This window comes from Ruminococcus sp. OM06-36AC, from assembly GCF_003438725.1.
In the GTDB taxonomy this organism is placed as follows: domain Bacteria; phylum Bacillota; class Clostridia; order Oscillospirales; family Ruminococcaceae; genus Ruminococcus_C; species Ruminococcus_C callidus.
The window spans coordinates 56,824-114,494 of record NZ_QSTT01000001.1; the positions used below are offsets into that span (position 1 = coordinate 56,824).

Below are 57,671 nucleotides of genomic sequence, written 5' to 3' on the forward strand. Positions count from 1 at the left end.
CTGCTGCAAGACACGCAGTTCACTCTGCCGCACCAGCAGATTTTGCAATACCTGGTTTGCCTGTTCGTATTCCTGTCCCCGCCGTGCAGCCTGCTGTTTCAGGGCGTTCCAGTTCTGTTCGGTCTGTTCTGATTCTACCTGAATCGCTTCCCGCTTCTGCCGCAGCTGCACCACCTGTTCAGACAGGGACTCCATGCGGTTTTCCATACTGCGGGACTGCTGAGCCGTTTCCTGTTTCTGCTGCCGCAGGCTCTCCTGCATCTGCCGGCTGTGGAGAATGTCGTTTTCACAGACTGCCACCGCAGATTTCAGCTGGGTGGTTTCTTCCTCTGCCTGCTGCATCTGCTGGCGAATTTCCTCCATTTTCAGCGTGCTTTCCTGCATACGCCGATAGCCGTCCTGCACCTGTGCATCTGTCCGCTGGATCTCCCGTTCGGCGTTCTGGTATTCCGCCTGTGCCTGTAACAAGCCGTCAGACAGCCCCGTCAGCTTTTCCCGCAGAGCACCCAGCCGCCGCACCCAGAGGGAAACCTCCAGCTGTTTCTGCTGACTTGCCAGTTTCACGTACTGTTTCGCTTTTTCCGCCTGCTTTCGCAGCGGTTCCACGCGGGATTCCAGTTCAGAAACAATATCCTGCAAACGCACCAGATTTTCCTGTGCCGCGTCCAGCTTCCGCTGTGCCTCCTGTTTCTTATAGCGAAACTTGGAAACCCCCGCAGCCTCCTCGAAAATGTCCCGCCGGTCTGCACTCTTGGCACTGACGATTTCTGCAATGCGTCCCTGCCCGATAATGGCATAGCCGTCACGGCCCATACCAGTATCCATGAACAGTTCCGTCACGTCCTTCAGCCGGACGTTCTTGCCGTTGATGCGGTACTCACTGTCACCGCTGCGATACAGCTTTCGGGTAACACTGACTACAGCACCATAGGCTTCTCCCAACTCGCCGGCTTCGTTGCTGATCTCCAGCGTAACTGCCGCAAAGCCCATGGCCTTTCTGGTTTTTGTGCCGGAAAAAATAACGTCCTCCATCTTGTTGCCGCGGAGCGTCTTGGTGGACTGTTCCCCCAGCACCCAACGCACGGCATCGCCGATATTGCTCTTGCCGCTGCCGTTCGGTCCCACCACGGCGGTCAGACCTTTGTCAAAGTGCAGCTTGATCTTGTCAGGGAACGACTTGAATCCCTGCAGTTCCAGGGAGCGTAGATACATGTTTGCATTTCACCTCTTTTTCCGGCGGCGTATCCCGCATTCTTTACGATTGCAGCACACGCACTGCATAGATTTTCCCGCCGAAGTCCGACAGCGGCACTGTCTGTTCTTTGGCTTGCAGCGGATCCATGCAGAGATACGTTTCGTCAGCACTGCCCACCAGCAGCACATAGTGATAGCTGCCGGACCTGGGCATCTTCACCCGTACAATGGGGTATCGTCCTGCTGCCAGTTCCTGATCCAGTTCGCCGTCCTGCAATTCCGCCGCGTCCTGTTTCCGGACAGAAACACCGGCAGTCTGTTCCAGCATCTCCCACAGAAGATTACCCGCACCGTCGTACACGCCATGTTCCGAAAAGAACTGATTCACCTCTCCGGCATCGGCATTTTCCGGCAGACCGTCCACAGAGATCTGCTGCATCTGCAACGCCGCCGCTACGCAGCAGGTCAGACAACCGGAATCCGCCATATGATAGACAGAATCTCCCAATGCGTCCGATTTCCAGCGGTCATCTTTCTGCCGGAAAAAGACCACCTGTTCCGCCGCGTTTTCCTGTGTGGTTTCCACGGCAACAGAAGTCGCCCCACGGTGCCGGTTCCAAAAAAACGCACCAGCTGCGGCACCCAGCAGCAAAACCGCTGCCAGCACCGCCGCCAGACAACGTCTGGTATGTTTTGTCCTCATCGTTGATTCCTTTCCGAAAAGATCTCATAGACCTGCTGCTCCGCCAGAATCGTTCCCGCAGCAACGGCAGCATTTTCCCGTACATGAAGCGAAACGCCCTGCTCCGCCAGTACTTTCCGGTTGCAGCCGTGCTGCCCCAGCACCTTGCTCATGGTACGGGGAGCCGTTTCCACAAAAAGTTCCGGTTTTCCACAGTCTGCTGCCGCCGCTTTCAGCTGCCGCAGATACAGACGGGATTCCGCCAGTTCTCCATAGGCAGGGTGAAAATACCCCGCCAGCAGATGTTCCCGCAGGGACGGCGTATCATGCAGCCCCAGCCGGATCACCCGCACGCCGGCATGGTGACAGCGGCACAGGGCATCTGCACAATAGTCCAGCACTTCTTCCTGTGACAACTGCGGATAGCCGCCGCGGAAATAATACGCCGCCAGCTTGGTACCCTCCAGCACTGCCGTGGGATAGATTCGAAGGGTTTCCGGCTGACACGCCAGAAGCTGTTCCAGCGTGTCATATTCGTCCTGCAATGTGCTGCCGTATAAGCCAACCATTTGCTGCAACCCCAGCGAAAAGCCCCGTTCCCGCAGCATGGCACTTGCCTTCCGGACTGCCTGTGCATCGTGTCCCCGTTCATTCTGATACAACACACGGTCACACATGCTCTGTGCTCCCAGTTCCACCGCAGTGACATGATAACGTTCCAGCCGTTCCAGAACCGCACTGTCTACCGCGTCCGGTCGGGTGGAAATGCGGATACCGGAAAACATGTCCTCTCCCAGAAACGGCTGTGCCGCCTCCAGCAAGGCGATCTGATACGCCGGTTCTACCGCTGTGAAGCTGCCGCCGAAAAAGGCGATCTCCGCCGATTCCAGCGGCCCGCTGCGTTCCAGCATCGCCTGACAGGTCTGTGTCACTTCTTCCGGCGTGGGAGCCTGCACTGTGCCGCTGATCGTTCGCTGGTCGCAGAAGCTGCACTGGTGCGGACAGCCCCGATGCGGAATGAAAAATGCCAGCGTCTTATGTTTTGTCATAGCCCATCAGGGACAGTGCTTCCTTGGCAGCCAGCTGTTCCGCAGCCTTTTTGCTATGTCCCACGCCTCTGCCGATCACATTGGAATTCAGGCAGACAGCCACTTCGAATGCCTTGTCATGATCAGGACCGCATTCGCTGATGAGCAGATACTCCACCTTTTCCTCCGGATTTTTCTGTACAACTTCCTGTAACTGTGTCTTATAGTCGTGGAAGCCGGCAGGCTGCTGTCTTTCTGCAACCGGATTCTTCGGAATGAACCGCATGATATGCCGCTTTGCCGCGTCCATACCGCCGTCCAGAAAGATCGCCGCAATGACAGCTTCAAACGCGTCTGCCAGAATCGACGAACGGGAACGTCCGCCGGTGTGCTCCTCACCCTTGCCCAGCAGGAGGAATTCGCCCAGATGAATCTCTCTGGCGAACACATGCAGTGCCTTTTCACATACCATTGAGGCACGGAGTTTGGTCAGTTCGCCCTCCGGCAGGTCGGGATACTTGTGAAACAGGAATTCCGAAACCACGATCGACAGCACACTGTCCCCCAGAAATTCCAGACGCTCGTTGCTGTTGCGGGTCTTATGCTTTTCGTTGGCATAGGACGAGTGGGACAGTGCTTCCAGCAGCAGGTGCTTGTCCTTAAAGTGGTAATGGATATACGTTTCAAACCTTCCTAAATCTACATACTCTGTATGTTCCATGATTGCTTTCCCTCTATTTCTTTACCGGCTTTCCGGTATTTTCTGCAATGGTCTGTACCACATTTCCGGCAACGCAGTCTTTCGCCTGCCGGATCGCATTGAAAAATGCTGTGCCGTCGGAACTGCCGTGTGCCTTGATGACCGGCTTCTGTACGCCCAGCATCACTGCACCGCCTACGGCTTTGTAGTCCATTTTTTTGGTGAGTGCCTTGATCTTCGGCAGGATCAGCAGTGCCGCCAGCTTTCCGGCAACGCCTGCGAACAGGTTGCCTTTCATCTGGTGTGCCATAAACTTGCCCATGCCCTCGTACAGCTTCAGTGCTACATTGCCGGTAAAGCCGTCTGTGACTACCACATCTGCTGCACCGGCAGGCAGTTCCCGTGCTTCGATATTGCCGATGAAATTCACCGGAGCCTGTGCCAGCTGGACATAGGATTCCAGTTCCAGTTCCCGTCCCTTGGTTTCCTCGGCTCCCACATTCAGCAGAGCCACGCGGGGCTTGTCCACGTGCATGACATTCTGCATATAGGCACTGCCCATGATCGCAAACTGCACCAGCATTTCCGGACGGCAGTCGTTATTGGCACCGCCGTCGATCAGCAGAAACGGTGTCGTTTCCGTGGGGAGCACCGGAGCCACTGCCGCACGCTTGATGCCGGCGATCCGCTTCACCAGAAATGTGGCTCCCACCAGCAGAGCACCGGTACTGCCGGCACAGACAAAGGCATCACCCTTGCCGTCGTGAAGTGCCTGCATGCCCACTGCCATGGAAGTATCCGCATGCTGTTTCAGCAGGGACGTGGGTTCCTCGTGAATGTCGAACACTGCCGGAGCGTGCAGAATTTCCATGCCGTCCAGCGGCAGCCTGTTTTTCTCGGCACAGGCACGAATTTTCTGCTCGTCCCCCACCAGCGTCACAGTCACACCCAGTTCCTGCACCGCCCGTGCACCGCCGCGAATCACCTCCAGCGGGGCGTTGTCCCCGCCGAATGCGTCGATTAAAATATTCAAAATCTATGATCTCCCTTGTGTTATGCTCTTTGTGCGGTATTGCCTTTATTGTTCCGCGGTCTGCAAGTACTGTTCCAGTGCCGCCATGCCGCGATCCGCGTATGCCTGATACTTTTCCTGTTTGCCGCGGATTCGCTCTGGCAGATCCGGCAGAATACCCATATTGGCACCCATCGGCTGGAAATTCTCCGTGGGAGCACTGCTGATGTATGCCGCCAGTGCTCCCATCATAGTTTCCCGCGGGAGAATCAGCGGCGGCTTGCCCTGCAGCTGTCTTGCCAGATTCTTTCCGGCAAGAATGCCGCTTGCCGCCGATTCCATATAGCCCTCCACACCGGTCATCTGTCCGGCGAAGTACAGCCCGTCCTGCCCGCGGAAGTGATAGTCCGCATCTAACAGGCGGGGACTGTCCAGAAATGAATTCCGGTGCATCACGCCATAGCGGTGGAATTCCGCATGCTCCAGTCCGGGGATCATGGAGAACACCCGCTTCTGTTCCGGAAATTTCAGATTGGTCTGAAATCCCACCAGATTATACATGGTGCCCTCCTGATTTTCCCGCCGCAGCTGCACCACTGCCCACGGACGGTGACCAGTGCGGGGGTCTGTCAGCCCCACCGGCTTCAGCGGTCCGAACCGCATGGTGTCCATGCCGCGGGAAGCCAGCACCTCAATGGGCATACAGCCCTCATACACCCGAAAAGCGTCCTTGTCGCAGTCGTGCAGCGGTGCACGTTCTGCCCCGATCAGTGCCTGATAAAATTCCTCATACTCTGCCTTGTTCATGGGACAGTTGATATAGTCTGCATCGCCTCTGCCATAGCGAGCCGCAAAGAACACTTTCTCCTTGTCCAGACTCTCAAAGCTGACGATCGGTGCGGCGGCATCAAAGAAACTCAGCCGTGTGCCGCAGCGTTTTTCAATATCCGCCGCCAGTGCCCCCTCGGTGAGAGGTCCTGTGGCAACCACCGTGGGCGTATCCGGAATTTCCGTGACCACAGCCGTTTCCAGCGTGATGTTGGGGTGATTCCGAATCGCTTCGGTGGCAAGGTCGGAGAACTGTTTCCGGTCTACCGCCAGTGCCCCGCCGGCAGCAACTGCCGACTTTCTGGCACACTGCATCAGCAGCGAGCCAAGACGAGTCATTTCCGCCTTGAGCAGTCCTGCCGCAGAATTCAGGCGGTCGGCTTTCAGCGAGTTGGAGCAGACCAGTTCCGCCAGCCCCTCATAGTGATGAGCCGGTGTATACTGCACTGGTTTCATCTCCAGCAGCCGCACGGAAAAGCCGGCTTCTGCCAGCTGCCACGCCGCTTCACAGCCTGCCAGTCCGCCGCCGATCACAGTCACTTCTGCCATTTAAGCACCTCCTCCCACAGGACGGGAATAGCCGCATCCCGGCTTTTCGCAAACCAGTGTGCCGGACTTGCCGCCCTTCTGGAACAGCGTACAGCCGCACTGGGGACATTTTTCCTCGGTAGGCACATTCCATGTCATGAAGTTGCAGTCCGGATAGGCGTTGCAGCCGTAAAAGCTTCTGCCACGCTTGGACTTTTTCAGAATGATCTTATTGCCGCACAGCGGGCAGGAGCCGGCAGTTTCCTGTACGATCTTCTTGGTGTTCTTGCACTCCGGAAAACCAGGGCATGCCAGAAATCTGCCGTAGCGTCCGATCTTGATGACCATGTTTCTGCCGCACTGGTCGCAGACAATGTCCGTTTCCTCGTCTGGCACCTTGACACGTTTGCCCTCCATTTTCTCCTCGGCAGTTTCCAGCGTCTTGGAGAAGTCGCCGTAGAAATCTTCCAGTGTATCCACCCAGCTTTTCTTGCCGCGTTCCACATCGTCCAGACTGTTTTCCATATCGGCGGTGAACTTCACGTCCAGAATGTTGGGGAAATGTTCTTTCATCAGTTCTGTTGTCACTTCACCCAGAACGGTCGGCTTCAGCTGTTTGCCCTCTCGCTCCACATACAGATGTGTGGTAATGGTGGTAATGGTAGGAGCATATGTACTCGGTCTGCCGATGCCGTTTTCTTCCAGTGCCTTGATGAGCGTTGCTTCGGTATAGCGGGGCGGAGCCTGTGTGAAATGCTGGTTGCCCTCCAGCGATTTTACCTTGATCTCCATGCCGTTTTCCAGTTCCGGCAGGTTCTTGTTCTCGCTCTTGTCGCCCTTGGCATCGTCATACAGCACCGTGAAGCCGTCAAACTTCACCGTGGAGCCGGTTGCCTTGAACATACAGTTGTCGGCTTCAATGTCCACGGAAACCGTATCCAGCAGAGCATCTGCCATCTGGCTGGCGATAAAGCGTTCCCAGATCAGACGGTACAACTTATACTGATCCGCAGTCAGGCTGGATTTTACCCGTTCCGGTGTCATGTCCGGCATAGACGGACGAATGGCTTCGTGAGCGTCCTGTGCATTTTTCTTGGACTTATAATTTCGGCGTTCCGGCGGCAGGTACTCTGCACCGTATTTTCCGGTCACATAGTCCGCGGCTGCCTGCTGTGCCTCTGCGGAAATCCGCAGACTATCAGTACGCATGTAGGTAATCAGACCCACTGCCCCCAGTCCGTCGATGTCCACGCCTTCGTACAGTTCCTGTGCCACTTTCATGGTACGCTTGGACTGAAAGCCCAGCCGGTAGGAAGCGTCCTGCTGGAGGGTAGACGTGATAAACGGCGGTGCGGGGTGCCGCTTGGTGACACGCTTTTTCACGTTCTGCACAGAATAGCTGGCATTTTGTAGCCGTTCCAGCAAAGCATCTGCGGTGGCTTTGTCCGGAATCTCCGTTTTATCCACCCGCTTGCCGTCCACCTTTACCAGCTTGGCGGCAAACACCTTGCGGGACGGCGGGGCGGTGAATTTCGCATCGATCGACCAGTATTCCTGCGGAACAAATGCCCGAATCTCATTTTCCCGATCGACTACCAGACGCACGGCAACCGACTGCACACGACCGGCGGACAGTCCGCGGCGGACTTTTTTCCACAGGAACGGGCTGAGCTTATAACCCACCAGACGGTCCAGAATCCGGCGTGCCTGCTGGGCATTGACCAGATCCAGATCGATCTTGTGGGGATTGCTCATACCTGCCTGAATGCCGCTGCGGGTGATCTCGTTGAATTCCACCCGATCGTCGGCGTTCATATCCAAATGCAGAAGCTGTGCGATATGCCATGAAATGGCTTCTCCCTCTCTATCCGGGTCCGTCGCCAGATAGACATGGTCGCACTTCTTCGCATGTTCTTTCAACTTTTTAATGACATCTTCCTTGCCCTTCATGTCCGTGTACTGAGGCTGGAAACCATTTTCCACATCGACACCCAGCTTGGACTTGGGCAGATCACGGATATGCCCCATTGAGGCAATGACATCATAACCTTTTCCCAAATATTTCTGAATGGTTTTCGCCTTTGCCGGCGATTCCACGATCACTAAATTCGACATATTCCTCTCGTTCTCTCTGCTGGCTGTTTCTCACAGCTGTTTTTTCTCAAGATTTGTCCATAGCGAACAGACACAGGACAGCCTCAACGCATGCACCGGAATTGTTTTCCCGGCAGGCGTTCCAATTTCCCATACAGTTCCAGTTCGGTCAGCGTGGTGGTCAGTTCCTCCATAGAAACTTCCAGTTCCGCTGCGATCTGATCCATGTGCATCACGTCCTGCTTTTGCAGCAGGGACAGGATCTCTCCTGCCAGCCCTTCCAGTTCTTCCTCCGGCATGGGATCCAGTACCGGATCGGGTTCGGCTTCTGCCGGCGGTTCCGGAACGGAAACCTGTGGTTTCTTCGCCGGTGTCTTTGGCTTCGCTTCCGCCTCTCCCAGCGTCATCACAGAACTTTCCGATTTGTCCCGATCCTCTCCGTACAGTGCCGCCGCCCCGATCATATGGGCGTGGCTGGTGTAATACTCATAGACAATGTCCCGACTGTCAAACACGGGAATTGCACCGTCCCGAAGATATTTTATCACACCCATGTACCGTTTGTCAAATATGTCCGCCGGTGGAATACAGAAAACATCTCTGCCCTGCTCCATGGCGTTCTCCGCCGTAATCAGTGCACCGCTTCGAACCGGTGCCTGTATCACGAAAGTGCCCATGCTCAAGCCGGACAGCACGCGGTTCCGCAGCGGAAAATTTGCCGGTGCCGGAGAAGTTCCCGGCAGAAACTCTGACAAGATCAAGCCGTGCTTGGCGATTTCATATTTCAAGTTTACATGGGATTTCGGATACGCCACGTCCAGCCCGCAGCCCATCAGGGCAATGCTGGGCTTGTCCGCCTCCAGAGCACACAAATTGGCGGTGATGTCAATACCGGCGGCATAGCCCGTCACCGGCACAAAGCCCATCTGCACCAGATCATGACAAATGGTTTTCTCCACCCGCAGACTGTACTCCGCCGGATTGCGAGTTCCCACAATAGTCAGCAGCAGGTGATTTTGCAGCAGGGAGCTGTCCCCCTGATAAAACAACAATACCGGCGGATTCACAATGGACAAAAGCTGTTCGGGATATGCCGCATCTCCATACCAGAGAATGGACAGACGCAGCTTTTCACAGCGTTCCAGCATTTCGTCCACTTTATCCTCACCGGTCTGACGAATTCGCCGCAGAGTGTGCTCCGGCAGATGCAGATCGGCATCTGTTTCCGGTTTCCGTAAGATCTCCACGGCTTTCTGCGGAGAATGATAGCGGTGCAGTGCCTTCCAGATTCGCGGATTTCCTGCACCGAATATCATGACCAGCCACAGCAGACAACGTATTTCTTCCATGTCACTGCCCTCCGTTCTGGTCCTGTGCCGTTCTCTGCACTTCCCACAGAATGATGCCGGCTGCCATAGCGGCGTTAAGGGATTCGATCGTCCCGTGCATGGGAATCGTCACGCGGCGGTCACAGGCAGCCGCTACCGTTTCCGGCAATCCGTTGCCCTCGTTGCCGATCACGATTGCCGTGCTGCCGGAAAAACGGCATTGCCCCACCAGTTCCGCCGCACCGGAAACCACAGCCGCACAGGTTTCCACACCTGCACACCGGCAAGCTTCCAGCACAGGGGCAATATCCGGCACACAACAGAGCGGCACACGGAACAGCGAGCCCATCGTTGCCCGCACCACTTTCGGACTGTAGATGTCACAGCTGGCACTGTAGATCACGCCGTCCAGCCCCAGTGCGTCCGCCGTCCGCAGGATCATGCCGGCATTGCCGGGATCCTGTAGCTGATGCAGCACGGCGTAGCTGCCGCCTGCGTGGATCAATGCGGAAAGTGCCGGCGGCTGGGGCATCTGACAAATGGCATACACACCCTGTGAATGTTCCGTCTGAGAGAGTTCCGCCGCCAGACTGTCCGAGAGCTGTGCACAACGCACACCGTCCCACGCTGTCGGCAAGCCCTCTGCCTGCCAGCGTGCCAATCCGTCCTCCGTCCAGAACAGCTGGGTCAGAGCCGCACCATTTTTCACCGCGTCCGACACCAGCCGGAAGCCCTCCAGCACAAACAGCCCCGCCTTGGTGCGTTCTTTTCGGGAACGTGCCAGTTTTCGATATTGTTTTATGGCGGCATTGTCGTGTGCCGAGATTTTCAACAGTGTTTCCATGTGCTCTTTCCCCCTCTTTTGCAAGAGCCTGTTTCGTATCCGTTTCTGTGCAGATGCGAAACAGGCTCTATGGCAACGCAGTGTTTCCCTTATAATACAACAAAACACGCCCCGTATCATTTCCAGAGCGTGTTTCGCATTCAAATCCTTACAGAGCAGCCTTAGCCTGTTCTACGATTGCAGTGAAGCCTGCTGCGTCATGAATTGCGATTTCAGACAGCATCTTGCGGTTCAGGGTGATGCCAGCCTTCTTGCAGCCGTTCATGAACTGGGAGTAGTTGATGCCGTTCATCTTGCATGCAGCGGAAATACGAGTGATCCACAGCTGACGGAACTCTCTCTTCTTCTGCTTTCTGCCGACGTAAGCATAGTTACCGGACTTCATGACAGCCTGTTTTGCCATCTTGAAGTGCTTGCTCTTGCTGCCCCAGTAGCCCTTTGCCAGCTTCAGTGTCTTATTTCTTCTCTTGCGAGTCATCATTGCACCTTTAATACGTGCCATAGTTATTTACCTCCGTTATTTCTCAGATTCCAATCAAAGCCCGAATATTCCTGCGGCTTAGAGATACGGCATCAGCTTTTTCAGTGCCGGTGCGTTTGTGCAGTCAGCGATACCAACGGTACGAGCGATTCTCTTTCTCTTGGTATCCTTCTGTGTCAGTCTGTGTCTTTTGTTGGTCTTCTGATACTTTACCTTTCCGGAAGCAGTCATCTTAAAACGCTTCTTTGCACCGGAATGAGTCTTGGTCTTGATCTTTGCCATTGTGAATTCCTCCTGTTTACTTCGATGCCTTCGGTGAAATGAACATGACCATGCTGCGGCCTTCCATTTTCGCGGGCTTGTCAACAACGCCGACTTCCTTGCACGCTTCCTGGAAACGCTTCAGAAGTTCTTCGCCGATCTGCGGGTGTGCAATTGCACGCTTCCGGAAACGGACGGAAACCTTCAACTTGTCGCCACCCTGCAGGAATTTCTTTGCCTGATTGACTTTGGTTTCAAAGTCGTGGGTGTCGATGGCAGAAAACATACGGATCTCCTTAATCGAAACGACCTTCTGGTTTTTCCGTGCCTCTTTTTCCCGCTTCTGCTGTTCAAAGCAGTACTTGCCGTAATCCATGATCCGGCATACCGGCGGTTTTGCACCCGGTGCGATCTTCACCAGATCCAGATCCTTTTCATAGGCGATTTTCTGTGCATCTCTCGCAGACATTGTTCCGAGTTTTTCACCGTTCTGGTCGATGACCAGAATTTCTCTGTCCCGAATTTCCTCGTTGATCTGCAGTTCCTGTTTGCTGATAAGCCAGCACCTCCAAACATGTTATTTTCAAACAAAAAAAAGCGTTCACTGTTGGGTGAACACTCCTTCTCCATTCGTCAAAAAGCGTCCCTTTTCCGCAGAAAAAGGTCGTTATACACGAGTATTGACCGTTTCGACTCTACGCCAAACGGTGAGAACGGGAATGCTCTTCTTTGTTTACTTTTGTTATTTTATCATACTCCCGTCCTGTTGTCAAGCATCTCTCTGAAAATTTACAGAACATCTATATTTCAGAACCACTGTTTCAGCCATTCCACGCATTTCAGCTTGACTGCATAGCGTTCATGGTGCTGTAGCATGTCCTGTTCCGACTTACCGAATGCCTCCTGTGCAGTTTCTTCGTCCGCCGTGACTTCGCAGGCATTGGGCACGCAGAGGGACGGATACATTACGCACCACCAGTTCTGTCCTGCGGCTTCGCCGATGGTGATCCGCAGAGCCTCATAGTCCCCTGCCGGCATGATCCATTCCCCGTAAGTGCGGTCGTCAAAGGGCATTTCCACCAGCTGTGCCTTGACTGCATAGGAATATCCCTCATCCCACACCAGCTGCTGTGCTGTCTGCTCCAGCGTTTCCAGATGCTCTGCCACAAGCTGTTCCGCATCGGCAGCATTTTCCGGCTGGGATTGAAACAGGTTTTCTGTCTGTGCAAGCACCTTGTCCCGCACCTTGAGTTTCAACGCCTGATCGTCGATGCTGTCCGAGTTCGCCAGAATGTGCAGCCGCAGCACATTCTGTTCCAGCGAGCCGTAACTCTGTGCCGTTCCCGCCAGTGCCGAACAGCAGACCGTTCCTACCATACCCAAAAGCAATGCCCATTCCCATTTCTGCATCTCACTCACCTCGATGAGAGTATGCACCGGAATCTGTTCCGTTATACTTGCAGAGGAAACTTTTTCATGGTATCATATACACTAACCATACATGCAGCCTATTGAGGGGAACCCTTTTGAAGAAGGGTTCCCCTCAAACTCCCCTCCGAAAACTTCACTTTATTTTTTCTCATAGGGGCTATAGCCCCTATGAGAAAAAATGGAATAAAAGTCTTTGAAAAGGGGTCTGGGGAGAAACTTTCCTCAGAAAGTTTCTCCCCAGTAAGATTGCATCTATGACTGCGGTGATTTGGTTATATCAGTTCTGCTAAAATGGTGTTGGATACGAGGAAACCCTTGGGCGTGAATGCGATGCGTTCGCCGACTTTTTGCAGAAAGCCCAGCTTGCAGTAACGTTCTGCCGCCGCTTGCTTTTCTGCCAGCCACGAAGCCGGAACACCCTCTGTCAACCGCATGCCCAGCAGCAGCTTTTCCTCTGGGGTGCAGGGCGTTTCGTCTTCGGTTTCGACTGGCTGCACCGGCTGTTCCAGAAAATCCGACACGGCAGACGGCACAAAAAACCGCTTGCCGTTCCAGCAGGAATGTGCAGACGGTCCGATGCCCAGATAGGGTTCGCAGTGCCAGTACTTGCAGTTGTGCCGGCTCTCGAAACCGGCTTTGGCAAAGTTGGAGATCTCGTATTGCAAAAAGCCAGCTGTCCCCAGCTGCTCCACCGCCTGCAAGTAGAAGTCTGCCGCGGTGTCATCGTCGGGACAGCATTCCGCCACGTGCTGCACGGCAAAAGGCGTTCCCTGCTCTACCTTTAATAAGTAGGCAGACACGTGCGTAATGGGCAGCTGCACCAGCCGGGAAATGGTCTGCTCCAGTTCGTCCGCCGTCTGCTCCGGCAGTGCCAGCATCAGGTCACAGGACAGGTTCCGGAAGCCCGCTTCTGCGGCAGCGTATACCGTTTCCACAGCCTCCTGTGCCGTGTGCAGCCGTCCCAGCCGTTTCAGCTGGGCATCAGACAGGGACTGCACCCCCAGAGAAAGCCGGTTGATGCCTGCGTGGCGAAGTTCCCGCAGCTGCTCCGGTGTCACAGTGGCAGGATTTGCCTCCAGTGTGATCTCCGCATCTGCGGACAGGGCAAACTGTTCCGCCGCCGTTTCCAGAATTTGTGCGATCTGTGCAGGCAGCAGCAGCGAGGGCGTTCCGCCGCCGAAATAGACCGTGTCCACGCGTTCCGGCTGGGCAGCGTTTCCGTAATGCCGCAAGTTCCGGCAGACTGCCGCAGTGTAGGCGGCCAGCAGTTCCGGCTGTGCCGGCACGGAATAGAAGTTGCAGTAGGGACACTTCCGGCGGCAGAACGGCACGTGCAGGTAAAGTCCGGCACCCATCAGCTTAACACATCGTTCCGGATCGGCTTCACCAGCGGACCGAAAAATGCATCAAAGAGCCGGCACAGCACGAACGCTGCCGCAACAGCCCCCACCATGTAGACGTAGTCCCAGTTGGAATTGCCCTTGAAGTAGACCAGCAGGACGACCACGAGAGCAGCGATATAGACCACTGCACTGAAGATCATCGATGCAACGCCGTTGACGCAGTGCTGTCCGCATTCCATGCAGACTTTTCCTTTGGTACGCAGTCCGCCGGCGAACGCCTTTTTCCACGGGTTAAACGATTTTGCTCCGCAATAGGGGCAGGTATAGATCGATTTCATAAATCAAATTCCTTTCGAAAAGTTTCCGGCGAGGCTGAAGCTGCCGGATAAATTTATTGGATAAATTTATTATAGTGTGTTCCGGACAAAATGTCAAGGCAGTAAAAACCGGCTCCTGCACCGAAATGCAAGAGCCGGTTTTTGGGTTATTGCAATAGAATTATGCTGTATAAGGCAGCTTCTGTACGATCTGCACCAAGAATTGCAGCAGAGCTACAGCATCGTTTCCGGTTATATCGCCGTCGCCGTCACAGTCACTGTTCAGCTTGGCAGCATCGTTCAGGATCACCGCACCAGAACAGAACTTGTTCAGCAAAACGGCATCAGTAATATCTACACGTCCGTCAAGGGTAATGTCGCCATAAATGACGGTGGGTGTTTCGGAATCTTGTTTGGTGGTGGTGGTTGTTGTTTTAGTTGTAACCATTGTTTCTGTAGTTGTTGTAACTGTTGTTTCTATAGTGGTGGTAGTGGTTTCAGTTGTTGTGATATTGCCCAGAGAAACAAAAGGAATGTCATTTTCCTTAGCATAGGTTTCTGCGTAGGAACCGGTGTACCCGTAGATTGTCAGATTGGTACAGTCGTAAAAAGCATAATCTCCAATGCTCGTCACGCTGTCCGGTATCGTGATATTAGTCAGACTGTCACAACAATAAAAAGCATTATCCCCAATGCTCGTCACGCTGTCCGGTATCGTGATATTAGTCAGACTGTCACAACAATAAAAAGCACTATCTCCAATGCTCGTCACGCTATCCGGTATTGTAATATTAGTTAGACTGGCACAACAAAAAAAAGCACTATATCCAATGCTTGTCACGCTGTCTGGTATCGTGATTTCGGTCAAACTGCTACAGGAAGAAAAAGCACCATCTCCAATGCTCGTCACACTGTCCGGTATCGTGATTTCGGTCAGACTACTACAGCCAACAAAAGCACTATCCCCAATGCTCGTTACACCATTAGGTATCGAAACAGCACCTGTACAAGTTTTTCCATCAATCAAAATATGATTGACAATTACCAATGGATCTTTCGCTTGTTTGGCTGTTAACCAAGGGGTTTCCTCAAAAGCATAAGATCCAATAGATGTCACGCTGTCCGGTATCGTGATTTCGGTCAGACTGTCACAGAAAGAAAAAGCACCACTGCCAATACTCGTAACGCTATCCGGTATCGTGATTTCGGTCAGACTGTCACAGTCAGAAAAAGCACGATATCCAATGCTCGTTATGCTGTCCGGTATCGTGATTTCGGTCAGACTGCTACATAAAGAAAAAGTACGATTTCCAATACTCGTCACGCTATCTGGTATCGTGATTTCGGTCAAACCACTACAGTTATGAAAAGCTTCATCTCCAATGCTCGTCACGCTGTCCGGTATCGTGATTTCGGTCAAACCACTACAGTTATAAAAAGCATCATCTCCAATGCTCGTTACACCATTAGGTATCGAAACAGCACCTGTACAAGTCTTTCCATCAATCAAAATATGATTGACAATTACCAATGGATTTTCTGCTTGTTTGGCTGTCAACCACGGTGTTTTTAAAAAAGTACTTCCTCCAATGCTCGTCACGCTGTCCGGTATCGTGATTTCGGTCAAACCACTACAGTTAGAAAAAGTACCAGCTCTAATGCTCGTCACGCTGTCCGGTATCGTGATTTCGGTCAAACCACTACAGTCAGAAAAAGCATTATCTCCAATGCTCGTTACGCTGTCCGGTATCGTGATTTCAGTCAAACCACTACAGTTAGAAAAAGCACCATCTCTAATGCTCGTCACGCCGTTCGGTATCGTAATTTTGGTCAAACCACTACAGTCAGAAAAAGCATAATCTCCAATACTCGTCACGCCGTTCGGTATCGTAATTTTGGTCAAACCACTACAGACAGAAAAAGCACCATCTCCAATGCTCGTCACCGGTTTCCCATCGATTTCCGCCGGAATTTCCAGCTCTCCAGCTGCTTCATTGTCACAATCTGTGATTTCAACTGTATCATCGTCAAACGCTTGATATTCCAATTGTGTCGTTCCAGTTCCCACACGAACGGTAGTCGTTCCCGTTCCCACAGGGACTCTTTCTGTTTCAGCCGTTTCCTCTGCACTCGCTGACAGCACTGTCCCTACGCTTTTCAGCACGTTTTCCACCCCGGAAAGCCCCACGCTCCCCAGGCAAAGCATCCCGGCGGTCATAGCTGCCACGACTTTTTTCCATATTTTCATTTTGAACACCCTCCTAAATTTGTTATAGTAAAAGGTTTCCCTTTCCATTATATCATATCTGCGAAGAAAATGCAAGAAAAAAATCAAAAAGCACCCTACAGAACCGTTTTTCCGTTCTGTAGAGTGCCTATTCACATGGCTTATTTTGCGAGAACTTCTTCCCAAGAGGTGTTGTGTCCTGCCCCGTGGAGAGCCACGTAGTACATGATATAGAAGCTGTCGGTGGAATCCACTGTGCCGTTGCCGTCTACATCGGCGGCAGCGATCTGTTCAGCCGTCAGCCCGCCGTCATTGCCTACGGCAACGTTGGCGATGTAGAGCATAGTGTAGAAGATGTCGGTGGAGTCGATATTGTCGCTGCCATCGAGGTCGCCGCAAGTATAAGTTGCATTTACATCTGCAAATCGAATATTATGTTCCCTTGCGTAAGTTTCGGCGAAAGAGCCGGTATAGCCACGAATGATCAGATTATTGCAGTTATCAAAAGTACCATTTCCAATGCTTGTCACACTTTCCGGAATGGTGATTGTCTTTAAGCCGGTACAGCCGTCAAAAGCATGATCTCCAATACTCGTTACGCTGTCTGGAATGGTGATTTCCGTCAGACCAGTACAGCCGGAAAAAGCATTTTCTCCAACAGTTGTCACACTTTCCGGAATAGTAATTGTCTTTAAGCCAGTGCAGCCGCGAAAGGCATAATCGCTAATACTCGTTATGCTGTCCGGAATGGTAATTTTCGTCAAGTTGGTGCAACTATCAAAAGCATAATTGCCGATGCTTGTTACACTTTCTGGAATGGCGATTTCCGTCAAGCCGGTACATCTGTAAAAAGCACTATCTCCAATGCTTGTTACACTTTCCGGAATGGTAATTGCCGTCAGACCAGTACAGCTATCAAAAGCTCCTCCTGCAATACTTGTCACGCTGTCTGGTATGGTAACACTCCCAGTACAAGTTGTTCCATCAATCAAAGTTCCATTGATGATCACAAGTGGATTTTCCTCTTGCTTGGCTATAAGCCATGGTGTATTCGTAAAAACAAATCCTTCAATATTCGTCACACCGTCTGGAATGGTAACTTCCGTCAAGCTGGTACAGCCATAAAAGGCACTGTCACCAATACTCGTCACACTGTCCGGAATCGTGATTTCCGTCAAGCTGGAACAGCCTCGAAAAGTACTGCTCCAAATATTCGTCACACTGTCTGGTATGGTGATTTCCGTCAAACTGGTACAGCCGTAAAAAGTACTGCCTCCAATACTCGTTATACTATCTGGAACAACAATTTTTTTCAAATTGGTACAGCCGCAAAAAGCACACTCTCCAATATACGTTACACTGTCCGGAATAGTCATTTCTATTAGACTGGTACATTTGTAAAAAGCCCCGCTGTAAATACGCGTCACACTGTTTGGAATGACGACTTCCGTCAAGCTGGCACAACCGTAAAAAGCGTTATTTTCAATGCTTTTTACGCTGTCTGGTATGGCGATTTCCTTTAAGCTGATACAGCCGGAAAAGGTCTGAAATCCAACACTTGTTACGCCGTCCGGTATTGTGATTCCTGTCAAACTGGTACAGCCGTAAAAAGCATAATCTCCAATATTTATCACGCTGTCTGGTATCTTGACCTCTGTCAAACTGGTGCAGTCGCGAAAAGCATTATTTCCAATACTCGTCACAGGTTTTCTGTCAATCTCAGCCGGAATTTCAACGGAAGTAACACCCATATTGCACCCCGTAATTTCAATTTCACCTGCATTGGTTACACCATAGGACAAATTTCCATAAGTACCTTCTTCCGCACTCGCTGTCAGCATCGTTCCCGCAGATTCCAGCACACCCTGCAAATCTGTCACGCCAACGCTTCCCACGCAAAGCACCCCCGCAGTCACCGCGGCAAGCACTTTTTTCCACAACTTCATCTTCATTCCTCCGTTTCTTTTTCGTTGCAAAATACTTGCAATCACAATATACCATATTTTTCGAAAAAAGTCAACTCTTTCACAAAAAAACATGGAAAGGAATTTTCAAAAATATGTTGATTTAAATTGTGCCAAATTATGAAGTTTGACAAGTGAGGCTCCCCTGAAAGGGCACCCGCAGGGCGTGCCTTGTGCTGAGCTGGCAGTGCGTAGCACTGACTGAGGGGTTTCCACTTATGCAAAAAACGTCATAAAAAGATTTTACGAAAGAACCTCTCCACCGCCTAACGGCGGTCCCCCTCCCCTTTCAGGGGAGGCTATCATGAAAAAATTGATTTCCGTGCAAAAAAGCGGGACAGAGAAACTTCCCTGTCCCGCCTGTATCTATTCTTTCGAATGACTTAATAAATGGTTTTCTTTGCGGTTTCTACCACAATATCCGCACAGAGTTCCAGCCCCAGTGCTCCGCTGTTCAGGCAGAGGTGGTAGTTGTCCTTGTCGTACCAGTTTCCGCCGGTGTTGATGCTGTAGAATGTTTCACGACGCTTGTCGATCTTCCGCAGCATTGCCTCTACCCGCCGTTCGTCCACGTGATACTCCTGCACGGCACGTTCCGAACGGGACTTGGTGTCCGCGTAGATGAACACGTTGAACAGGTTTTCCAGATCCCGCAGGATATAGCTTGCACAGCGTCCCACGATCACACAGTCGCCTTTTTCCGCCAGTTCCCGAATGATGTTGGTTTCGATGATGTAGACCTTATCGGACAGCGGCAGGTTTTCCTCAATGGTGCGTGTAGGGCTGGAGGTCAGCATCAGAGTGTACAGAAAACTCTTGGGGGCAGCTTCCTCTGCGGTTTCCAGATAATCCATGGAAACATTGCAGCGTTCAGATGCCATTTGTAAAATTTCTCGATTATAACACGGAATGCCCAGCCGTTCTGCGATCATTTCGCCGATCTCACGGCCGCCGCTTGCATATTCTCTTTCAATGGTAATGATTCGATGACTCATAGTAAAATGCCTCCTCTTGTTTGAAAAGCGGGCGTACCCGTTTTCCAGTGCTTTCTCTTATTATAGCATACTTTGCAGTTTTTTGCACGTTTCACACGGGATTTTTTCTGGCTTCTATAAAAATTCTACATTTTGCACATCTATATGAGGAATGATTTATGCATTATGACAATATCCGTTTACTTGGTAGCATTCTGAATGGCTTCGATGATTTCCGGATAATACCATGTGCAGTCCTTGCGGTTCAGCAGACCGAAACCGTTCTTCGTTTCGTTGTTGTCCCAGATAAAGCACTTGATGCCGTGCTTCTTGGCTGTGCTGAGATAATAGCTGAACCATGCCACTCTTGCGGAGGTGTTTTCGTTCTTGTTCACGCAGCCGGTTTCGTCAATGATGACCGGAATGCCCTTGCTGACAAAGGTGTCGTCCAGATACTGGAACATGGTGTCCAGTTCCTGCTTGTCGGCATCGCTGCCCCAGTCGGCACGGGTGTCGTCCGGACCGCAGAAATTCCACGGGGCGTAGATGTGCAGGGATACGATCACATGGTCGTCTTTCGGAACCACCAGACCGCCGACAGCGTTCTTCTCCACGGACTGAGCATAGGTGCTGACAACCAGCGTTCTGTCCTTGTTGGAGCCGCCGGAAGAACGGACTGTGTCCACAAATGCCTGATACAGGGCGTTGATAACGTCATAGGATTCCTGTGTGCCGCCGGTCCATTCCTCTGCGGAACCGATCATACGCGGTTCGTTCATGCCCTCGAAGATCAGGCGGTGGTCGTAGTTCTGGAATGTGGCACAGATCTGCTTCCAGATGTTTGTCAGGGTGGACTTATCGCTTTCCAGTTTTTCACTGGAGGGTGTCAGCCATGTGTAGTCATCGTGGTGTACATTCACAATGACATACAGCCCGTCGTTATAGGCGTAGTCTACAACTTCCTTGACGCGGTTCATCCACGCCGCATCGATGGTGCCATCGGCGGACATATGCTCGCTCCACGTTACCGGCACACGAATGGCATTGAAACCGGCAGCCTTTACAGTGTCGATCATCTGCTGGGTGGTTTTCGGGTTGCCCCAGCCGGTTTCCGTATCGCTGGAGCTGGTGTTGTAGCTGTCCAGTGAGTTGCCCAGATTCCAGCCCACCTTGATGTTCTCCACGATCTGCTTGCTGGTCATGGCGTTGACCTGCTCCGCAGTAGGCGTTTCACCGGAAACTGCTGCCACTTCCCCGCCCTTGGAGGACTCGTCCGACTTCGGCTCGGTCTTGGTGGTCGTTCCGGTGCTGTTGCTGTAGCGGACGCTGATGTTGTTCAGGGTAATGCTGGGCTGGTCGCTCCACCAGTACCCCAGCATCACATCGCCGCTGGGGTCAATGCTCTCCTTGACATCGTCCGGCACGATCCACGTCAGGGAAAGGCTGGAAGAATCTGTGAACACGCAGACGTTCTTGGTCTGATACCAGCCGGCATCGGTGGCACAGTCTGCGTTCTTGTCCACAGACACGCCGAACGCACCGGTGAACTTGCCCAGTGCACCAGTGCCGCTGATGTCAAAGGTGACTGTCTGAAGCGTATCCTCTGCCCCGATCAGGTCGGACAGAGCGATCTTCGCTGTCTTGGCTGCCTCATCGTTGAAACTCAAAGTTGCAGCCGGACTGGCGGAATTGGTACCGTCTACCGGCACTTCCTTGGTACGGGTGTAGGTGCACACAATGCTGGACAGCTTCACCTGCTGCACATTGCTCCACCAGTGTCCGAACAGGACTTCGCCGCTGGGGTCGATCTCCGTCTGGATCTCTGCGGGAACATTCCATGTGAATTCCGCATAGGCACTGTTCTGGGACTGCTCAAAGTCTGCCGCCTGATACCAGCCGGCATCAGTGGCACTGGCACAGCCGTCCTTGACGGAAACGCCGTAGCCGCCCTTGAAGTCGCCCAGACTGGACGAACCGTCGGCGGAGTACACGATAAAGGTAAAGGACTGTACCACGTCGCCCTCCTGAATAAAGTTATCCAGCTTGGCTTTGTAATTGTTGGTGGTATCGCTGCCCTTGTCCAGCATGGCATTGATGTCGGTCAGTTCCGTGCCCAACGTGGTGGAAACCGTTTCTGTGGGGCTGACGTGAACTGTGGTAGTTTCCGCGGTGGTGGTTTCTTCTGCGGCGGTGGTGGTTTCCTTTTCAGAGGATTCCTCGGCGGCAGAAGACTCCGGCTGGCTGCTGTCGCTGCTCTGCTTGCCGCAGCCGGTAAATGCCGAGCCAGCCAGCACACCGGCGAGAAGCAGTGCTGTCAATTTTTTCCATGATCTCATATGGTTGTTCCTTTCTAAAAAAACAACGGATGCCAAAAGGATTTCAGCATCCGCCGTTTGTCTTTCAGGCAACACTGCACATGCTTAGTACAGGATTGCCTTTCCATCAAAATGTGATCAGTCTACTGTGACGATCTCGCCCATCTGGTTGCGGCCTGCACCAATGGCATTGGATTCGTCCGTGTCGATGTGCATTGCAGTTGCATAGTTCGGGGAAACACGGCAAACCACGTCACCCAGAATTGCCTTTCTGCCGTCTGTTTCAACACGTACCCAAACGATGTCCTTATCCTTTACGCCAGCCTTTGCTGCGTCTTCCGGAGTGAAGTGAATGTGACGCTTTGCCACGATCACACCCTCAGAAATTTCCAGCTGACCTGCCGGTCCCACAATGGTACATGCACCGGAACCTGCAACATCACCGGATTCGCGAACCGGAGCAGCGATGCCGATCGAACGTGCGTCTGTTGCAGACAGTTCTACCTGATTGGCACTCCGGAACGGGCCCAGAATGGAAACGTTCGGCAGTTCCTTCTTCGGTCCAACGATCGTTACGCGTTCTTCACTGGCAAACTGACCCGGCTGCGACAGCATCTTCTTGACAGTCAGTTCCTTTCCCTCACCGAACAGCACTGCGAATGCTTCCGCAGTCAGATGTACGTGTCTTGCAGATGTTTCAACAATAAACTTTTCAGACATGGTGTAATACCTCCCATAAATGCTAACCGGCAATGCACCGGCTTCTTACAATATTGTACTACTTTTTGCCGCTTTCGTCAAGGGTATAGTCCGATTTTCGTGAAAATCACACAGCCGCCCGATTGTACACGCAATTTCCATATTTCTTGACATCTTTTTCAAAATGTGATACAATAGGACAAGAAAAAAAGAGAGGAATTTGCCCTATGTATTACGTCTGTTATGTACTGCTGTACTGCATCATTTTTGCTTTTGGTGCGGCGATCGGCAGCTTTCTGAACGTCTGTATCTACCGTCTGCCCAAAGAGGAATCTCTCTGGCGGAACAACTCCCACTGCATGACCTGCGGTACACCCATTCGCAAGCGGGATCTGATCCCGATCTTCAGTTGGTGCCGGCTGCGGGGAAAATGCCACAGCTGCGGGGCAAAAATCCCCTTTCGCTACACGCTGGTGGAAAGCCTGAATGCGATCTTATACGTGTTGATCTTTGCCTATTTCGGCATCTTTGAACAGCCGGTCTATGCGGCTCTGGTATGTCTGTTCTGTTCGGCTCTGATCGTGGTCTTTTTCATGGACTTGGACACCCAGTTGATCAGTCTGTACGTGATCGGATTCATCGGGCTGCTGGGCGTTGCGGTTACGGTTTACGATGTCTGCACCGGAAACGGCACGCTGCTCTCCCACCTGATCGGAGCCGCAGCGGCATCGGTTCCGCTGTTCCTGCTGGTAATTCTGTCCGGCGAACGTGCCATGGGACGGGGCGATGCGGAACTGATGCTGGCAGGCGGCTTGTTCCTCGGTGTCAAAGGTGTTGTGGTAGGGCTGTTTCTGGGGCTGATCCTCGGCTGCATCTTCGGCATGATCCACAAGGCAAAAACCGGCGATTCCAAATTTGCCTTTGGGCCGTACCTCTCCGCCGGCATGGCAATGGCTCTGGTGGTCGGAGAACCCATTGCAAATCTGTACTTACAGCTCTGCGGTCTGAAATGACCGCCCGAACACAGAAAGGCTCATCTCCGGTACGCTCCGGAAATGAGCCTTTTCTTTTTGGATTATTTCGAGCGTTACGCCGCCGGAGAAACACCCTCCACATGAATGGTGTAGTCCGTCATGATCTTATTGCTCCAGAAGAACCACTGCCCCGTCTTGGCGTTGTAGTTGTTCTTGGCAGACAGCACCTCCGTGCCAACCTTTACGGTATAGCTGTCAGAGAGCGTGTAGCCCGCCTTGGGGGTAATGGTGAAGTAGCACACGCCACTGTCGTTGAACAGCGGATCGCTGAACGTGATGTTGCAGCCCGCCGCACTGGATTCGTCCAGACCTACGTTTTTGCCGTTTTCGCTGGCAGCAATGGGCGGTGCGGTGGTGGTTGTTGTTGTAGTTGTGGTGGTTTGAGGGGCGGTGGTTGTTGTGGTTGTAGTAACAACTTCAACAGATTTAGGAAGGCAAGCAGCAATACTGTTTTCTCGATATACAGTGTTTACCATTTGAGCAAGTGGTGTGTCAGGATTAGCCTTATAAACAACTCCGTTTTTAATCCAGAGTTCGTGAAGACCATCTGTTACCATTTTAGTAGTAATGTGATATGTACACCAACCACACTGTTTTGTTTGCTCTAACTGATTTGGCTTACCGCTTATAGAAACATCGCTGTTATTATATTTGGGGAAAATATGCAAAACACCGTAATCATCATTAAATGTGATTAAGACATCTTCTGATTTGGTATAGGTAACTGGATTCTCATAATTGGGAATTTCACTGATACTTCCGCCGCTACGAAGAATGTGAACTGTACTATACTCAGGATCATCATAAATATAATGAATTAAAAGTTCATCAGAAGAAATTGTGGAATCAGTCTGTTTATTACTGGTTGTTGTTGCAGTGGTGCTTATAGTCGTGCTGGTTGTGGCGGAAGTTGTAGTCGTTGCAGCCGTAGTTTCTGTCGCGGAGGTCGTCGCCGTTGCGGTACTGCTTGCAGTGGTTTCCGCGGTGGTCGTTGCGGCAGTTGCAGCGGTTGCGGTTGTTGCAACCGTGCTTGTGGTTGCGGCGGTCGTTGTGGTAGTTGTCGTGGTAGTCGTTGTTGTGGTGGTTGCTGTAGTCGTGGTGGTTGTTGTCGTTGTTGTTGTGGTTGTAGCCGCAGTCGTCGTGCTGGTAGTCGTTTTGGCTGTGGTTTCGGTTTCAGGCGGCGGAGGTGTGGTAGTCGTGGTAGTTGTTGTCGTTGCCGTATTTTTCGGAGCAACGATCTCGCACTGAATCTCCTCCGGACTGACACCCTTACAATAGAGGTGCACGATCTTATCCGCCGAAGCAGCCGATGTCACAGCACTGTTTGAATTCATCATAAAGGTTTTCAGATTCTGATCCGGAGCCAGCAGGGTGTAATCCTTGCTGTACACATCATAATTCAGCGTGGACGGATACTTGACAAACTTCACGCCCACTTCGCCCGCATTGGTGATATAGTCGCACTTCGTCCAGTCGAGGGTGATGTTGGTGTAGGTGCTGTCGCCGTTGATGGTGAGCATGGGGGTATTTTGTGTTGTTGTTTCTTCGGTTGTAACTTCACTTTTCTTTGCCCATGAAAAGCTGGTATCTGCATCCGGTTGAAAATTTGCATATACACCCTTATAACTCAAAACATAATAGGGATAATCAGACCATTTCATCAAAATATAAATTGCAACTGTATTATCAGAAATTTTTTCTACTTTTCCAAGATTTGCGGTTTTCAAATCTGCGGAATCATAAAAATGAATTCCTGTATTATCGCCATCTGCCACTAAATTTCCAGTACGCTCATTAACTCGGTACATTTTCAAAAACTTATCATTACCATTCGCGTTTCTGATAAATTCGTCTGCATCTACATTTGTAAATTGAACTTTGACAACATCACCAACTGCATATCCACTATTTCTCAGATCAATCGCAAATGTGCCTTTGTAATGCGTTCCCCCTCTTTTTACAATGCTTTGAATAATTGCCTGCTGGTCAGCTGGAAGTGTATAATATCCATCTTTATAAGTCCCATAATCATAATAATAAGTTCCATCTTTTTTAATCTGTTGCAATAGGTTATTACTGCCAACTAATATCTGATACCCTTCATAACTCCAATAACCTCCACCCCAACTATATGGCACAAAGAAAAGCCCACTATAATCAAAATAAAATGTATTATTTTCTGTAGTCAATTCGCTTTCATCTTGAATAACTGTACTGAAATCTTCAATGTAATCCGGAATTTCAACTTTAATGCGAACATTATCATATATTTTAGCCAGTGTTCCGTCTGCTTTTGTCTGCATAGACGAACATGGTTCTACAATTGTACCACTGTCGGAATATGTGATTCTTCCCCAAATTGCCACCCAGCATTTTGAACGAATATTTCGATTTGTTGCGTCGGTTGGGTCAACTAGTTTTACTCGATAAATGACATTAATTTGTTTTTCAACATCACTCATTCCATAACCAACATCATTTATGCCATTTTTTCCATAAGACACATCACCATAATACGCTTTATAGTGATTAACAGCATCAATTTTTTCGGGTGATAATCCAGGTTGACTAATATCATAAGGAAAATTATTTTCGGCGAAAACATCCGTATAATTTACCCAACTATTATCATCATCCAAATCAGAATCGACCAGCACTTTTACATTTTGAAATCGTACTTCATAAGAGCCAGACACATCAGTTCCACAAGCAGCATACTCTCCGCCTCGTCCGTCGCCCTTCTGTGCTTCAACGCACGGAACAACTGCACGATATACAACATCTGTTCCATTGTAATTATATAAAAAAGAGTAGCGTTGCAAGCTAAATTCTACCTGTGATACTGAATTTAACGGATAATCTGTTAAATTGATTGCTGCACAATTGTCATGCGGCGGATTGTTACTTGTACCATTATATGTATTTACAAAGTCATTGTTTGGATAAAAATTGTTTGAAAAAGCAGATGACCAGTCATTCGAAGTATTTCCATCATCGTCTTTCCATTTTTTTACTCTATCATCCAACAGCGTTACATTACCATTTCGATTAGTTGTTGTTTTTTTTATTGTTGTCGTCGGATACGCACTCGCATCTGTATAATTCGTCTTCAACACCAAATTACACTCCTGCACCGACTGCACCGCAGCATACCCGTCGCAGGAAACCGCAATATCCACTTTCTGGCTGGTTTTCACCGCATCATGATAGGTCAGCGTCACCGTAAACACCGCATTGGCATCGCTGCTGGCACCGGTGATCTGATACACCTTTTGATTATCGGTGCTTTTTTCTGTATCCAGTGTCACGTATCTTCCGGCATCTGCACACAGAATGCCATGCGCATTCCGCTGCACCTCGTCCCAGTTCCAGTACCGGCTCTGGGGCAGCTGGGTCTGTAATTCGTCTGCCAGATTATTCGCCACAGTCTGATAATTCTGAACCTTTGCCGCCTGCACATAGGCAGAGATATTCGGGGCACAGAGTGCCGCAATGATTGCCATGATCACCAGCACTACGATCAATTCCACAAGAGAAAAGCCTTTTCGATTTCGTTTCATCTCTCTCACCTCTCCGAAAATATACAGACGGACACGCCGAAGCGAAGCTTAACTTAACAGATCCAGAATCTCATTCTTGTTGTTGGATACCCGAATGGCATCATCCCGCCGGATCGTGCCGGCTCTTACCAGCCGTGCCAGATCGGCATTCAGGGTGTGCATGCCCAGTGCTGCACTGGACTGCATGACCGTTGCCAGCTGGAAGCACTTATTGTCACGGATCAGACTGCCTACCGCATCGGTTCCCACCAGAATTTCTGTAGCAGCCACACGGCCGCCGCCCATTGCCAGCGGGATCAGAGCCTGTGTGATAACGCCCTTCAGAATCGTGGACAGCTGTGTCCGGATCTGGTTCTGGGCGTGGGGCGGACAGCTGTCAATGATACGATCCAGCGTCTGTGCCGCACCGGTGGTGTGCAGAGTGGACATGACCAAGTGTCCGGTTTCTGCGGCAGTGACAGCGGCGGAAATCGTTTCGTAGTCACGCATTTCTCCCACGAGAATGACATCAGGGTCTTCACGGAGGGCAGAACGCAGGGACGCTGCAAAGCTCTTGGTATCCACGCCGATTTCACGCTGGTGAATGACCGACATGCCCGACTCGTAAACATATTCCACAGGGTCCTCAATGGTGATGATATGCTCTGAACGATTCTTGTTGATATAGTCGATCATGGCGGACAGAGTGGTAGATTTACCGCTTCCCGTCGGACCTGTCACCAGAATCAGTCCTCTTGGCTGGTCTGCCAACTCCCGCAGCACTTTCGGCATTTGCAGCTGTTCCAGTGTGGGAATGGTGTTGTTCAGCAGACGAATCGTCGCTGCCACCTTTTTCATCTGCCGGAAAACATTGACACGCTGGCGGCAATAGTCCGGCGTTTCAATGGCAAAGTCCACGTCGTCGCCGTTTTCCAGCTGTTCCCGCTGTTCATCACTCAGCATGGACAGGATCATTTCCCGTGTTTCTGCCGCCGGAAATGAAAAGCCGCTGTCCAGCAGCTGCCCGTGGATACGGAACGAAACCGGCATGCCCTCGCTGATGTGAATATCAGAGCATTTCTTCTCCCGTGCTTTCATAATAAGTTCATTCATGGTCATGGCGGTATACCGTCCTTTCTGCAATCATTAGTCGGAATAATATGCGATCTTCATAACTTCTTCCGGCGTGGTCACGCCCTCTTTTACCAAATCAATGGCACTGTCCAGCAGACTCCGCATGCCCTGTGTTTTCTTGGCATACTCCAGCATTTCCTGACTGTCTGCACTTTTGGCGATCATACGTTTCAGCGTTTTGTCTATATATACCATTTCGTGAATGGAAATACGCCCTTTATAGCCCGTGTTGTTGCAGACCTTACAGCCCTTGCCGCGGGTGATCATGGGAATGCCGTCCCCGACAATGGCGATGTCATCTGCTGTCGCCGGTTCTTCGTATTTACAGAACTGGCAGACCTTACGCACCAGACGCTGTGCCACGATACCTACCACAGAGTTGGAGATCAGATACGGTGCCACGCCCATATCCGCCAGACGGACAATGGACGAAATGGCATCGTTGGTATGCAGGGTGGAAACTACCAGGTGTCCGGTGATTGCAGAACGCACGGAAATTTCAGCCGTTTCTGCGTCACGGGTTTCACCGATCATGATAATATCCGGATCCTGTCGCAGCAGGGCACGCAGTCCCACTGCAAAGGTCATGCCGGCAGTCACATTAACGGAAGTCTGCGTGATATTGGGCAAATCTTTTTCCACAGGGTCTTCAATGGTGGAAATATTTACCGGTCGCTGGGACAGATGCTGCAGCACCATATACAGCGTGGTCGTTTTACCGGAACCGGTCGGCCCCGTAATATAGATGATGCCGTTGGGAGCGGACATCATCTTCATCAGCATGTTATAGGAATACTCGTTCATGCCGAAGTGACCGGCGTGGTCGATCTTGGTATCCGACACCAGATAACGCATAACGATCTTCTCGCCGTGTGTCGTCGGCAGAACGGAAATACGCATACTGATGTCGATTCCCTCCAGCACAGCGTGGAAGTTGCCGTCCTGCGGGATACGTTTTTCCGCAATGTTCAGGTTGCTCATGATCTTGATACGGGCAACAATGGAGTTGTGCAGTGCCTTTTCCAGTGTCAGATAGCTGACCATCTGACCGTCGATACGCATACGCACCTGTGTGAAATCCTTAAACGGTTCAATGTGAATATCGCTGGCGTTGGTGCTGTATCCCCGCACCAGCAGCGAATTGATCAGCTTGATGATCGGCACATCGTCGTCCGCATCGTCTGCCGTCAGCTGGGGCACCTCAATATCTTCTGCGGAAATATTCGCCTTTTTGGCTGCCTGCTTGGTACTGATCTCGGCATAGTAATACTCGATTGCCTTTTTGATTTTCGGACTTTCACTGAGCAGCACTTCCAGCGGCATATCCACGATCTGCCGAATATCTTCCTGTGCGTAGAAATTCAGCGGGTCAGACATGGCGAGCTGTAGACGGCTGTCGTTTTCCGACAGGGCAATGACATTGTATTTTTCCGCAAGCTGCTTGGGCACCTTGGCAACCACGTCTACATTGACCTCATACTCCTCCAGATTGACCATCTGGAGATCCAGCTTTTTCCCCAGTGCCTCCAGAACCTGTGTTTCTGTGACAAATCCCATTTCCTGCAGCAGTGTGCCGAAACGCACCTTCTTGCCGCTTTGTGTCTTCTGGAATTGCAGTGCCTGATCGATCTGTTCCTGTGTGATATAGCCATATTCTTTCAGCACTTCACCAATGGGTAAATTCTGCAATGTTCTCACCTTTTTCTATTGTTTCTATAGCGACACCGCACAAAGAGCATCTGGCGACTTTGCACGCCATCTGCTTGCAAATTTCCCGTCATATTTCACAAAAATGCTCGTGAATACATCCAGTATTCACTCCGCTTTTTGTTTCATCTGACGAAAAATTTGACGACGCATCTGTCGCACAATCTTTGTGCGGCATTGCCCTATGTTTTATTCCAGACTGCCAATGTATAAATACCGCGAAGCTGCCACAGAACTGTCGTATATGTCGGAGGCATTCAGCGTTGCCTTTACCGTTGCCTGATTTTGCAGCTTGACCATTCTGGTTTCCGAGTAGTACACAGTATCGTTCCGCGAGATCCGCACATCTACTGTCACTGTTACATCATCGACTTTTTGGACAAGGATCTTTGCCTGATAAGTCCCCAGCTTACAGAGCACCTGATCGACCGTTGTTCCAGCACTGTCGGTGTCTGAATAGTAAATTGTCCCTTTTTCTTTCAGTTCGCTCTTTCCGTCTTGTGTGTCCACATACAGTACGACCTGATGGGCACAGCCGTCATCAGCAGCGATCGTTTCTGTTTCCTGCTGTCCGATGGTCTTGGCATACGCCAGATGACTTTCCAGCTGTTCCATGACCGCGATTCCCTTGGACTGGGCATTGAACATGATGACATTCTGGCAGAAGATCCGCATGGCATTCAGCAGGATTCCCGAAGCAGAAGCCACCAGAATGCCGATCAGCAGAACGGTAACCACTTCTTCTGCCAGCGTAAAACCTTTTCGGTTTTTCACAAGTTTCCGCATCTGCTTTCCTCCCTTACGGTTTCGGTTGATACTGAATGAAATTGTCCGCGGAACGCCTCTGCACATCAAAAGTTTTGGTCTTTTCGTCCCCGCTTGTGCGGTCCCGATATGTTACTGTAATCGTAGTATCAGAAGTTTCCGCAGCAGCTCCCGCCAGATCCACAGCGGCATTTTTCCGCTGCTGGTTCTTCAGCTTCGCACCGGAGTTCAGAAAGTTCGAGCCGGAAGCGATCCCGATCATGCCGATTGCAAAGGACATGGAGATCATGGCAAATGCAATCACCACTTCCACAACAGTGGTTCCTTTTCGCAGTTTCCGCATTTTGTCACGCCTCCCTTTACAATTGATAATAGCCGTCCCACCGCCACTGGGTCGCATTCGCGGGAACTGACAGCTTTCCACAAACTTCTGACAATTCCTTTTCCCCGCTGCCGGCAGTGTTCCGCGTCACCTTTGCCGTGAGATAGATCTCACCGGACAGCCGCCTTTTGTTGGCATCGGTTTCGCTGTCGTTGACCACAGAGTGATTCACCGTTACCGTACATTTCCAGTTTCCCGCATCGGGGAGTGAGATCGTAAAGGTTTCCGCGGTGTTGCCGTCGCTGACGAAAATGCTCTGATAAGTTGCTCCGGTGGTTTCGTCCGTCACCGTGCCCTCTTTCAGAATGTCCTGCTGTACCAAAGTGATCGCGGATTCTGCATAGAACTTTGCCTGTACGCGGTTGTTTTCCTCCTGCTCCCGCATGTAATACATACGGTCTACAAGAATGATCCCCGCCGAGATCAGTGAGATCATCAGCATGACCAGCACTGCCCACAAAATCGCTGCACCGTTTCGCTGTGCTGTTTTCCGTTTCATATTGGCATCACCCTGTTTATGCAGCATCTGCTGCTGTGGTTATGATCGTGGTCGTTGTCATTTCTTCCGCCGCAATGTCTGCTGTTGCCGACTGCATGGCTTTTTCCGCCGCTTCTTCGGTGGTTTCGTCGGAATCCACATCATCTGCATAGTCTGTTTCTAGCGGACTCTGATACATGTACGCGGTAATCGTCATGGTAAAATTATACCAATCCTGAAATTTATCCGCATTTGCCGCATCACCGTTTGCCGCAGCCTGTTCCTGTGCTGCCGGCTTTTCCACACTGTTGAAAGAATACGCAGTAACGCCCAGAAACGACACCCGATTGACAAAGTCCAACATTTGTTTCATGTTCTGATAGGTGCCTTCCATCGTATAGGTAAAGTCGCAGCAGTATTCACCGGTGGCGGTATATGCAGCACCGCTGCCGTCACCTGTGCTGCCGTCCGAAGCATCTGTTCCGGAGGCAGAACTGTCTGTGGTACCGGCTACCTCATCCGGCGAAGCAGTCACCAGATTGCCCTCACCGTCAATATAATACTGCATGGTCTGCCCGATGTTCAAGCCATCGACAGTGACACCCGCTTCATTCATCACAAAGGTAAGAAAACGGTCGATCCGTTCCGCATCGCTCAGCGGAAACAGCTTCTTGGTTTCCTCGCCATTTTTCTCTTTCCAATCCTTTAGTGAGGCAATATTCTGGTCATAACTCTGACTTTGCAGCAACAGGTCGGAATACTGCTGGTTCAGAACCACCAGCTGTTCCTTTGCTGCCGAGACTTTCGTCATCAGCGGACGAATCAGAAGCTGCACAAACAGTACAACGACCAATACGACACCCAGCACAGAAAGCAGAACTGCCTGCTTTCGGGTAATTTCCGTTGTCATTGTACCACCTCCGTTGTTGTTTCCACAGGATTGCCGTCGGCATCAGTTGCAGTAGTTTCCACCGACTTGAATACGGCGTTCACTGTATAAGTATACACGCTGTCCGAAAGCGAATAGCCGTCATAGGTGATCGAGGAGAACAAGTCCAGCCGTGTCAGGTTCGTCACAAATGTGGAAACATACTGGCTGTTCGTCGAACTTGCCGCAATGGAAAGGGTGCTGCCGTCATAGGAAAGTCCGGTGATCTCTGCCACCTGAATTTCTCCTCTGCCGGGGCTGACCGTTTTCTCACAGCCAACCAGCTTCTGCACCAGATCTTCGGAAAAGTTGTCGCAGATCTCCTGTGTCCCGTCAATGGTAGCCCGCACCTCAGTATAAACATCACCGGCAGTCCGCAGTGTGCTGATGTCATTCGCCACAGCGTTGGCGTTGTTGATCTTTTCCATCAATGCGGTATCGTTTGCCTTGGTTTCCATTTCTGAAACCAGATTCTCTTGGGTGTGGACGTAGATCCGTGCACCGGCATAACTGCCGCCCAGCAGCAGCACTGCCACTGTCCCCAGTATGCCGAAAAGGGCACCTTTTTTCATGGTGTTCTTTTTCGGTGCCACGACAAGAGGATACAGGTTAATATCCTTTTTGGGTAGTTTTGCCATTTTGGATTCCTCCTGTCCGATTTAGTCCGAATAACGTATCATACTGCCCAGCAGCACCGTGTACTCGCTGGGATTCATCTCCAGCGGAACAGTCAGTTCCGTAGGGAGAAACTCCGGAAATGTCCGCACATTTACACCGAAATTTTCCGCGAAGTGCGGGAAGATCTGCACAGCATCTTCCGGAAAGCCGCTCAGGTAAACGTCCGTAATATCAGAGCCGGTCTGTTCCGACTTGTTGAACTGGATAATGCTGTTGATATTCTGCCCCACTTCCCGTTCGAAGCCCTCATCGGTAGGGTCTGCCAGAATCCGGCTGCGGCGGGTCATGACGAAGTTGTCATTGGAAAACAGACACTGCATCAGCATATTCTTATCCAGAATGAACACGGCATAGGTTTTTCCTTGTAAAGATTTCAGCCGCTTCATCATTTTGATCAGACAGTTCTGCACCAGATCAATGACTTCCAGTTCGATCTTCGCCTCTTTGAACAGGCTGATATAGCTGGTGATGAACTCCTTGGTGGAAACCACCGCCAGAATACTACAGGAGCCGTCCGGATTTTTCGGGGTCACCACGGAATAATCCACCAGCATATTCTGAATTCCCTCAATATCCCGCAGTTCCCCGCGAATAAAACCGGGCACATTTTTCGGAGCGATCTGCGGAACTTTCAGAGGCTTTACAGTAATGGAACTGCCGTTTACCACCAGCGTCACGCCCTTTGCGGGCAGGTTGTACTTCTGCCACATTTCCGTCAGGGTATTCTGGAGAGAGTAGTTGTTCATGATAATGCCGTTCAGGATACAGCCTTCTTCCAGCGGTTCTTCATAGCAGTTTACCACCTGCAATTTATTTTTCACACAGCTGCCCATCAGCACCTGTATCTTGCTGTTGGTAATATACACGTGTGCAGAAACATCTTTTTTCTTCACGGAAATTCACCTCTTTTTCTCTTAGAACCGGTTCAGGAATCGTCCTGCGGTCTGTGCGAGCCACGAGAAGACCGCACCGGTGTTTTCGTCGATATTGCCGTACATGGAGTACATGGGAACGAGAACGGAAACCATAACGCCGGCAACGACAACACCCAGAATGACGATCATCAGCGGTTCGATAATGGACATCATGGACTTGATCGCGGCACTGGATTCATATTCGTAGTCGTCCGCGGTGGAAAGCAGCATTGCGTCCAGCTTACCGGTTTCTTCGCCGACTTTAATGGTATCGCCCAGCTTGCTGTCGAAGCCGTCCATTGCCATAATGGATTCCGACAGGGCGTTGCCCACGCGGATGCTCTTGATACAGTCGTCAAACTGGGAACGGAGATAGCTGTTGTTCACGGTGTCCCGCGAGATTTGCAGGGCGTTCAAAATGGAAAGTCCGCTGGTATACAGCGAAGCCAGCGTTCTGGAAAAGCTTGCCGTATAGACGATACGCACCAGATTGCCGATTTTTGGCAGGTGCACGATCATGCGGTCGATCACCAGACGGGAAGCCGGCGTTCGCATCAGCATGACAAAGACAACCACAATTGCCGCCACCACGCCGATCGCCACATACCAATAATGGGTAAGGAAATCGCTCATGCCCATGAGGATCCGTGTCATCAGCGGCAGTTCCATATCGGTGAACATATCGCCGAACATGGGGAGAATAAACGTAAACATTACAATAATGACCAGCACCAGCAGAATGACCAGCACCAGCGGATACGCCAGAGCACCCTTGACCTGCGATTTGATACGCTGCTGTTTCTGGAAATGCTCGCCCATGTTGATAAACGTATCCCCGATCTTACCGCTTGCCTCGCCGGCACGCACCATACTGATGAGCAGTTCGGGGAACACCTTGCCCTGATCTGCCATTGCATCGGACAACGCCTTGCCGTGTTTCAGGTCGGTGGTGATGTCAGAGAAGCATTTTCTCGCGAACTTGGAAATGCTGGCACGATTGGAAATAATATTGAACGACTGGATCACCGAAACGCCCGCGTCCAGCAGGCTGCCCAGCTGACGGCAAAAGTCCGTCAGTTCCTTGGCTTTCAGCTTGGAGCCGAACGAAGTCTTGCTGGTCTGGGTGTAGTCCAGCAAGAACAGATCTTTCTTTTTCAGTTCGTTCAGCAGTGCCTCCGGATCGGAAGCAGCAAGCGTCCCACGCACCATTTTTCCGCTCATGGCTGTGGCACGATATTTGTAATTTGGCACTGTATTCACCTCTTTTTGGTGTGGTTTTTTGCCTTCCTTGAAAAGAAAAGGGGAAAACGTCGCAGACGGTGGAGGGATTTCACTGAAATCTTTTCCTTTTGTTTCAGATTTCACGAGATAATCCCTCAGTCAGCCTACGGCTGCCAGCTCCCTTTTCAAGGGAGCCTTTTCTACACCTTGAATTCTGCCTCCCTTGAAAAGGGAGGGGGACCGCCGCAGGCGGTGGAGGGATTTCACTGAAATCTTTCCCTTTTGTTTCAGATTCCACAAGATAATCCCTCAGTCAGCCTACGGCTGCCTTTTCAAGGGAGCCTTTTCTGCACCTTGAATTCTGCCTCCCTTGAAAAGGGAGGGGGACCGTCGCAGACGGTGGAGGGATTCTACCAAAATCTTTCCCTTTTGTTTCAGATTCCACGAAATAATCCCTCAGTCAGCCTACGGCTGCCAGCTCAGCACAAGGCACGCCCTACGGGTGCCTTTTCAAGGGAGCCTTTTCTGCACCTTGAATTCTGCCTCCCTTGAAAAGGGAGGGGGACCGTCGCAGACGGTGGAGGGATTCTACTGAAATCTTTCCCTTTTGTTTCAGATTCCACGAGATAATCCCTCAGTCAGCCTATGGGTGCCTTTTCAAGGGAGCCTTTTTACTTTCTTCAACGATACACAGGATATTCGCCGATTCGTTCCTTTATTTTTTCTTCGATATACCGGCACGAATCATCAAAGTGTCTGTCAATCTCATCATTTGAAAATCGGATAACTTCCAGCCCGTACTGCTCCAGCACTTCCGTTCGAACGCTGTCATATTCCTCACCCTCCACGGTATAATGTTGAGAGCCGTCCAATTCGATTATCAGTTTTGCCTTACTGCAATAGAAATCAACAATGTACTGGTCTATCACGCGTTGCCGAAGCCATGTAGGAGAACTTTTTCTCAAATAGTCATACCACAAATGTCGTTCCTGTTTTGTCATGTTTTTTCGAAGCATTCGAGCAGTATCGCACAATTTTTTATTGTAGCCAGTAAAATGATAATCTTTTTCCATAACAAATCCTTTAAGCAACTTGCAACTGCCTCCCTTGAAAAGGGTGACTCCCCACGGGGTGGGGAGATGCCCGCAGGGCAGAGGGGACCGCTCAGTACGAGGGGGACCGTCGCAGACGGTGGAGGGATTCTACCAAAATCTTTTCCTTTTGTTTCAGATTTCACGAGATAATCCCTCAGTCAGCCTGCGGCTGCCAGCTCCCTTTTCAAGGGAGCCTTTTTTACCTTATAGTCCACCTCCACACAATCTCTTCACAAATGTGAAAAAACCACGACAGAATGACAAAACCGCCGGAAACCAAACAAAGCACCCAGCACCCAATGTGCTGAATGCTTTGTTATTGTCTTAGTTACTTAATTAGATACTTAAGAAACGTCTAGATTACGAATATGTGCCAACATTATTGCTCATTGTATATGTAGATGTTGTATTATTACGAGTATAAGTCAAAGCTACAACGCGTCCATCCGTATCAACGGTAACACTTGTCACTGTTCCAGACGGAACTTCTGCTAAAAATTCAATCGCAGTATTATATGTGCCTGTCGTAATCGCAGTACCTTTTGCAATATCAGAAAACTTAATAGCCACGCTATTCACTTCATATTCACCGTTTCCAGCAGCATATGCACCAGAAGCAATTGTCTGTGCTGCCTGAACAGCAGACTGGCACTCACTACGCACACTCTGTTCCTTTGTCTTCTTAATATAACCAGTCAAAGACGGAATCAGTGCAGCGGCCAGAATTGCCATGATGACCAGAACGACGATCAGTTCGACGAGGGAGAAGCCCTTGCGGTTCTTTTTCTTCTTCATTGCAGTGTTGAATACGTTCATTGGGGTTTTCATATTGGTTTCCACCTTTCAAATTTGATTTAGTAAAATAAAATAACCTTGTTCCCGAAATCCCCGCTTTCGCGTCTAGCCGGCATCGCGTCCGGAGTTTCAGGAGAATCAAACGAGAGTTCTTATCAACGTTCCCTCTCGTTGTTTGCAAGTTTATTATAGCACAATCTGGCGGTGTTGTCAATATCATTTGTGCATATTCTGCATTTGGAACAACAAACAAGCATATTTTTTGTACACATCTACAATGCACCGGAAAAGTGGCAGAATTGCGTGGCTTTTCGATTCCATTTTTTAGTCGATTTTGTACGATTCCGATAATGCAGCTCTGATTTTGATAAAATCGTGTCGAATTTCACATAAAACTATTTTGATTCTGGAGATTTCTCAAATGCAGTCGATTTTCCGCTTCAAAATGCAAACGAAAAATTACTCCCAACTTTTCCGCGAATTTGATACATTTTCTCTAAAAATCGTGTAACGCGTTACATTTTGCGGGAGTTGAGGGGAGAATGTTGCGGGAATTTTTTAATAGGCACCTTTTTCTGCCTCCCTTGAAAAGAAAAGGGGGACCGCCGCAGGCGGTGGAGGGATTTTCACTGAAATCTTTTCCTTTTGCTTCAGATTTCACGAGATAATCCCTCAGTCAGCCTACGGGTGCCTTTTTCTGCTTCCCTTGAATTTGCCTCCCTTGAAAAGGGAGGGGGACCGCCGCAGGCGGTGGAGGGATTTTCACTGAAATCTTTTTATTTTGTTTCAGATTTCACGAGATAATCCCTCAGTCAGCCTGCGGGTGCCTTTTTCTGCTTCCCTTGAATTTGCCTCCCTTGAAAAGGGAGGGGGACCGCCACAGGCGGTGGAGGGATTTTCACTGAAATCTTTTTCTTTTGTTTCAGATTTCACGAGATAATCCCTCAGTCAGCCTACGGCTGCCAGCTCCCTTTTCAAGGGAGCCTTTTTTCTACACCTTTTCTGCCGTTCTCCCAGCAAACGCATCACCCATTCGCCCCACGCACTGCCAGGAACACCATAAATCCCGCCAGCACGACTACAGCCAGCACCAGCACCGGCGAGAACATCGCGGTGCGGCTTCGGGTCGCCTGCTTCTGGGTGGGATACGGCAGGGGCTGGCGGCGTTCGTACAGCAGCCAGAACAACACGCCCATGATCGAAAACGCCAGTGCCGCCATACCAAACGGCAGGATTCCCACATTGACGACTTTCTCCGGCAGCTTCTCCTGTAGCAGCGACAGCACCATGCTGTTGGTATTCACTGCCATGTGCACCAGTATGGACGGCAGCAGAGAGTTATGCCGTGCCACGATCTTCCCCAGAAACAGCCCCATGACGAAGCCCAGAATAAACTGCTGGAAATTGCCGTGCATCAGCCCGAACAGCAGGGCACTGGTGACGATTCCGAAGCGGACGCTGACCGCCGACAGGCTTTTCATCAGGAAGCCGCGGAACAGCAGTTCCTCTGTCACCGGAGCCAGCACACAGGTGTACAGCAACGCCAGCAGCATGGACTGGGTGCTTTGGAAATAGTCGAAAGATGCTTCCGGCAGTTCCAGATGCAGCAGCTTTGTCACCGCGTACAGCACCACGGAAAGCTGCTGCAATGCGAAGCCGATGCAGATGTACTGAAAGGCTTTCCAGCCGGAAAAATCCGTCGTCCGGAACAGTCCGCCCAGCGGCTGACGGATACGGCGGCAGCCCAGCCATGCCACCAGCGTGTTCATTCCCCCGAAGATCAGGCAGTGCAGCGCCATGTAGATGCCCGATGATTCCATGGTGTGAATTGCTCCGGACTGGTCGCCGTTGAAGTAGGAAGCCGCCGTGCCGTCCATGCACAACAGCAGCACCATGATCGTCAGCGGGAACAACAGCTGGCTGCCCATACAGCCCAGCAACGCCCCTGCTCCGGCGGTGTTCATCTGGCGGCGAATGCGGGAACGCTCCTCCCGTTCCGGAAACAGCGGGATATGAAAGTCCGGCAACAGGATCTGCGGCAGAAAACGCCGGTAATCCGTCCGGTATGCGGCGTTTTCCAATGCATTTTCAAAAGGATTCTGCGGGTCGATCTGCCCCGCAGTTTCCTCGGTATAGGGTTCGTTTGTCATGGGTTGACCTCCTTCGCGTTAAGGAAAGCTGTCACGCAGCTTTTCCTGAATATACAACAGTATACCATATTTTTCGGGAATTGTACAGAGGGGCTTTCACAGTATTCACGAAAATCAATTTTCAAAAATATGTTGATTTAAATTGTGCCAAATTATGAAGTTTGACAAGTGAGGCTCCCCTGAAAGGGGGGCTGGCAGTGCGTAGCACTGACTGAGGGGTTTCCACTTATACCGAAAACGTCATAAAAAGATTTTACGAAAAAACCTCTCCACCGCCTAACGGCGGTCCCCCTCCCCTTTCAGGGGAGGCTATCATGAAAATTGATTTCCGTGCACCGTATTCGAAAAAACGGCATACAAAAAGCGGACAGGTCGCCCCGTCCGCTTCGTTTCTTGATGCATCATTTTGCTGATGCGTTTATTCATAGTCGAATACGTCGATCCAACGCATGAGGAAGTCCTTTTCCTCCGGCTTGTGCTTCACCAGCTGCGATGCTGCCACAATCGGCATCCACTGGGAAACGTACTGTCTTGCCACGTCGTTCATGTCGCAGAACATTTTCAGGTACAGCTCTGCCCAGTCGTCCTTCCCCTCCAGCTTGAACAGCAGGAATGTTCTGGCAGCGTCAGCACTGCCATTGCCCTGTGTGGCGTGGGACCAGTCGATAACGTGCAGTCTGCCGTCCTTGTCCACGATCACGTTGCTGGGGTGAAAATCCCCGTGGCAAACCTTGATGTGGTCGTGCATGGCATTCAGGCGGGTATGCAGGTCATAGCGGGTGGTCGCGTCCAGTCCAGACTGGCTGATCTTCCGGTTCATCTTGTCTTTCAGCTTCGTCAGCAGCGGCGACCGCTTGCTCTGGATCTCCTTTTGCAGCAGCACGAACTGTTCCATATAGTTGTGCATCTTGTCGGGGTGCTGTTCCATCATGGACTGGAGGGTTTCCCCTTCCACGAATTCCGTCACGATCGCCCACTTGCCGTCTGCCTTCCGCACTTCCAGCAGCTTCGGGATCCGCAGACCGGTTTCTTCTACTCTTGCCTGATTCAGTGCTTCATTCAGAATGTCGGACTTCAGATAGCCGTGTCCGAACACCTTTACGCGGGTATCGCCTTCCCGATAGCTGGTTTTCTCCAGCCCTTCCAATAACGGTTCCATCATTGATACGCTCCTTTCACAGTGGAATTATGCTTCAGCAGCTTCTGCCGGCACTTCGCCGTAGAACGCCTTGAGATACATTGCCTTGATCTCCGAGATCAGCGGATAACGGGGATTTGCTCCGGTGCACTGGTCATCGAATGCCTGTTCGCACATGTCGTCCAGTGTCGCGAGGAATGCTTCTTCGGTCACGCCGTAGTCGCGAATGGTTTTTTTGATGCCCACCCTTGCTTTCAGTTCCTCAATCTTCACAAGGAAGTTTTCGAATACTTCTTCGTCCGTGCTGCCGTTCACGCCCACGAATCTTGCACACTCGCAATAGCGGGGCAGAGCGTTCGGGTACGGATACTGGGAGAAAGTGCCCATTTTCTGGGGAGCATCTGCAATGTTATACCGCATAATATCGGTGATCAGCAGAGCATTTGCCACGCCATGAGGCAGGTGGTGGAATGCACCCAGCTTATGTGCCATAGAGTGGCACACACCCAGAAAGGCATTGGCAAACGCCATACCTGCCATGGTGGAAGCATTCGCCATCTTTTCCCGTGCCACCGGTGCATGTTCGCCGTTTTCGTAGCACTCCGGTAGATAGGTGAAGATGTTCTTCAGTGCTTTCAGTGCCAGACCGTCGGTAAAATCGGTTGCCATTACCGAGGCATATGCTTCCAGTGCGTGTACCATGGCATCGATACCGGAAGCCGCAGTCAGGCCACGGGGCTGGGACATCATCAGGTCAGTGTCAATGATCGCCATGTTCGGCAGCAGCTGATAGTCTGCCAGCGGATACTTGGCACCGGTCGCCTCATCGGTAATCACCGCAAACGGTGTCACTTCCGAACCAGTACCGGAGGAAGTCGGCACTGCAATGAAATATGCCTTTTCGCCCATTTCAGGGAACTCATAGGTTCTCTTGCGAATGTCGAGAAACCGCATTGCCATGTCTGCAAAGTCTGCATCGGGATGTTCATACAGCACCCACATGATCTTTGCTGCGTCCATTGCGGAGCCGCCGCCCAGTGCAATGATCACGTCCGGCTGGAACGACCGCATCAGTTCCGCACCCTCCTTGGCACACGCCAGTGTGGGATCGGACTGTACATCAGAGAATACCTGATACGGAATGCCCATTTTCTGCAGCGGTTCCGTAATGCAGCTCATCTTGCCGCTTTTGAACAGGAATTCATCTGTTACCAGAAATGCACGCTTCCGGTGCAGGACTTCTTCGATCTCACGCAGAGCCACCGGCAGGCAGCCTTTTTTGAAGTACACCTTTTGCGGTGTGCGGAACCACAGCATATTTTCTCTCCTCTCAGCGACAGTTTTGATATTCAGCAGGTGCTTGACACCGACATTTTCCGAAACCGAGTTGCCGCCCCAAGAGCCGCAGCCCAGCGTCAGGGACGGTGCAAGGTTAAAGTTGTACAAGTCGCCGATACCGCCGTGAGAGGACGGGGTATTGATCACGATACGGCACGCTTTCATACGTGCTGCAAACTGGTCAATCTTTTCTCTGTGGTTGACTTCGTCCACATAGAGCGAAGCCGTATGACCGTAGCCGCCGTCCCTGATCAGCTGGTCGGCATATGCTACAGCCTGTTCAAAATTCTCCGAGCGATACATTGCCAGCACCGGAGAGAGTTTTTCATGTGCAAATTCTTCGCTGATGTCCACCGAGGTCACTTCCCCGATCAGCACCCGCGTTTCCTGCGGGATCGTCACGCCGGCGAGTCCGGCAATGGCAGCCGCCCGCTGTCCTACGATCTTGCTGTTCAGTGCTCCGTTGATGAGAATGGTCTTTCTTACCTTTTCAGTTTCCTCCGGTGTGAGGAAATAGCAGCCACGCTTCTGGAATTCTTTCCGGACAGTGTCATAGATGCCGGTATCCACGATGACCGACTGCTCCGAAGCACAGATCATGCCGTTGTCGAATGTCTTTGAGTGTACGATCGAGTTGACTGCTTTCTGAATATCCGCAGAAGCGTCAATGACTGCCGGTGTGTTGCCGGCACCAACGCCCAGTGCCGGTTTTCCGCTGGAATACGCCGCACGAACCATGCCCGGACCACCGGTAGCCAGAATAATATCTGCCTCCTGCATCAGGGTATTGGTCATTTCCAAAGACGGCACATCGATCCAGCCGATGATGTTTTCCGGTGCACCAGCCTTAACTGCTGCGTCCAGTACGATCTTTGCCGCAGCGATCGTGCTCTTTTTTGCACGGGGGTGGGGCGAAATGATGATCGCATTTCTGGTTTTCAAGCAGATCAGCGACTTAAAAATCGCGGTAGAGGTGGGGTTGGTGGTAGGAATGACCGCAGCCACTACCCCGATCGGTTCTGCGATCCGCATGGTGCCATAAGCGGGATCCTGTTCGATAATGCCACAGGTTTTGGTGTGCTTATAGGCGTTGTAGATATACTCGGCGGCATAGTTGTTCTTGATCACCTTGTCTTCTACCACACCCATACCGGTTTCTTCCACAGCCATTTTTGCCAGCGGCAGTCTGGCATGATTGGCTGCCAGAGCCGCTGCCTGGAAGATCCGGTCTACCTGTTCCTGCGAGAACGTTGCAAACTGTTCCTGTGCACGACGCACTTCCTCCAGCTTGCGTTCCAACGCCGGAACGCCATCCACTAACGGTCGATTGTTTTCTGTTTGATTCATTCAAATACTCCTTTTTTGGGAAACGCCGAAACAGTCCGGTGCTCCTCAGGGTAGAAGAATCCCCCGAGGCGGCTGTTTGCATCCAAAGATACGAAACAAGTCCTGAGGCAATACCGTACAAAGTCGCCAGACGCTCTTTGTGCGGTATTGCCCTGAGATTTCCAAAGCGTGAGAGATTTGTGGAAAGTACAGCAGCATTTCTTATGCGGACTGTACCGGTCGGTTCCATTGAATCATGGACGGTTTTTCTTCTGTGACAATGATGTCCATAGATCCCCATCTGTGACACCTTTGTCACTGCTATTATAGCATATTTCCCGTCCTCTCGTCAAGCCACAGATTGTTCACCGATTTCCGCCCGCAGCCGTCCCCTGTTCCCGACAGGTATCGCATGGAAAACATGCTATACTCTTGAAAGAGGTGATGAACAGTGCCCACGATCTATCTGGACGTTCTGCTGCTGCAGAGCCTCTATGTCAACTATTTTTTGCTGCGTGCTGCGGCAAAACTGACGCATACGCCTTTGCACTGGATACGGTGCGGACTGGCAGCGGCGGGGAGCAGCCTGTTTTCCCTGTTGATCCTGCTGCCGCCCTTGCCGGCATGGTTTCAGCTGGTGTGTAAGCTTCTGGCAGCTGCTCTGTCCGTGACAATGGCGTTCGGTCTGCATCGGGAGAGTTTCTTCCGCCAGTGGAGCTGCTTTTTTCTCTGCAACTTTCTGCTGGCGGGGGCGATTCTCGGCATCGGCAGTCTGACACAAAAGGGCTTTGCCACATGGGGGAACAGCTGCTGTTATCTGGATTTTTCCCTGTTTCAGCTGATTCTATTCACTGCCGCGGCATATTCTCTGCTGCATCTCTGCACCCTGCTCCGCGGCAGGAAACGCCACACCGACAGCCGGTTTCAGGTCTTTCTGCGGCTGGGCGAACGCCGCTTGATGCTGGACGGACTTGCCGACACCGGAAACAACCTCACCGACACCTTTTCCGGTACGCCGGTCATTGTGTGCAGTGCTGCCGCACTGGAGCCGCTGCTTGCCGGCACACCGGTGGAACAGCTTCGCGGCTACCGGCTGGTGCCCTGTACCACAGTGACCGCAGAGGGACTGGTTCCCCTGTTCCGACCGGACGAGGTCTGTATCCGCAACCTCTCCACGGAGAAAAGCCGCAGCGTACACGCCATGGTCGGCATTGCCGGCACGCAGCCAAGTGCCATTTTTCACCCTATGCTCATGGAATGAAAGGAGATTTTTTCTATGACCATCGATTTTCCGAAGTTCCGGAAACTGCTCTGCCATTTGCGGGAACTGCTGTCCGGTCCCTGCCGCATCGACTACATCAACGGCTCTGACACCTTTCCCCCGCCGCTGTCCAAGGAGGAGGAACAGGAAGTGTTCGCCCAGCTGCATGCCGGCAGCACCGAAGCCCGCGAAACGCTGATCGTGCACAATCTCCGCCTGGTGGTATACATCGCCAAAAAGTTCGAATCCTCCGGTCTGGGACTGGAGGATCTGATCTCCATTGGCACGATCGGGCTCATCAAGGCGGTGGAAACATTTTGCCCCGAAAAAAAGATCAAGCTTGCGACATACGCCTCCCGCTGCATTGAAAATGAGATCCTCATGGTGCTGCGGAAAAACGCCCAGCTGCGGGGAGAGATCTCCATTGACGAGCCGCTTTCCGCGGACTGGGACGGCAACGAACTGCTGCTGTCAGATATTCTGGGAACGGACGAGGACGTGGTCAGCCGCGACATTGAAAACGAAGCCGAACGGGAGATGCTTCTCGCAGCGGTTTCAGAACTGGGACCGCGGGAACAGGAGATCATGCAGATGCGGTTCGGGCTCTGCGGCGGCAAGGGACGCACTCAGAAAGAGGTCGCCGAAGCCATTGGCATTTCCCAGTCCTACATCTCCCGACTGGAAAAGAAGATCATTCGCAAGCTCCGAAAAAAACTGGAGGAGGCAGACCAGCCCCTCACCCACACCGCCAGCAAATAACAAGAGCCGCAGGGCATTTCGCTCTGCGGCTCTTTTGAGTTATGATAAAATGATTAGAAAATTGCTCAAGTGTGCATTAGTCTGCATACGGCAGCTGCTTTACCAGAGATACCAGGAACTTCAGCAAAGCGACTGCATCGTTGGAAGCGATTTCGCCATCGCCGTCACAGTCTGCATTTGCCTTCTGCTGACGGGTGCCCAGTGTTACAACACCGGCAATTGCCTTGTTCAGCATAACTGCATCGGTAATGTCTACACGGCTGTCGCAGTTCACATCGCCATACAGCGGAATGATCACTTCTTCTGTCGTAGTGGTGGTTTCTGTAGAACCAACGGTAGCAGTGGTTTTTTCTGTTGTAGAAGTAGGCTTTGCTGTGGTAGTAGTCGTTGCACTGGTTGTGGTAGTGGTGGTTGTTTCAGCTGTTGTAACAGTAGTCTGCTGCGGCAGCACGTTTACAATAACTTCCTTTGTCTGACCGCCCGGTGTGGTAACTGTCAGCGTGCTAGAGCCAACATTTTTACCAGTGATAACCAGCTTCAGAGCGTCGTCCTTGTCTGCTGCTACACCTGCAACGGTTCTGTCTGCCATGGTGCCGGTGCAGTTCGGAATGTTCACTGTCAGAGTTTCGCTTTCGCCGATCACAACATCGATAGAATCCTGTACTTCGAGAGTATCCTCGAACATATCCAGCTTCTTCTCGTTGTTCTTGTCGTCTGCTGCATAGAAAACGGTTACGTTGTTAATGGTGTACTTGCTGGATTCCTTGCTGCCCAGACCTGCATACCAGACGCCGAAGCTCAGATGTGCATCTTCCGATTCGGTATCCACTGCATTCAGTGCATTCAGCAGGTTGCCGGTTTCTTCCTGACGGATTCCCTCAGCAACAGACGGCGGCATGATCCACATATAGGTATAAGTCTTTGTACCGGAAGCGTCTTTGTACGCCTCATCTGCCAATGTGTCATCGTTAGAGTCCGGACGATTGCCTGCGGTGCTCTTTTCCCAATACAGCATTGCCGAAGTTGTGCTGTTCAGACCTTCATTCTTAAACAGGTCATCAGACTGGAACCAGTTGTCAGGAAATCCAGCTTTTTCCAGCATCGTGGTACCTGCACCAACCAGAACCTGATTTGCTTCCTGATCGGTAGTTACATCGAACTGTACTGCATATACGTCAGCAGTCTTTTCATACTTCATGCCGAAATCTGCATACGGGATCTCCGCAGCTGTACCGGTCATTTCAGTACCTGCATTCTTCACAGAAGCAGAACCGCTGTACGGGAATGTAATGCTTTCTTCATAAGTCAGGGCTGCGGAAACAATGCTGCAGTCCACAAACTTGCCGCCCTTCAGAGCTGCATACCACAGCTGGAAGGAAATCTGGCTCTTTTCTGCCAGTGTTTCGCAGTCAACGACCTGTTCCGGAACGTCCCACGTAACTGTGAAGTAGCTGCCCATCTCCTGTTTTGCCAGATCAGTGCCGCCGCCAACTTTGAAGTCGCCTTCGCCGTTGCCCCACTTTACGCCGGCTTCGGTGCATTCTGCCAGTGTTTCTGCACCAACATCATTGTACCAATAGCCTACCGTCTTGGCTACGCCGCCTTCGCCGGAACCGCCCTTCAGACCAGCCTGCTCCTTCGCATACTCTGTATCTGCAAGGCTCTTATACTTCACGTTCAGACCGCCGCCATACATAAAGCGGTTCACATTTGCACTTTCATCGTCCAGCTTGATGGTAACGCTCAGGGACTTTACCTTTGCATTGCTGGCAACAGTTGCACCCGGAATGAAATTGAATTCACCATAAGTAAACTTGTGGCTGTTCAGCGGCAGACCAGCTTCACGAATCTGCGATTCAGATTCATAAGCCACACCGTTGTTCTTTTCTTTGAATGCATCAGAAGCATAATATTCTTCGCTGCAGTTGTCACCCGGTGTCAGCTTGATGTCCAGATTATCCAGCTTCAGGGAGTGCAGCGACTTAACAGTCATAGTGTCACCGTTCTGCTCTACGGAACTGATCTCACCGTTGCCGTTTGCACTGGAGTAGTACAGACCGCCGGTGTTTTCCTCGCCCTTCGGCAGAGTCGGGTCAACGACCTTGATCCACCACGGCTTTTCACCGTTGCTGGTATCTTCCGTACCGTTTACCGTAATAGAAACCAGTTCAATGCTGGCATCCTGTGTACGGGTGGACTGGTCTTCTTCGTCAATCAGTCCGGTATAGCAGTTCTGGAACTGGAACTTTGCATCCTTATTGCTAGTCAGCTCCTTGGCTACGCTGGACGGCAGTTCTACAACTACAGAGAATTCCTTGGCATACGGTGTGCACTTGATAGCACCCTTGGAATCCGTTTTCTCAAAGCCCCACCAGTAGCCGTTTGCCTTGGTGTCCGATGCACCAAAGTAGTAGGAGAAATCTGTGACCATCTGATCAGACTTCAGATTAAACTGCAAGGTGGTGATGCTGTCGCCGCAAATATCCGCCGGCGACTTGCCCTCGGTATCTGTAAACGAAGTATACTTATCAGTTGCAGCCTTGCACAGATATGTGCACTTGTCTGCGTTCAGCGGATTGTCCTTGTCCTCCGGATTCGGAACGGAGGTTTCCAGTGTCTTTCCGATCGTTACAGTACTTCCTGCTGCTTCAACAAAAAAGCTGCCGGAAGTAACTGTAACAGAACTTGCCACCATAAGTGCACTGACAAGCAGTGCACTGACTCTTTTGCGAATGATCTTGCTCATATATATCGCTCCTTTTTCTTTTAATTGGTTTTCATCAGTCCCAATTTCTTTTGTATGCACGAATGTCAGCTGATATGCAATCAGCTGTCTTATTGTCCGTCGTGGACGGCAGACTGTCCGCGGCGTTTACGCTTCAAAAATGACACATTCATTTTTTAGCTATACACTATTATAACAACTTTCCCCTCGAATGTAAATGTATAAACTATTAACATTCGAACTTGACAGGAGAATTTATGTGTTTTGTTTTGTGCATGTTGCATAAAAGTATTTCACATAGAAACAAAAATACGACTTTAAATAAAAAAAGAAAAGGCAGCTCTTTGAAACGCCGCCTTTTCATTTATACTTTATCCAATTTTTCCCTTGTTAATGATTGCTATTTTCCGACAGATCTGACTGCGTTTGTTCGGAATTCACAGTCGGATTGCCCGATGTCCGCACGCCCTGCACCGCAACACGATAATCACCAGTTGCCCATACGGTATTGTACTTGCTGCAAGTGATCGTAGGCGTATAATTAAAGGTCACCGTGTCACCGTCTACGGCTCCCGCCTGCGTGGAGTAACTCAGCAGATCCACGTTGGCGGTGAGGTCGCTGGCATCCAGCGTTTCCATCACATCAGCCGGACCGATAATGCTGACTTTCAGCTGCTGGGTCAACACATTGAAATTATACGTTGCCGGTGCGTTGACTACGCCAATATCCGAGATGACAAAATCCTTTTTCACAAGATCTGTGGAATCCAGTGCCAATGTCACGGTAGAGAATCCGGACTGGTTCACATAGTCGTCCGGCACATTGACTACGAAGTCATTGGAGTAGTTCAGATCAATATCCCGCAGAGCCACTGAACCAATGTTGAACTCGCTCATTTCCTCCATAGAGGTATTGGGTGCTGCGAGGGTAATCTGCTGTTCTGACAGGTTCAGCCGCTTTTTCAGAGCTTCCAGATCGAAGTTTGCCGGTGCATTGGTGATCTGATAGGTGATGTCCATGGTTTTCTGATACAGTACCGGCACTTCCAGCGAGAACGCCGCCACATCATAGGTAAAATCTGTGGAGTCTACCTGTGTGCCTGCTTCATTATAGAAGAGCAGCGTATCTGTGGTCAGAATTTTGGAGGCACTCAGCTGCTCCTTTTGCTGGGTTTCTGCCACGCAGTATGCCACTTGATTCAGCTGCTGCTGGGGACCGGTGACATCAATGGTAGACGGTGTGCAGGCGAAGTTCTCCTCGTCCAGCACACAGCCGTCTGCAAATGTCAGATTCGGAGCAGAAGCCTTGATCTCAAAGGTATAGGTTTCGATTTTATCAAAGGTCACATTCACTGTAGCGGGCGAAATGGACTTGACATTGAACTGTTCGTTTTCATTGCCGCTGACCGTAATGGAAAGCTTTTTCGTGCCGGCAGAGGTGACATTTTCCACCACAGCCGTTGCCGTCAGATTGTTCGCATCAATGTTGCCCACCTTGGAGCGATTGCCCTCGATCTGGACCGTCACGTCCTGTACGTCATAGTCGATGACGCTGAGTCCGTTTTCCTCGGCAGAAGTGCCGGCAATTTCCACTTTCAGCGGCACATGGTGCAGGGTACGGGGTGTGGTCGGATAAATGGCAATGGAGATCACAAACCAGAGAACAATGGCAATCGCCACCGAAGTTGCCATCATTGCCGGACGGCTCTCGTACAGCCGCTGGAACAATGTCCCATTAGTGCCGCTGCTCCGATTCTTCTGTGATGTCTTTTTCTGTCGGTTCTTCCAGAGATTTTTGGGCATTGTCCTTCTCCTTTCCGTCGTCCTTGTGGTGCCGTTTGAGGAACGGGATCTTCCGTGCCACCTTTCCGATCGTGGTTTCCTCGCTGGCGGTAATCAGCCGCTTGGTCAGAAGCTGGTGGAGGGATTCCCGCGTAAAGCCGCTTTTCAGCACGCCGTTTTCCGCCACGGAAATGGCACCGGTTTCCTCTGAAACCACGATCACAATGGCATCAGAGTTTTCGCTCATGCCGATCGCCGCACGATGGCGGGAACCCAGCCGCTTATTGATAAGTTCCTCTTTCTGAGGCTTGGGGAGAAAGCATGCAGCCGCCAGAATCTTGCCGTCCCGAATGATCACTGCACCGTCATGCAGCGGCGTTTTGTTGAAAAAGATATTCCCGAATAATTCCTTGCTGGGAATCGCATCGAGTATCGTGCCGTTGTCGATCTGTTCTCCCAGACGTGTCTGCCGTTCAATGACGATCAATGCTCCGGTTGAGGTCGCCGAGAGTTCTACACAGGCATCGCAAATCACATCAATGGTGCGGCTCCACACACCGCTGTCCACGTTGGAGCTGCCGCTGAACCGCAGCCCCAGTTTGGTATACCCTGCCTTTTCCAGCGTTCGCCGCAGCTCCGGCTGGAACAAAATGATCAGAGCGATCAAGCCAATATTCAGCGTTTCGGAAAGAAGATAGGAAATGGCTTTCATGTTGATCCATGAAGCGATAATGTACACGAGAAGCAACAGAAAAATACCCTTGATCAGCTGACCGGCACGTGTTTCCCGTATCAGTTTCATTCCGAGATATACCACATAGGAGAGTACCAGTATATCCAGTATGTCCACCGGCTGTGCTGTTTTGATGACGCTGAAAATCATATCCAGTATATCCCGTAAAGCCATGTGCATCATCTTCCTTTCCGACTTCTGTGGAAACAGGGAACAGAGCCAACAGGCGTGCTCTGTTTCCTGCTTTCCTGTATTTTGTCATTGGCAATTCGTCTATGTAGCAGACAAAAGGCATGCTGTGCCTCCTGTCTGCCGATTTTCTGTTCAAAACATATCCCATATACCTATTGTAACATATCACCGGAATTTTTCAATAGGTTTTCGGGACTTTTCAGAATATTGACATAATTTTTCAGGTTTGCCGCCAGCCGCAGCGTATCTGATGCCCTGCTGAACACCGACGGAGCGAACCGAACTGTTCCGTCCTTGGTGCCCAGCTTTTCGTGAGCCAGCGGTGCACAGTGCAGTCCGGCACGCAGACAGAACCCCTGCCGGTTCAGGTAGTCTGCGGTTTCTTCCGGCGAAGCCCCTGCCACCGTAAAGGAAACAATGGGCACATATGCCACGTCCGGCTGCCGGTAGACCGTGATCTCCGGTATCTCCGCCAGTGCATCGCAGAGCAGCTGGCAGAGGTGGCTCTCGTGACGGTACAAGCCTGCCACCGTCTGCCGCCGCACAAAATCGATGCCGGCACAGAGGGACGCGGCTCCGATCACGTTCAGCGTGCCGCATTCCAGACGATCCGGCAAAAAGTCCGGCTGCTCCGGACTGCGGGAAGCACTGCCTGTGCCGCCCTGCATCAGCGGCTGTATGGGAAATGTGCAGTCTGTCATGAGGATTCCCGTGCCGGTGCTGCCGTACAGCCCCTTGTGACCGGCGGTACACAGGATATGCATGCCGTCCCGTTCCAATGACAGGGGCAGGATCCCGCATGCCTGTGCCCCGTCTGCGATCATGCAGATGTTCCGGCTGCGGCAGAACTGGGCGATTTCCCGATAGGGCAGGATCTGCCCCGTCACGTTGCTGGCAATGGTGCAGACCACCGCCTTGGTATTTGGTCGAACCAATCCCGCCAGCCGCCGCAGCGTTTCGCTGTTGTCGGCAGAAACCTCCAGCATGCTGTAGGTGACCTTTCCTGCCCGTGCCAGTGCCATAATGGGACGGTAGACCGAATTGTGTTCCAGATCGCTGAAGATCACATGGTCGCCGGATTTGAGAATGCCCTGAATTGCCACGTTCAGAGCGTGGGTGCAATTCAGGGTAAAAATCGTATTCTCTACCTTGGCATCAAAAAATTCCGCCACGGTTTCTCTGGCGTGATAGACCAGTTCCGACGTGCGTTCTGCGATCACATGCCCGCCGCGTCCGGCATTTCCATAGCGTACCACTGCATCTGCCACCGCACGGCGAACCTCCGGCGGCTTGGGATACGTGGTCGCTGCATTATCAAAATTGACTGTCACCGGACATCACGCCCCTCCTGAGGACTCCGGAACGGGATCCCCTCTCTGGACAGAAGTGCGAATACACGGCCGCAGTCTGCATTCGCGTTCAGGACAAAGCCGCAGCCCTCTGGCCCCAGATGCTCCAGCCGGTAGATCGCACTGGAGATGCCATGCTGCTGCAACACCCGTTTTGCCTGATTTGCCTGCGTATACGAAACCATTGCCGCCTTACATTCCAACATCTTCTCACCCCTTTGCAATAAAATCGGGGAAACACTTCCCCGTTTCAGTATATGCAAAGGGACAGCAATGGGGTGACAGGAGTTATGGCAATGTTTCCTTTATGCCTTTACCAGCAGGCACACACAGTGAGCAGAAATGCCCAGTCCTTCGCCGGTAAAGCCCAGCTTTTCTTCCGTGGTCGCTTTTACACTGACCTGCTCTGCGGATACGCCGCATGCTGCTGCGATCTTTTCCCGCATGGAGCCGATATAAGGGGCAAGCTTCGGCTTCTGGCACAGCACCGTTGCGTCCAGATTGCCTACTGCGTAGCCCTGTTCCCGCACTTTTTCCACCACCAGTTCCAGCAGCTTCAAACTGTCAGCACCGGCATAGGCAGGATCTGTATCGGGGAAATGCTTGCCGATGTCCCCCAGTGCCAACGCCCCCAGCAGAGCATCGGAAACCGCATGGAGCAGCACGTCTGCATCAGAGTGCCCCAGCAGTCCCTTTTCATAGGGAATCTCTACGCCGCCCAGAATCAGCTTTCTGTTTTCCACAAGGCGGTGCACGTCATAGCCGTGCCCGATCCGAAACGGTAATCTCTCCATTTATGCTTCCTCCTTCTGCCGTGCCAGCAGAATCTCTGCAATGGCAATGTCCTCCGGCGTAGTGATCTTGATGTTGGTATAGTCCCCCTCGGTCATGTAGACCTTGCAGTTGATCGCCTCGATCAACTGGCAGTCATCGGTGAAATCCAGTGCATGCTCCTCGGCAAACGTCACTGCTTCAAAGTACAGCTGCCGCTTGAACACCTGCGGTGTCTGGGTGATGTACAGATGAGGACGGTACGGGGTGTCCACGATCAGCCGGTCGTTGACAACTTTAATGGTATCTTTCACCGGTACGCCCAGCGTTGCCCCGCCGAATACAGACGCGTCCTGAATCACCTGTGCGATCTGCTCCGTTTTGACCAGCGGTCTTGCACCGTCGTGTACGGCGATCATTGTCGTGCCCTTGGACAGTGCCCGCAGTCCGCACATAACGCTTTCCTGTCGGGTCGAACCGCCGGCAACAATGGCGTGAAACTTGGTGATGCCGCACTGCTCTGCGGTTTCCCGAATGGCATCATGGTCGGCAGGGCGTGCCACTACAATGATCTCTGCCACTCTGGGGCAGGCTTCAAATGCACGCATGCTCATACCGATGACGTTAGTATCTCCCAGCGGGAGAAGAATCTTATTTTTCCCCTGCATTCTGGTGGCGTTTCCGGCACACACCAGAATGACAGAGGTATCTTGTGTCTGTGACATGGTCATCTTTCCTTTCCATCTTTCCAAAAAAGGGCACAGGTTCCTATTGAAACCGGTACCCTTTTGGCTTATAGATTATGCAGCTTATAAGAAAGCGTCATCAGGCTGTCGTCCAGATGCATGGTCACAACCTGTGCCTGCTCCACGGCGAGGTCACAGTGACTGAAATTCCACAGTCCCCGTACTCCCAGCGAAACCAGCCGTTCCGCCACTGCCTGTGCCGATTCTTTCGGCAGACACAGCACCGCAGCTGCCGGCTGATTGGCAGCACAAAAATCATCCAATTCGTCCATGGACTGGATCGGCAGTCCGGCAAGCTGTCTGCCGATGAGTTCCGGCTTGATGTCGAAAATCCCCACCAGCCGGAAGCCACGCTGTTCAAAGCGGACGTTTTCCGAAACCACTTTTCCCAGACTGCCTGCACCGACCACGATCGCCGGAAGCTGTTCCGTCAGACCCATGATCTTCTGTAAATTTTCCCGCAGTTCCACCACGGAATAGCCGCTGCCCTGCTGTCCGAAACAGCCGAAACAGCAGAGATCCTGCCGAATCTGCGATGCCGTCATACCCAGCCGCCTGCCCAGTTCCCGCGAGGAAGTGCGGACCTGTCCGTTTCGTTCCAGTTCGCCCAGAAGCCGATAATAACGGGGCAGCCGCCGCACGACAGACGACGATGCATCATATTTTTGTGTCAAACGAATCGCTCTCCTATAAACCGATTTCCATTCTGTAAGCCGGTTCTTACGCCATCAGCTTTACCAGACGCTCGTTGATTGCTTCCAGGAATTCCTTGGAGTTGACCTTCTTCTTATTCTCCAGCTTGGAGATCAGATACAGGTCGCCGGTCATGACACCGTCTTCGATCGTCTGAATGGTTGCCTTTTCCAGCTTGTCTGCGAAAGCGATCAGTTCCGGCAGGTTGTCCATTTCGCCGCGTTTCCGCAGTGCACCGCTCCATGCAAAGATCGTTGCCACAGAGTTGGTGGAAGTTTCTTCGCCCTTGAGGTACTTGTAATAGTGCCGCTGCACAGTGCCGTGTGCAGCCTCATATTCATAGATGCCGTCCGGAGAAACCAGAACAGAAGTCATCATTGCCAGAGAGCCATAAGCGGTGGAAACCATATCGGACATTACATCGCCGTCATAGTTCTTGCAAGCCCAGATGTAGCCGCCGTGAGAACGAATCACACGAGCCACTGCATCGTCGATCAGAGTGTAGAAATATTCAATGCCTGCTGCTTCGAACTTTTCCTTGTACTCGTTGTCGTAGATCTCCTGGAAAATATCCTTGAAGGTGTGGTCGTACTTCTTGGAAATGGTATCTTTGGTTGCAAACCAAACGTCCTGATGCAGATCCAGACCATAGTTGAAGCATGCCCGTGCAAAGCCAGCAATCGAGTTGTTCTTGTTGTGCAGGCCCTGAATGATGCCGTCGGTATCCTCAAAGTTGAAGATCAGTTCGCGGCTCTCGTTGCCCTCTGCATCGGTAACGACCAGTTCTGCCTTAGAGCCCTGCTTTACCTTCATTTCGGTGTTCTTATACACATCACCGTAAGCGTGACGGGCAATGGTGATCGGAGCAGTCCAAGTCGGGATATACGGCTCTACGCCCTTTACCAGAATCGGAGTACGGAAAACGGTGCCGTCCAGAATGGCACGAATGGTGCCGTTCGGGCTTTTCCACATCTGGGACAGGTTGTATTCCGGCATTCTTGCAGCGTTCGGGGTAATGGTGGCACACTTGACAGCAACGCCGTACTTCTTGGTGGCGTTGGCACTGTCTACCGTTACCTGATCCTTGGTCTTTTCCCGATATTCCAGCCCCAGATCGTAGTATTCGGTCTTCAGGTCTACATACGGTGTCAGCAGAATGTCCTTGATCCACTGCCACAGAACACGGGTCATCTCGTCGCCGTCCATCTCGACCAGCGGCGTTTTCATCTGAATTTTTGCCATTTGATTTTCCTCCTCAAATTGTTTCTCATTGCGTTTAGGCAATACCGCACAAAGATTGTGCGACAGATGCGTCGTCAAATTTTTCGTCAGATGAAACAAAAAGCGGAGTGAATACTTGATGTATTCACGAGCATTTTTGTGAAATATGACGGGAAATTTGCAAGCAGATGGCGTGCAAAGTCGCCAGACGCTCTTTGTGCGGTATTGCCTTCATACTTTTCACTGCGTTTCTGTTCAGGCATTACAATGTTTCCGCCGGAGCAATGCGGTGTCCGGCTTGTTCTGCCAACGCAGAAATTTTGTCATATTCCGCGGTTGTCACCAAAATCAACTGTAAGTCATCACTGTCAATGTCCACGCCGCAGAGCAGCATGCACTGCCGGATTGCTGCGGCTGATGCAGTCGGCTATCGCCAGGACACACGGCATATCAGATACCTGCTCCGGTGCTTTTTTCTTTTTGAAGAATCCGAACATGCTTGTCCACACCTTTCCTACAGGCTCTTATTTTTTCGCATGGTACAGTGCCCATGCAAACAAACCGCCGCCCAGAAGCGTTGCCACGCCCAGAACCGGACGCTGCAAGTAGAACTGCACCACCTCCGGCATTTGCCGGAACAGCAAAAACTGACGGTACAGATACCACAGTAAAACGGGAAGTCCCACTGCGATTGCTGAAAAAGCAATTGCGTATTCCAGAACTGTTTTCCGTTTCATTTTCCGCCGATGCTTCTGCACGGATTTTCGCATGGTGTTGTCCTGCATGGCATCTTCCATGAAAAATATCCGCTTACTTCGGGAAATATCTTCCGTAAACTGCTTTGCCAGATCTTCGAAATGCAGTTCCTGCTGCCTGTCCTGCTTCATTTACGCAAACACCACCCAACGAAGAATCCCCAGCACCAGCAGGTGCAGCGGATAGAACACATAGAAAAACCACTTGTGAAACGGCTTTTTGCTACCGCTTTCGCCGTTGTAGCAATATTGTATTAACGGTATCACCAAAAAGATGCCCAGCTGGAACAGTCCACTCCATATGGGTTCATTTCCCAGCATGCTGACACAGCACACCAGTGTAATACCGCTGAACGTCAGCCATTTTTCCCTGGGATTCTCCCGATACCGGAAAAAGGTCAGTGCATACAGCACATCGAACATCGCCCAGTCGCCAAACACAGACAGGATACAGAGCACCAGCACTGCCAGCCATTTTACGGAAACAGAGCATTTTGCCTTGTCCCAGAACTAGATCGCCAGCAGGCTGAGGAACAGCGTATAGATCACGCCGAACGCCGGACGAATGCCGCCGCTTTCGAAATAGCTGAACGGCAGCCACGAGATCACGGCAAAAATACCCAGCCGCATGGCGTATTTCTTTACGCTGCGGGTATAGTGATACCCCTCCGCCAGCATATACGCCATAGTCGGACCGGTCAGCCGCCCGATGATGTGCATCACCTGCCCCAGCAGCGACGCTGTAGGAACAAATGCCCACGCAATATGGTCAATGAGCATGGCTGCGATCACCAGATATTTCAGCTGGTTGCGGTTGAGAAATCCTTTTGTGTTTGTCATTCCCGTTTCTCCCGATCCTGCCGCAGTTCCCGCAGCAGCTTTCTCAGCACATACAGACCGGCAGCAACCAGCAGCAACAGTACTGCCAGCCCGATTCCGGAAACCGGACGTTCCCGCAGCAGATGCAAATAGTCCATGATGTCATGATCGGTAAGCATTGCATAGACAAAGACGATCATCAACACGGCAAACAAATGATTCCCGTAATCTTTCCGGAATTGCCGGTATCTTTCGATTTTCTTTTTCGTTTCCGGATCAGCCACTTACTTGCTCAGCTTGTCGCGGGTGTAATCCAGCAGACCACCTGCCAGAATGATGTCCTTGGTGCGTCCGGTCAGTTCGCACAGTACCGGAATCTCTGCACCGGTAGTCTTGTTGACCAGTGTCAGTGTGGTTTCGCCGGCTTCGATATGCTTGCGAATATCTGCCAGTTCCAGTACGTCGCCCTGCGAGATCTTCTCATAGTCTGCTTCGTTGACGAAGGTCAGCGGCAGAATGCCGGCGTTGATGAGGTTTGCACGGTGGATACGGGCAAAACTCTTGACCAGAACTGCCTTGACACCCAGATACAGCGGAGCCAGTGCGGCATGCTCACGGGAAGAACCCTGTCCATAGTTGGAGCCGCCTACGATAATGCTCTGTCCCATTTCCTTGGCACGCTTCGGGAATGCTTCATCGCAAACTGTGAAGCAGTGCTGCGAAATTGCCGGAATGTTGGAACGCAGCGGCAGAATCTTTGCACCTGCCGGCATGATGTGGTCGGTGGTGATGTTGTCGCCGACCTTCAGTGAGCAGCCAGCTTCGATCGTTGCTTCCAGCGGAGTCGTTTCCGGAAACGGCTTGATGTTCGGTCCGCGGAGGATCTCCACCTTGTCCATTTCTTCTTCCGGTGCCGGCAGAACGATCATGTTGTCGTTGACGGTGAATTTTTCCGGCAGCACGAAGTCCGGCATTTCGCCCAGTTCTCTCGGGT

51 protein-coding genes and 1 pseudogene (2 of these 52 only partly in view) are annotated in these 57,671 nt (G+C 51.4%); 3 read left to right on the plus strand and 49 right to left on the minus strand.

The window, feature by feature from the left end; genetic code table 11:
- The 20 genes from smc to DXB92_RS00395 all read right to left on the minus strand — a co-directional run.
- Nucleotides 1–1,212 carry the beginning of a chromosome segregation protein SMC gene (smc, locus tag DXB92_RS00300; RefSeq protein ID WP_117731679.1) on the minus strand. Its footprint begins 2,349 nt before the window's first position, so only the first 1,212 of its 3,561 coding nucleotides appear in the window; the start codon lies at nucleotides 1,210–1,212; its stop codon lies beyond the left edge, outside the window.
- A 43-nt stretch (nucleotides 1,213–1,255) separates the two neighbouring features.
- Complete coding sequence (locus DXB92_RS00305; RefSeq protein ID WP_117731681.1) at nucleotides 1,256–1,897, minus strand: hypothetical protein; 642 nt, start codon at nucleotides 1,895–1,897, stop codon at nucleotides 1,256–1,258.
- Nucleotides 1,894–2,925: a radical SAM protein gene (locus DXB92_RS00310; RefSeq protein WP_117731683.1), complete on the minus strand. Its 1,032-nt coding sequence runs from the start codon at nucleotides 2,923–2,925 to the stop codon at nucleotides 1,894–1,896. Before DXB92_RS00310 ends, DXB92_RS00305 begins: the two co-directional genes overlap by 4 nt.
- Nucleotides 2,912–3,625 (minus strand): ribonuclease III, encoded by a 714-nt coding sequence (gene rnc / locus DXB92_RS00315; RefSeq protein WP_117731685.1) that lies wholly within the window; start codon nucleotides 3,623–3,625, stop codon nucleotides 2,912–2,914. The genes DXB92_RS00310 and rnc overlap by 14 nt, the downstream gene beginning before the upstream one ends.
- 13 nt (nucleotides 3,626–3,638) lie before the next feature.
- On the minus strand, nucleotides 3,639–4,637 hold the full coding sequence (gene plsX / locus DXB92_RS00320; RefSeq protein WP_021680537.1) for a phosphate acyltransferase PlsX: 999 nt from the start codon (nucleotides 4,635–4,637) through the stop codon (nucleotides 3,639–3,641).
- 45 nt (nucleotides 4,638–4,682) lie between these two features.
- Nucleotides 4,683–5,993 carry a methylenetetrahydrofolate--tRNA-(uracil(54)-C(5))-methyltransferase (FADH(2)-oxidizing) TrmFO gene (gene trmFO / locus DXB92_RS00325; protein WP_117731687.1) on the minus strand — a complete coding sequence of 437 codons (1,311 nt, stop codon included), beginning with the start codon at nucleotides 5,991–5,993 and terminating at the stop codon, nucleotides 4,683–4,685.
- Complete coding sequence (gene topA, locus DXB92_RS00330; RefSeq protein WP_021680539.1) at nucleotides 5,994–8,087, minus strand: type I DNA topoisomerase; 2,094 nt, start codon at nucleotides 8,085–8,087, stop codon at nucleotides 5,994–5,996.
- A gap of 83 nt (nucleotides 8,088–8,170) precedes the next feature.
- Nucleotides 8,171–9,415 carry a DNA-processing protein DprA gene (gene dprA, locus DXB92_RS00335; protein WP_021680540.1) on the minus strand — a complete coding sequence of 415 codons (1,245 nt, stop codon included), beginning with the start codon at nucleotides 9,413–9,415 and terminating at the stop codon, nucleotides 8,171–8,173.
- Between the two features lies 1 nt (nucleotide 9,416).
- Nucleotides 9,417–10,238 (minus strand): RNA methyltransferase, encoded by an 822-nt coding sequence (locus DXB92_RS00340; protein ID WP_181976825.1) that lies wholly within the window; start codon nucleotides 10,236–10,238, stop codon nucleotides 9,417–9,419.
- 148 nt (nucleotides 10,239–10,386) lie between these two features.
- Complete coding sequence (gene rplT / locus DXB92_RS00345) at nucleotides 10,387–10,740, minus strand: 50S ribosomal protein L20 (protein WP_021680543.1); 354 nt, start codon at nucleotides 10,738–10,740, stop codon at nucleotides 10,387–10,389.
- A 57-nt stretch (nucleotides 10,741–10,797) separates the two neighbouring features.
- Nucleotides 10,798–11,001 (minus strand): 50S ribosomal protein L35, encoded by a 204-nt coding sequence (gene rpmI / locus DXB92_RS00350; RefSeq protein WP_021680544.1) that lies wholly within the window; start codon nucleotides 10,999–11,001, stop codon nucleotides 10,798–10,800.
- 16 nt (nucleotides 11,002–11,017) lie between these two features.
- Complete coding sequence (gene infC / locus DXB92_RS00355) at nucleotides 11,018–11,536, minus strand: translation initiation factor IF-3 (RefSeq protein ID WP_040646425.1); 519 nt, start codon at nucleotides 11,534–11,536, stop codon at nucleotides 11,018–11,020.
- A 251-nt stretch (nucleotides 11,537–11,787) separates the two neighbouring features.
- Nucleotides 11,788–12,390, minus strand: coding sequence for a stage II sporulation protein R (locus tag DXB92_RS00360; RefSeq protein ID WP_117731691.1), 603 nt, complete (start codon nucleotides 12,388–12,390; stop codon nucleotides 11,788–11,790).
- A 293-nt stretch (nucleotides 12,391–12,683) separates the two neighbouring features.
- Nucleotides 12,684–13,766 carry a radical SAM family heme chaperone HemW gene (gene hemW / locus DXB92_RS00365; RefSeq protein ID WP_242986573.1) on the minus strand — a complete coding sequence of 361 codons (1,083 nt, stop codon included), beginning with the start codon at nucleotides 13,764–13,766 and terminating at the stop codon, nucleotides 12,684–12,686.
- Entirely contained in the window at nucleotides 13,766–14,092 is a 327-nt protein-coding gene (locus tag DXB92_RS00370; protein ID WP_021680549.1) for a hypothetical protein, read from the minus strand. The genes hemW and DXB92_RS00370 overlap by 1 nt, the downstream gene beginning before the upstream one ends.
- 160 nt (nucleotides 14,093–14,252) lie before the next feature.
- Nucleotides 14,253–16,319 carry a leucine-rich repeat protein gene (locus DXB92_RS00375; protein ID WP_181976826.1) on the minus strand — a complete coding sequence of 689 codons (2,067 nt, stop codon included), beginning with the start codon at nucleotides 16,317–16,319 and terminating at the stop codon, nucleotides 14,253–14,255.
- Between the two features lie 140 nt (nucleotides 16,320–16,459).
- Nucleotides 16,460–18,244 (minus strand): leucine-rich repeat protein, encoded by a 1,785-nt coding sequence (locus tag DXB92_RS00380; RefSeq protein ID WP_169725973.1) that lies wholly within the window; start codon nucleotides 18,242–18,244, stop codon nucleotides 16,460–16,462.
- A 401-nt stretch (nucleotides 18,245–18,645) separates the two neighbouring features.
- A complete protein-coding gene (locus DXB92_RS00385; RefSeq protein ID WP_021680553.1) occupies nucleotides 18,646–19,257 on the minus strand; it encodes a cytidylate kinase-like family protein in 612 nt (203 codons plus the stop codon).
- Between the two features lie 179 nt (nucleotides 19,258–19,436).
- Entirely contained in the window at nucleotides 19,437–21,572 is a 2,136-nt protein-coding gene (locus DXB92_RS00390) for a cellulase family glycosylhydrolase (RefSeq protein ID WP_117731697.1), read from the minus strand.
- A 117-nt stretch (nucleotides 21,573–21,689) separates the two neighbouring features.
- The gene (locus DXB92_RS00395; protein ID WP_021680555.1) at nucleotides 21,690–22,271 is read right to left on the minus strand and encodes a phosphate propanoyltransferase; all 582 of its coding nucleotides are present in this window, start codon (nucleotides 22,269–22,271) and stop codon (nucleotides 21,690–21,692) included.
- A gap of 206 nt (nucleotides 22,272–22,477) precedes the next feature.
- Between DXB92_RS00395 and DXB92_RS00400 the strand changes: the two genes are divergently transcribed.
- The gene (locus DXB92_RS00400; protein WP_021680557.1) at nucleotides 22,478–23,263 is read left to right on the plus strand and encodes an A24 family peptidase; all 786 of its coding nucleotides are present in this window, start codon (nucleotides 22,478–22,480) and stop codon (nucleotides 23,261–23,263) included.
- Between the two features lie 74 nt (nucleotides 23,264–23,337).
- Here DXB92_RS00400 and DXB92_RS00405 read toward each other — a convergent pair whose 3' ends face one another.
- The 15 genes from DXB92_RS00405 to adhE all read right to left on the minus strand — a co-directional run bounded on the left by DXB92_RS00405 (nucleotide 23,338) and on the right by adhE (nucleotide 42,892).
- The gene (locus DXB92_RS00405; protein WP_117731699.1) at nucleotides 23,338–26,844 is read right to left on the minus strand and encodes a prepilin-type N-terminal cleavage/methylation domain-containing protein; all 3,507 of its coding nucleotides are present in this window, start codon (nucleotides 26,842–26,844) and stop codon (nucleotides 23,338–23,340) included.
- A 48-nt stretch (nucleotides 26,845–26,892) separates the two neighbouring features.
- On the minus strand, nucleotides 26,893–27,942 hold the full coding sequence (locus DXB92_RS00410) for a type IV pilus twitching motility protein PilT (protein ID WP_117731701.1): 1,050 nt from the start codon (nucleotides 27,940–27,942) through the stop codon (nucleotides 26,893–26,895).
- 27 nt (nucleotides 27,943–27,969) lie between these two features.
- Nucleotides 27,970–29,655, minus strand: a complete 1,686-nt coding sequence (locus DXB92_RS00415) for a type II/IV secretion system protein (protein WP_243132046.1) — start codon at nucleotides 29,653–29,655, stop codon at nucleotides 27,970–27,972.
- A gap of 198 nt (nucleotides 29,656–29,853) precedes the next feature.
- Complete coding sequence (locus DXB92_RS00420; RefSeq protein WP_117731703.1) at nucleotides 29,854–30,450, minus strand: hypothetical protein; 597 nt, start codon at nucleotides 30,448–30,450, stop codon at nucleotides 29,854–29,856.
- A 13-nt stretch (nucleotides 30,451–30,463) separates the two neighbouring features.
- Entirely contained in the window at nucleotides 30,464–30,772 is a 309-nt protein-coding gene (locus DXB92_RS00425) for a hypothetical protein (RefSeq protein WP_021680563.1), read from the minus strand.
- A 16-nt stretch (nucleotides 30,773–30,788) separates the two neighbouring features.
- Entirely contained in the window at nucleotides 30,789–31,310 is a 522-nt protein-coding gene (locus DXB92_RS00430) for a hypothetical protein (RefSeq protein WP_147329993.1), read from the minus strand.
- A 16-nt stretch (nucleotides 31,311–31,326) separates the two neighbouring features.
- Nucleotides 31,327–32,199, minus strand: a complete 873-nt coding sequence (locus tag DXB92_RS00435; protein WP_117731705.1) for a hypothetical protein — start codon at nucleotides 32,197–32,199, stop codon at nucleotides 31,327–31,329.
- The gene (locus tag DXB92_RS00440) at nucleotides 32,196–32,855 is read right to left on the minus strand and encodes a hypothetical protein (protein ID WP_117731707.1); all 660 of its coding nucleotides are present in this window, start codon (nucleotides 32,853–32,855) and stop codon (nucleotides 32,196–32,198) included. Before DXB92_RS00440 ends, DXB92_RS00435 begins: the two co-directional genes overlap by 4 nt.
- A gap of 21 nt (nucleotides 32,856–32,876) precedes the next feature.
- The gene (gene pilM, locus DXB92_RS00445) at nucleotides 32,877–33,788 is read right to left on the minus strand and encodes a pilus assembly protein PilM (RefSeq protein ID WP_117731709.1); all 912 of its coding nucleotides are present in this window, start codon (nucleotides 33,786–33,788) and stop codon (nucleotides 32,877–32,879) included.
- 21 nt (nucleotides 33,789–33,809) lie between these two features.
- On the minus strand, nucleotides 33,810–35,060 hold the full coding sequence (locus DXB92_RS00450; RefSeq protein ID WP_117731711.1) for a type II secretion system F family protein: 1,251 nt from the start codon (nucleotides 35,058–35,060) through the stop codon (nucleotides 33,810–33,812).
- A 650-nt stretch (nucleotides 35,061–35,710) separates the two neighbouring features.
- The gene (locus tag DXB92_RS00455; protein WP_117731713.1) at nucleotides 35,711–36,103 is read right to left on the minus strand and encodes a DUF559 domain-containing protein; all 393 of its coding nucleotides are present in this window, start codon (nucleotides 36,101–36,103) and stop codon (nucleotides 35,711–35,713) included.
- 381 nt (nucleotides 36,104–36,484) lie between these two features.
- Nucleotides 36,485–36,952, minus strand: coding sequence for a type II secretion system protein (locus DXB92_RS00460; RefSeq protein ID WP_117731715.1), 468 nt, complete (start codon nucleotides 36,950–36,952; stop codon nucleotides 36,485–36,487).
- Between the two features lie 992 nt (nucleotides 36,953–37,944).
- A complete protein-coding gene (locus DXB92_RS00465) occupies nucleotides 37,945–39,069 on the minus strand; it encodes a type II CAAX endopeptidase family protein (protein ID WP_117731717.1) in 1,125 nt (374 codons plus the stop codon).
- 418 nt (nucleotides 39,070–39,487) lie between these two features.
- The gene (locus DXB92_RS00470; protein ID WP_021680963.1) at nucleotides 39,488–40,231 is read right to left on the minus strand and encodes an aminoglycoside phosphotransferase family protein; all 744 of its coding nucleotides are present in this window, start codon (nucleotides 40,229–40,231) and stop codon (nucleotides 39,488–39,490) included.
- 24 nt (nucleotides 40,232–40,255) lie between these two features.
- Entirely contained in the window at nucleotides 40,256–42,892 is a 2,637-nt protein-coding gene (gene adhE, locus DXB92_RS00475) for a bifunctional acetaldehyde-CoA/alcohol dehydrogenase (protein WP_021680962.1), read from the minus strand.
- 430 nt (nucleotides 42,893–43,322) lie between these two features.
- On the opposite strand from adhE, the gene DXB92_RS00480 reads away from it, so the two are divergent.
- Together DXB92_RS00480 and sigE are read left to right on the plus strand one after the other, a co-directional pair.
- Complete coding sequence (locus DXB92_RS00480) at nucleotides 43,323–44,132, plus strand: sigma-E processing peptidase SpoIIGA (RefSeq protein WP_117731719.1); 810 nt, start codon at nucleotides 43,323–43,325, stop codon at nucleotides 44,130–44,132.
- A 15-nt stretch (nucleotides 44,133–44,147) separates the two neighbouring features.
- Nucleotides 44,148–44,891, plus strand: a complete 744-nt coding sequence (gene sigE / locus DXB92_RS00485; protein WP_117731721.1) for an RNA polymerase sporulation sigma factor SigE — start codon at nucleotides 44,148–44,150, stop codon at nucleotides 44,889–44,891.
- A 76-nt stretch (nucleotides 44,892–44,967) separates the two neighbouring features.
- Here sigE and DXB92_RS00490 read toward each other — a convergent pair whose 3' ends face one another.
- The 14 genes and pseudogenes from DXB92_RS00490 to DXB92_RS00550 all read right to left on the minus strand — a co-directional run.
- Entirely contained in the window at nucleotides 44,968–47,637 is a 2,670-nt protein-coding gene (locus DXB92_RS00490) for a DUF5620 domain-containing protein (protein ID WP_117731723.1), read from the minus strand.
- Between the two features lie 369 nt (nucleotides 47,638–48,006).
- Nucleotides 48,007–49,419 (minus strand): CdaR family protein, encoded by a 1,413-nt coding sequence (locus DXB92_RS00495; RefSeq protein ID WP_117731726.1) that lies wholly within the window; start codon nucleotides 49,417–49,419, stop codon nucleotides 48,007–48,009.
- Entirely contained in the window at nucleotides 49,352–50,305 is a 954-nt protein-coding gene (gene cdaA / locus DXB92_RS00500) for a diadenylate cyclase CdaA (protein WP_242823479.1), read from the minus strand. Before cdaA ends, DXB92_RS00495 begins: the two co-directional genes overlap by 68 nt.
- Nucleotides 50,306–50,475: 170 nt before the next feature.
- Nucleotides 50,476–51,654 (minus strand): aminotransferase class V-fold PLP-dependent enzyme, encoded by a 1,179-nt coding sequence (locus tag DXB92_RS00505; protein ID WP_021680954.1) that lies wholly within the window; start codon nucleotides 51,652–51,654, stop codon nucleotides 50,476–50,478.
- Nucleotides 51,651–51,878, minus strand: a complete 228-nt coding sequence (locus DXB92_RS00510) for a hypothetical protein (protein WP_117731728.1) — start codon at nucleotides 51,876–51,878, stop codon at nucleotides 51,651–51,653. Before DXB92_RS00510 ends, DXB92_RS00505 begins: the two co-directional genes overlap by 4 nt.
- Before the next feature lie 99 nt (nucleotides 51,879–51,977).
- Complete coding sequence (ispF, locus tag DXB92_RS14040; RefSeq protein ID WP_242986575.1) at nucleotides 51,978–52,466, minus strand: 2-C-methyl-D-erythritol 2,4-cyclodiphosphate synthase; 489 nt, start codon at nucleotides 52,464–52,466, stop codon at nucleotides 51,978–51,980.
- Nucleotides 52,467–53,168 (minus strand): 2-C-methyl-D-erythritol 4-phosphate cytidylyltransferase, encoded by a 702-nt coding sequence (gene ispD / locus DXB92_RS14045; protein ID WP_242986576.1) that lies wholly within the window; start codon nucleotides 53,166–53,168, stop codon nucleotides 52,467–52,469.
- 68 nt (nucleotides 53,169–53,236) lie between these two features.
- Nucleotides 53,237–53,863, minus strand: a complete 627-nt coding sequence (locus DXB92_RS00520) for a redox-sensing transcriptional repressor Rex (protein ID WP_117731730.1) — start codon at nucleotides 53,861–53,863, stop codon at nucleotides 53,237–53,239.
- A gap of 46 nt (nucleotides 53,864–53,909) precedes the next feature.
- Nucleotides 53,910–55,124, minus strand: coding sequence for an NADP-dependent isocitrate dehydrogenase (locus tag DXB92_RS00525; protein ID WP_117731732.1), 1,215 nt, complete (start codon nucleotides 55,122–55,124; stop codon nucleotides 53,910–53,912).
- A gap of 241 nt (nucleotides 55,125–55,365) precedes the next feature.
- Nucleotides 55,366–55,497: a hypothetical protein gene (locus tag DXB92_RS14250; RefSeq protein ID WP_021680948.1), complete on the minus strand. Its 132-nt coding sequence runs from the start codon at nucleotides 55,495–55,497 to the stop codon at nucleotides 55,366–55,368.
- Between the two features lie 130 nt (nucleotides 55,498–55,627).
- Complete coding sequence (locus tag DXB92_RS00530; protein WP_117731734.1) at nucleotides 55,628–55,990, minus strand: hypothetical protein; 363 nt, start codon at nucleotides 55,988–55,990, stop codon at nucleotides 55,628–55,630.
- A pseudogene (locus DXB92_RS14050) lies at nucleotides 55,991–56,698 on the minus strand (TraX family protein).
- Entirely contained in the window at nucleotides 56,695–56,961 is a 267-nt protein-coding gene (locus tag DXB92_RS00545; RefSeq protein ID WP_021680944.1) for a hypothetical protein, read from the minus strand. The pseudogene DXB92_RS14050 and the gene DXB92_RS00545 overlap by 4 nt, the downstream one beginning before the upstream one ends.
- Nucleotides 56,962–57,671, minus strand: partial view of an aconitate hydratase gene (locus DXB92_RS00550; protein ID WP_117731739.1) — the 3' end only. The gene runs 1,231 nt beyond the window's last position; only the last 710 of its 1,941 coding nucleotides appear in the window; its start codon lies beyond the right edge, outside the window; its stop codon occupies nucleotides 56,962–56,964.

Coding starts and splice junctions, on each gene's coding strand:
- DXB92_RS00305 (WP_117731681.1), bottom strand. CDS start 1,897: ATGAGGACAAAACATACCAGACGTTGTCTGGCGGCGGTGCTGGCAGCG.
- DXB92_RS00310 (WP_117731683.1), bottom strand. CDS start 2,925: ATGACAAAACATAAGACGCTGGCATTTTTCATTCCGCATCGGGGCTGT.
- rnc (WP_117731685.1), bottom strand. CDS start 3,625: ATGGAACATACAGAGTATGTAGATTTAGGAAGGTTTGAAACGTATATC.
- trmFO (WP_117731687.1), bottom strand. CDS start 5,993: ATGGCAGAAGTGACTGTGATCGGCGGCGGACTGGCAGGCTGTGAAGCG.
- topA (WP_021680539.1), bottom strand. CDS start 8,087: ATGTCGAATTTAGTGATCGTGGAATCGCCGGCAAAGGCGAAAACCATT.
- dprA (WP_021680540.1), bottom strand. CDS start 9,415: ATGGAAGAAATACGTTGTCTGCTGTGGCTGGTCATGATATTCGGTGCA.
- DXB92_RS00340 (WP_181976825.1), bottom strand. CDS start 10,238: ATGGAAACACTGTTGAAAATCTCGGCACACGACAATGCCGCCATAAAA.
- rplT (WP_021680543.1), bottom strand. CDS start 10,740: ATGGCACGTATTAAAGGTGCAATGATGACTCGCAAGAGAAGAAATAAG.
- rpmI (WP_021680544.1), bottom strand. CDS start 11,001: ATGGCAAAGATCAAGACCAAGACTCATTCCGGTGCAAAGAAGCGTTTT.
- DXB92_RS00360 (WP_117731691.1), bottom strand. CDS start 12,390: ATGCAGAAATGGGAATGGGCATTGCTTTTGGGTATGGTAGGAACGGTC.
- hemW (WP_242986573.1), bottom strand. CDS start 13,766: ATGGGTGCCGGACTTTACCTGCACGTGCCGTTCTGCCGCCGGAAGTGT.
- DXB92_RS00370 (WP_021680549.1), bottom strand. CDS start 14,092: ATGAAATCGATCTATACCTGCCCCTATTGCGGAGCAAAATCGTTTAAC.
- DXB92_RS00375 (WP_181976826.1), bottom strand. CDS start 16,319: ATGAAAATATGGAAAAAAGTCGTGGCAGCTATGACCGCCGGGATGCTT.
- DXB92_RS00380 (WP_169725973.1), bottom strand. CDS start 18,244: ATGAAGTTGTGGAAAAAAGTGCTTGCCGCGGTGACTGCGGGGGTGCTT.
- DXB92_RS00385 (WP_021680553.1), bottom strand. CDS start 19,257: ATGAGTCATCGAATCATTACCATTGAAAGAGAATATGCAAGCGGCGGC.
- DXB92_RS00390 (WP_117731697.1), bottom strand. CDS start 21,572: ATGAGATCATGGAAAAAATTGACAGCACTGCTTCTCGCCGGTGTGCTG.
- DXB92_RS00395 (WP_021680555.1), bottom strand. CDS start 22,271: ATGTCTGAAAAGTTTATTGTTGAAACATCTGCAAGACACGTACATCTG.
- DXB92_RS00400 (WP_021680557.1), top strand. CDS start 22,478: ATGTATTACGTCTGTTATGTACTGCTGTACTGCATCATTTTTGCTTTT.
- DXB92_RS00405 (WP_117731699.1), bottom strand. CDS start 26,844: ATGAAACGAAATCGAAAAGGCTTTTCTCTTGTGGAATTGATCGTAGTG.
- DXB92_RS00410 (WP_117731701.1), bottom strand. CDS start 27,942: ATGACCATGAATGAACTTATTATGAAAGCACGGGAGAAGAAATGCTCT.
- DXB92_RS00420 (WP_117731703.1), bottom strand. CDS start 30,450: ATGCGGAAACTTGTGAAAAACCGAAAAGGTTTTACGCTGGCAGAAGAA.
- DXB92_RS00425 (WP_021680563.1), bottom strand. CDS start 30,772: ATGCGGAAACTGCGAAAAGGAACCACTGTTGTGGAAGTGGTGATTGCA.
- DXB92_RS00430 (WP_147329993.1), bottom strand. CDS start 31,310: ATGAAACGGAAAACAGCACAGCGAAACGGTGCAGCGATTTTGTGGGCA.
- DXB92_RS00435 (WP_117731705.1), bottom strand. CDS start 32,199: ATGACAACGGAAATTACCCGAAAGCAGGCAGTTCTGCTTTCTGTGCTG.
- DXB92_RS00440 (WP_117731707.1), bottom strand. CDS start 32,855: ATGGCAAAACTACCCAAAAAGGATATTAACCTGTATCCTCTTGTCGTG.
- DXB92_RS00455 (WP_117731713.1), bottom strand. CDS start 36,103: ATGGAAAAAGATTATCATTTTACTGGCTACAATAAAAAATTGTGCGAT.
- DXB92_RS00460 (WP_117731715.1), bottom strand. CDS start 36,952: ATGAAAACCCCAATGAACGTATTCAACACTGCAATGAAGAAGAAAAAG.
- DXB92_RS00465 (WP_117731717.1), bottom strand. CDS start 39,069: ATGACAAACGAACCCTATACCGAGGAAACTGCGGGGCAGATCGACCCG.
- DXB92_RS00470 (WP_021680963.1), bottom strand. CDS start 40,231: ATGATGGAACCGTTATTGGAAGGGCTGGAGAAAACCAGCTATCGGGAA.
- adhE (WP_021680962.1), bottom strand. CDS start 42,892: ATGAATCAAACAGAAAACAATCGACCGTTAGTGGATGGCGTTCCGGCG.
- sigE (WP_117731721.1), top strand. CDS start 44,148: ATGACCATCGATTTTCCGAAGTTCCGGAAACTGCTCTGCCATTTGCGG.
- DXB92_RS00490 (WP_117731723.1), bottom strand. CDS start 47,637: ATGAGCAAGATCATTCGCAAAAGAGTCAGTGCACTGCTTGTCAGTGCA.
- DXB92_RS00495 (WP_117731726.1), bottom strand. CDS start 49,419: ATGCCCAAAAATCTCTGGAAGAACCGACAGAAAAAGACATCACAGAAG.
- cdaA (WP_242823479.1), bottom strand. CDS start 50,305: ATGGCTTTACGGGATATACTGGATATGATTTTCAGCGTCATCAAAACA.
- DXB92_RS00510 (WP_117731728.1), bottom strand. CDS start 51,878: ATGTTGGAATGTAAGGCGGCAATGGTTTCGTATACGCAGGCAAATCAG.
- ispF (WP_242986575.1), bottom strand. CDS start 52,466: ATGGAGAGATTACCGTTTCGGATCGGGCACGGCTATGACGTGCACCGC.
- ispD (WP_242986576.1), bottom strand. CDS start 53,168: ATGTCACAGACACAAGATACCTCTGTCATTCTGGTGTGTGCCGGAAAC.
- DXB92_RS00525 (WP_117731732.1), bottom strand. CDS start 55,124: ATGGCAAAAATTCAGATGAAAACGCCGCTGGTCGAGATGGACGGCGAC.
- DXB92_RS14250 (WP_021680948.1), bottom strand. CDS start 55,497: ATGCTGCTCTGCGGCGTGGACATTGACAGTGATGACTTACAGTTGATT.
- DXB92_RS00530 (WP_117731734.1), bottom strand. CDS start 55,990: ATGAAGCAGGACAGGCAGCAGGAACTGCATTTCGAAGATCTGGCAAAG.